Genomic DNA, 57,671 nt, shown 5'->3' on the forward strand with positions numbered 1-57,671 from the left:
TTGCTGCAGACCTCAAGCCGATCCTGCGTCTGTTCCTTGCCGAGCGCCGGCGTGCGCTGCTGCTTGGCGCAGCACTTTCGGCAGCGACGGTGACAGCCGGCATCGCCCTGCTTGGCCTGTCCGGCTGGTTCATCACCGCCACCTCGCTCGCCGGGCTTTCGGCCGCTACCGCCATCACCTTCGACGTCTTTGCGCCCTCAGCCGGCATTCGCCTGCTCGCCATCATCCGTACGGCCGCGCGCTACGGCGAAAGGCTGGCGACCCATGACGCAACGCTCGGCGTGCTCGCCGCCCTGCGCGAAAGGCTGTTTCGCGGCTTTGCCGAACAGGGTGCGGCTCGCACCCTGTTGCATCGTCCCGCAAAGCTGCTTTTCCGGCTGACGGCCGATATCGATGCGCTCGATTCCCTCTACCTGCGCATCCTCGTGCCGGCTGCAGTCGCGATCGGTGCAGCCCTGGCGGCAAGCGTGGTGCTGGGGCTGATGCATCCCCTGTTCGGTCTGTGCTTCGGCCTTTTTCTCGCCGGTGCCGGCCTCGGCCTGCCACTGATCGCCGGGCGGGCGGCGCGCAAACATGCCCGCCGACGTGCCCATGGCATCGAGGCGCTGCGGTCGCGAACGATCGATCTCGTTGCCGGCCAGACCGATCTGCTGATGGCCGGCCGCCTTGCCGCGCAGACAGGTACCATCGCTGCGGCCGACGCCTACTCGGCCCTCGCCGACGACCGGCTGAACCGTATCGAAACCGGCCTGACATTCGGCTTCGGCCTTGTCTCGACCCTGCTGCTGACGGCATCGCTGCTTGCCGTTGCGGCGCTTGCGGAAACGAAGGTGATTATCGCTCCTGTCGCCGCACTCGGCCTGCTCGTCGCCTTTGCGGCAGTCGAACCCTTCACGGCGCTGCGCCGCGGTGCCCTGGAGCTCGGCAGGACGCTGCTTGCGGCAAGGCGCATCGCGCCGCGGCTTGCCGTCGCGGCGGCACCCGAACCATTGGCAGTGCCGTTGCCGGGATGCGTTTTTTCGCTGGCGAAGGTGTCAGCCTTCCATGAAAACTCCACCGTGCCGGCGCTCGAGGATATCGAACTCACGCTTCAACCGGGCGAACGCCTCGCCGTCATCGGTAGCAGCGGCGCCGGCAAGTCGAGCCTGCTTGCCCTCCTTTCCGGGGAATTGCCGGCAAGGACGGGAAGCGTTGCCGCGATGGCGGCGACGCTGCTGACACAACGGACGGAGCTTTTCGAGGACAGCCTGCGCGGCAACCTGCTCCTTGCAAACCCGGATGCAAACGAGGCCCGTCTTCGCGAAGCGCTCGCGGCCGCCGGGCTGCTTGCCGATATCGAGGCCATGCCGCGGGGGATCGATACCCGGCTCGGCGAAGGCGGGCTTGGCCTTTCCGGTGGCCAGTCGCGCCGGCTGGCGCTTGCCCGGCTCTTCTTGCGCGACACGCCGCTCTGGCTGCTCGACGAGCCGACCGAGGGCCTCGATGGTGTCACTGCCCGCGACGTGCTCGCCCGTCTTTCCGCGATGGCGGCGGGCCGCTCGCTGGTGATCGCCACGCATATCCGCCGCGAGGCTGCGATTGCCGACCGCATCGCCGTCATCGAAGGCGGTCGCATCACAGAAATTTCGCGCCGCGGAGAGGCGGCGTTCGAAATGGCGCTCGACCGGCTTCGGCCGGACTGAGCGAGCCGCATGCCCTGAGCGCTGATCGGCGCTGAGGAACGCTTGTATCCCGTGGGACCGTGGGAGAAAGACAATGGAACTAGATATCGTAGCACTTTCGCGCTTCCAATTTGCGCTGACGGCGCTTTACCACTTTCTGTTCGTGCCCTTGACGCTCGGCCTGTCCGTGCTCTTGGCGATCATGGAAACCGTTTATGTCATGACCGGCCGCCAGATCTGGCGGCAGATGACGAAATTCTGGGGCACGCTGTTCGGCATCAATTTCGTGATCGGTGTCGCCACCGGCATCGTCATGGAATTCCAGTTCGGCATGAACTGGAGCTATTACAGCTATTATGTCGGCGACATCTTTGGCGCGCCGCTGGCGATCGAAGGCCTGATGGCCTTCTTCCTCGAAGCGACCTTCGTCGGGCTGTTCTTCTTCGGCTGGGACAAACTGTCGAAGGTCGGCCATCTGGTCGCCACCTGGGCGGTGGCGCTCGGCTCGAACTTTTCCGCGCTCTGGATCCTGATCGCCAATGGCTGGATGCAGAATCCCGTCGGCTCGGCGCTCAATCCGCAGACGATGCGCATGGAGATCACAAGCTTCTTCGACGTGGTCTTCAACCCGGTTGCCCAGGCGAAATTCGTCCATACGGTATCGGCAGGTTACGTCTGCGCCTCGATCTTCGTGCTCGGCGTTTCTGCCTGGTATATCCTCAAAGGCCGGCATATCGAACTTGCCAAGCGCTCGATGACGGTCGCCGCCTCCTTCGGCCTCGCATCGGCACTATCAGTCGTCGTGCTTGGCGACGAGAGCGGTTATCTCGCCACCGAGAACCAGAAGATGAAGCTCGCGGCAATCGAGGGCATGTGGAAGACGGAACCGGCGCCGGCGGCCTTCACCGCCTTTGGCTTCCCCGACCAGGAGGCGCGCGAAACGCATTTTGCCGTGCACCTTCCCTGGGTCATGGGCCTGATCGGCACGCGCTCGCTGACGACCGAAATCCCCGGCATCGACAAGCTCGAACAGCAGGCCGAAACCCGCATTCGGGGCGGGATCAAGGCTTACGACGCGCTGATGCAGATCCGTTCGGCACCGACACAGGACCAGGTTGCGCAGGAAGTGCGCAACTCCTTCGAGGATCTCGGCCATGATCTCGGCTACGCTCTTCTGCTGAAGCGTTACGTCGACGATCCGCGCCAGGCGACTGACGAGCAGATCGTTCACGCTGCGCGTGATACGATCCCGCACGTACCGACGCTCTTCTGGTCCTTCCGCATCATGGTTGGCCTCGGTATCTTCTTCATCCTGCTGACCGTCACCTTCTTCTGGCTGTCGGCGCGCCGCCATCTCGACAAATATCCGCTGCTTCTGAAGGTTGCCGTGCTGGCGATCCCCCTGCCCTGGGTCGCCATCGAACTCGGCTGGGTGGTCGCCGAGTTTGGCCGCCAGCCCTGGGTGATCGAAGGCGTTCTGCCGACAGCCGCTGCCGTCTCCAGCCTCGGCGCCGGCACCGTGCTTCTGACCATCATCGGCTTTGCGGCACTCTACACGACGCTGATCGTCATCGAGATGGGCCTGATGATCAAGGCAATCAAGCAAGGGCCGGAGCCGGACGACGAGCCGGAAGCGGTTCTGATTTCCGAAACCCTCGTCCCGGCCGCGGAGTGACCTGCCATGATCCTTCACGAACTCATCGACTATGAAACCCTGCGTCTCATCTGGTGGCTGCTGCTCGGCGTATTGCTGATCGCCTTTGCGACGACAGGCGGTTTCGATCTCGGCGTCGGCACGCTGCTGCCTTTCGTTGCCCGGACCGATACGGAACGGCGCGTGGCGATCAACACCATCGGCGCCACCTGGGAAGGTAACCAGGTCTGGCTGATCCTCGGCGGCGGCGCCATCTTCGCCGCTTGGCCGCCGCTTTATGCGGTCTCCTTCTCGGGCTTCTATCTGGCGATGTTCGCGATCCTCTTCGCGCTCATCCTGCGTCCGGTCGGTTTCAAATATCGTTCGAAGCGGGAAAGCACCAATTGGCGTAATGGCTGGGACTGGGCACTCTTCGTCGGCGGCTTCGTGCCGTCGCTGATCTTCGGCGTCGCCGTCGGCAATGTGCTGCAGGGCGTGCCTTTCCGCTTTGCCGACGATATGCGGATCTTCTACGAAGGTTCGTTCTTCGCCCTGCTCAACCCCTATGCGCTGCTCTGCGGCCTGCTTTCCCTGGCTATGCTGACGATGCATGGTGCGGCTTGGCTGGTGTTGAAGTCGAGTGGCTCGGTTGCCGAGCGTGCCAGACGCTATGGCAGCATCGCCGCCCTTGGTGTCATCGTGCTTTTCGCGCTCGGCGGCCTCTTCCTGTGGATCGGCGTCGGTGGCTATCGCATCACCAGCGAGATCAGCCCGATCGGTCCCTCCAATCCGCTGCTGAAGACCGTGGCGCTGGAGAAAGGCGCGTGGCTTGCCAATTACGCCGCTCATTCATGGATGATCACCGCACCCGTCCTCGGCTTCGTCGGCGCTGCACTGGCCTTCATTGCCATGCGGGCAAGGCGCGAGGTCATGACGCTACTCTTCAGCAAGGTCGCGATCTTCGGGATCATTTCGACGGTCGGGCTGTCGATGTTCCCATTCATCCTGCCCTCCTCGCTCGATCCGCGATCGAGCCTGACGGTCTGGGATGCATCCTCCAGCCACATGACGCTGTTCATCATGCTTGTAGTGACGGTGATCTTCCTGCCGATCATCTTCGCCTACACAGCCTGGGTCTACAAGGTTCTGTGGGGCAAGATCGATGAGAAGTCCGTCACCGACAAGAACAGCCACGCCTACTGAGCGGTTCAGCAGAACCGCTCTAACCTTTGTTTTTACGCAATTCCGGACGGAAAACCGCTTCGCAGTTTTCCTGGAATTGCTCTGAGGGAGATGAAACGATGTGGTATTTCGCATGGATCCTCGGCCTGCCGCTGGCCGCCGCCTTCGCCGTCCTCAACGCCATGTGGTATGAGCTGATGGACGACGCAGCCAGGAACAAAGCGTCCGAGCCGCGCAAGTAGAAAAACAAAGGGCGCGGTTCAGGCCGCGCCCTCTCGCTAGCTTCAGCCTTCCAGCCACTTCACCTGATCGGGTGTCAGCTTGATGTCGAGCGCCGAGAGACTGTCTTCCAGTTCGGCGACGGTGCGCGGCCCGATCAGCGGAATGACCGGGAAAGGCTGGGCGATCACGTAGGCGAGCGCGATGTGGATCGGATTGCGGCCGAGCTTGTTGGCAAGCTCGATGGCGCGGTCGCGGCGTCCGAAGTTACGCTCGGAATACCAGACCCTGACGATCTCCTCATCATCCCGCTTGTCGCGGCCGGCGCGGTCGGTAAAGAAGCCACGGCCCTGGCTCGACCAGGCAAAGTTCGGGATCTGCTTCTCGTTCAGCCATTTTTTCCAGTCGTCATCGGAAGCGGCAACGCAGCCGGCCCAGATCGGGTCGAGCATCTCGGCGAGCGAGAAGTTGTTAGAAAGCGCTGCCGGCGCCGTCTTGCCGGTCTTTTCGGCATAGGCGATCGCTTCGTCGAAGCGGGTCCGCGTCCAGTTCGAGCCACCGAATATGCCGCGGATGCGTCCACGCTTGACCTCGGCATCCATGGCATCGACGAACTCGCCGACGGGCACGTCGGTATTGTCGCGATGCATGAAATAGATGTCGACATAGTCAGTCTTCAGCCTCGAAAGCGTCTGGTCGAGCTGCTTTGCGATCATATCGGGATAGCAGAGCGGCGAGTGGGCACCCTTGCCGATCAGCACGATCTCCTCGCGCGGCACCTTGCGGCTCGTGTGCCAGTCGCCGAAGATCGCTTCCGTCTTGCCGCCGCCATAGACATAGGCCGTGTCGAAGGCATTGCCGCCGGCCTCGTAGAAGGCGTCGAGCGTCAGCGAGGCAGAGGCGAAGTTCGGGAAGAACTCGAAGCCGAGTGTGACGACCGAGGCCGGCTTGGAAATGCCGGGGATCTGACGCTGCGGAACGCCGTTGCCACGCGCGACCGTGCCGCCGGCAATGTTTGCCGTGCGCTTGCTGGCTTTCTCAACGCCGTATTCAAGACCGACCGAGGCGCGCCACTGGTCGAGTACACGCAAGTTTCCGATCGAATCTGCCCAGCTCATGCCGGGAGAGCTGAATTCGGTTCTGCCGGCACGGATGGCGTCGCCGGCCGCGTCCGCCTCGAAGGAATAGAGCCAGCGGTCTTCCCTCAGTTCGACGGTTTCTCGGCTGCCGCCCTTGAAGATCTCGATCTTGCCGACGCCGCCCTTGTGGCCGGAGGCAAACCAGAAGTCCTGGACCTCGATTCGGCCTTCAGAGCCGATGATGCGCAGTACATTGTCCTGCTGCGCCATGATCGAGCAGGAGACTTCGGCGATGATCTCGTTCGGGAATTTGAGCACGGCAGATGCCCATTCATCGACGCCGCTTTCTCCGAGATGGGCGACGCCCGAAACCTTCTCCGGTTCGAGAAAGGCCTTGCCCTCTGCGGCGCCTGATATCAGTCTGGCCATCGAGACCGGATAACCGCCGACATCGAGAATACCGCCGCCGGCGGTATCGTTGGCGAAAAGCCGGTGTTCCGGCTTGTAGCTGCCCATATTGAAGCCGAAGCTCGAGCGGATGATCCGAACGGTGCCGATGACGCCGCTTTTGACGAGCTCGACCAGCTTTTGCGTCTGCGGATGCACGCGATACATGAAGGCCTCGCCGGCAAAGACGCCGGCTTTTTTTGCCTCGTAATAAACCGCTTCGGCATCATAGGCCGAGAGGGCGATCGGCTTTTCCACCAGGATGTGCTTGCCGGCGCGTGCCGCCTTGATTGCCCATTCGGCGTGGCCGGTGTGAGGGACGGCGATATAGATCGCATCGATCTCCTTGTCGGAGAGCAGCGCCTCATAGCCGTCGACGATGCGGGCGCCGGAGAAACCATCGGCAAGGCCCGGCTTTGCCGGATTGCGGGTAGCAATCGCTACCAGCTTTCCTGTGCGAGAATGGGCGACGCCGTCTGCAAAAGTGCGGGCGATGGTGCCGGGGCCGATGATGCCCCAGCGGATCGGTTGATCTGAAGTCATGGAAAATCCTCTTTCGTCTTTCTGTCCTGGGATTTCAGTTTAGCGAAGCCGCTTGCCGGCGCCGTCGAAAAGGAATGTGCGGCTGGCGGGAAGGCCGACTGTCAGCGTTTCGCGATTGCCGGCGACGCGCGATTCCGGCCGCTCGATGATCAGTTGCTCGGGGCCGATGGTGGCGTAGATGTAGCTGGTATTGCCAAGATGTTCGGCGACGTCGATGGTAACGGTGAGGTCGGCATCGCCCGTGCCCGCATCGACGAAATGTTCGGGACGGATGCCGAGCGTCACCTTTGCGCCGGCTTCGATGGGATCGGCGACCGGCAGCGTCAGACGGGTATTGGCATCGCTTTCCAACGCAATCACCGCCCTGCCCGGCTGCGTCTCAACCACCACGGCCTTGAGGAAATTCATCTTCGGCGAGCCGACGAAACCGGCGACGAACTGGTTGGCGGGATCGTCGTAAAGATCGAGCGGTGCGCCGATCTGCTCGATATTGCCGGCGCGCAGCACGACGATCCTGTCGGCGAGCGTCATCGCTTCCGTCTGATCATGGGTGACGTAGATCATCGTCGTGCCGAGCTTCTTGTGCAGTCTAGATATCTCGACGCGCATCTGCACGCGCAGTTCGGCGTCGAGGTTCGACAAAGGTTCGTCGAACAGGAAGACCTGGGGTTCGCGGACGATGGCGCGGCCGATCGCGACACGCTGGCGCTGACCGCCGGAAAGCTGCTTTGGCCGGCGCTTCATCAGTTCGGTGATCTGCAGGATCTCGGCGACATGGCGCACGCGCCGCTCGGTGTCGGCTTTCGGATTGCCGTTCATGCGCAGGCCGAAGCTCAAATTTTCCTCGACCGTCAGGTGCGGATAGAGCGCATAGGACTGGAAGACCATGGCGATGCCGCGGTCGGCCGGCTCGACGTCGTTGACGACCCGGCCGCCGATCTGAAGCTCGCCTGATGTAATGTCCTCGAGGCCGGCGATCATCCTGAGCAGCGTGGACTTGCCGCAGCCGGAGGGGCCGACGAAGACGACGAATTCGCCGTCCTTCACCTCCAGATTTGCGCCATGGATGATCTCAAAGCCGCCGAAGCGCTTGACGATGTTGCTGAGTGAAAGCTCTGCCATGCAGCCTCCCGATTATTTGCCCGATTATTTGATTGCGCCGGCCGCGATGCCGGCGATGAAATGGCGCTGAAGAGCCACGAAGATGACGAGGATCGGCGCCGTCAGCAGCACCGCGCCGGCCATGATGCCGCCCCAGGAGACCTTGGTGAGGCCGATCAGCGTTCCCAATGCCACCGGCGCCGTCATCATCCCCGGTCTGGAATTGATCAGCAGCGGCCAGAGGTAATTGTTCCACGAGTGCAGGAACAGAATGATCGCCAATGCCGCCATGGTCGGGCGCGCCAGCGGCAAGGCGATGCGCAGGAAGATCTGCCATTCCTTGACGCCCTCGACTCGGGCCGCATCAAAGAGCTCGCCCGGCATCATTGAGAAGGATTGCCGCATGAACAGCACCCCGAGCGAATTGAACAGCGGCGGCACGATCAGCGCCACCCAGGTGTTTGCCAGCTTGAACTCGCGCGCCACCATGATGAATTGCGGGATGACGACCACGGAGAACGGAAGCGTGATCGTGCCGAGGATGATGGCGATGACGACGGAGCGGCCGACGAAACGGTAACGCGCCAGCGCCCAGCCGGCCATCGAGGTCAGCAGCACCGAGAGCACTGTATAGATGAGCGCCACGCCGATGGAGATCACCATCGCGCCGATGAAATCGGTATCGGCCTGCAGGTTTTTGAAATTCTCGACGAAGTTGGTCGACGGCCAGAGCACGATGTCAGGACTGAAGATGCCGTTGTCGGGCATGGTCGAAAAGACGAACATCATCCAGAGCGGAAACAGCCAGATCAGCGCCAGCGGCGCCAGTGCGGCATGCAACGCGATCTGGCGCAGCAGAAGGGATTGCGATTTGGATTTCATTTCGGATCCCTCCCGACCCAGAGATTGAAAAGCGAGATCGCCACGGCAAGGGCGGCCATCGTATAGGCGATCGCCGAGGCATAGCCGAAGTTCAGCGAGGTGAAGCCCTGGCGATAAAGCAGCAGGCCGAGCGTCTCGGTGCCGCCGCCAGGACCGCCGCGATTGGTGATCAGGAAGGGCTCGGCGAACAGCTGCATGGTGCCGATCACCGAGAGCACCACGCAGAAGAGGATGATCGGTTTGAGGAGTGGCAGGGTGATGTGGAAGAACTGCTGGACCTTGCTCACCCGATCGAGCGTCGCAGCCTCGTAGACATCATCGGGAATCGACTGCAGGCCGGCGAGGATGATGATGGCGTTGTAGCCGGCCCAGCGCCATGTGACGGCAAGGATGATCAGCGCCATGGCGGCATTTGCATTGTCGAACCAGGAGACCGGGCTGAGACCAACAGCCGAGATCAGCTTGTTGATGATGCCGAAATCGAGGCTGAACATCAGCCGGAAGACGGCAGCGTAGGCGACCTCGCCGACGACGACAGGCGCAAAGAAGGCGAAGCGGAAGAGCGGCCGGGCTTTCAGCAGCGGCGAATTGAGCAGCACGGCCATGACTGTCGCAAGCGCGATCATCACAGGCACCTGGATCACCAAGATGATCAGCGTATTGTAGAGAGCGTTGTAGAAAGCCGGGTCATAGAAGAGCCGGCCCCAATTGGCTTGGAAACTGAATTTCCACGGATTGATTCGCGTGTTCTGAAACGAAATCAGGAACGAATTGATGATCGGCCAGACCCAGAAGGTGGCAAAGACCAGCAGATAGGGGGCGAGGAACGCATAGGCGCTCCGGGTTCTGAACGGCATCAAGCCTCCTCCTCACGAACGAATGACCGGCTGCTTTGCAAGCCGGGGGGAAACCGGGCGCCTGAAGCGCCCGGCATCGTCATTCATTGCGCGATCGGAAGGCCGGTCGCCGAAGCAATCTGCTTGGCGGCATCGTCGAGAGCCGCCTTTGCATCGGGATAGCCGCCAGCGAAGAACTTCGTCTGCGTCGCCTTGAAGATGGCTTCGGCATCGCTCTGGAAGGCGGTGCCGCGGCTCGGCACGATCTTGGGCAGTGTCGCCAGAATATCGGCCCAGACCTTCTGGCCGCCCCAATAGGGCTGCGGCTCGTTGACGAAGGGATCCTTCTCGGCCGAAAGCAGCGACGGGACCAGACCGAATTCCTTCAGCATGGTGATCTGGCCCTCATCCGTGCCGAGGGCGTAGTTGACGAATTTCCAGGCGGCTTCCTTATTCGCGGATGTCGCCGAAATGGCGAGCGACGAACCGCCGAGATTGGCCGCATGCGGGCCATCGGCCGTCAGGCTCGGCATTCTGTAGACGCCCCACTTGCCCTTCAGATCGGGCGAGGTCGAGCGCACGGTGCCCTCGTACCAGCCGCCATACAGCTGGCTTGCGGCCTTGCCGGCGGTATTGGCCTGGATCTTTTCGTCCCAGTTTGCTGCCGTCAGCGTGCCGGCATCCTTCATTTCCTTCACCTTTTGCAGCGAGGCGACGCAGGCCGGCTGGTTGATGGTGATATTCTGGCCGTCGGTCGAGTAATAGCCGCAGCCCTGTTCGTTGGCGATCATGCGAAACCATTCGCTGTCGCCGTTGAAGTCGGCCTGGGCCATGACGACGCCGGGATTGGCGGCGGAAATCTTCTTGCCGGCGGCGATGAAATCGTCCCAGGTGCTGATCGTGCTCGGATCGACGCCGGCCTTTTCGTAGAGATCGCGGCGGTAGAAGACGGCGACGGGGCCGGAATCCCACGGCATGGCGTAAGCGACATCGCCGACCTCGAGCTCGGTGCGCTTGAAGTCAGGGAATTTCGCCTGGATATCGGCCGTGTAGCCGAGCTCCTTCAGATTGGCGAAGCAATCCGGGAAACGGCTCCAGAAGATTTCAGCCTCGAAATTCTCGATGCTGACAATGTCGGGCAAGCCATCGCCGCCGGCAGCGCAGGCAGCGAGCGTCTTGTCGAAGACCTGGCTGTTGCCGAGGTCCTCGACGGTGATCTTGATATCGGGAAACTGCTTGTTGAAGCCTGGAAGCGTGGACTTCAATGCCGATGCAGCGACATTCCAGCTCCAGATGGTGAGATTGGCCGGCTGCGCGAATGCGGAGCCGGAAGCAAGCATTGCGACAGCTGCGGTCGCAGCGAGAAGTTTGAAACGCATTGAAAATCCTCCCTTTTCAATTGCCGATCTTACGAACGCGGTTAAACTATCTGCAAGGGAGCGGCTGTCTCCTAAAAAGGGAACATGGATTTGGCGGAAAGTAAGATCGGTACGCGTGCAATCTACCAGCCCGGCGCAAGCAGCATCGAGGGGTTGCCGACGGCGCTGCAAATATTTCACGCTCATCCGCCTGTTATGGCCATGCCGCACTGGCACGCGCAGGTCGAGGTCAACTACGCGATTCGCGGCACCGTTCATTACCGCATGAGCGACCATGAATTCCGGTTGAACGCCGGCGAAATGTGCCTCTTCTGGGGTGGCCAGCCGCATCAGATGGATGAATCCTCAGACGATTCGCTCTATGCCGGCGCCCATCTGCCGCTCGTCTATTTCTTCCGGCTGCGCCTGCCGATCAGCGTTTCCAGCCGGCTGATGAAGGGCGAGACGCTGCTGACATCGGCAACGGACGCCGCCGACAACGAGAACTTCACCCGCTGGTTTCGCTATGCCAACTCAGGCGATCCCGCCAAGGCCCAGCATGCCGTGGACGAGCTGCTGCTGCGCATCGAGCGCATCGCGCTCGAACCCTATTCGATGACGTCGCAGGCAACCGTCAATCTCGAAGGGGATCACCCGCATCCGCATTCCTCGCGCAGCGTGGCTCGCATGTGCGATTTTATCGCCGCTAATTTCCTGCACGACATCGATTCCGTCGATATCGCCCGCGCCGCCGACCTGCATCCGAAATATGCGATGAACCTGTTCAAACGATCGACCGGCATGACGCTCAGCAAATATGTGACGCTGCTGCGGCTGTCGCGCGCCCAGGCGATGCTGATGACCGAGGGCGCCAATGTGCTGCAGGTGGCGATGGACAGCGGCTTCGGCTCGATCAGCGCCTTCAATAAGTCCTTCCGCCACATCGCCGGCATGTCGCCGTCGAATTTCCGCCGCGACATCCGGCTGGTGACGACGATGCCCTCCGGCGCTTTCCGCAACTAGCTCAGGGCCGGCCGCAATTCGGCGTTCTGTGCGTCTGCCTGCGACTTGTTTTTCACTGGGCAAAAAAGAACCAACGCCTAAGGTGGCGGCAGAATACGCACATTTTCTGTGCAAGTGCATGCACTATGCATTTCCGGGAGAATTGATGCCATCGCATTATCAATGAAATCAATGATTTATAATTTGGCACACCCCTTGCTTCGGTATTTGCAGAGTTGGTGGCTAGGGTTCCGGCGTCGCAAGACGTGACTGGTCCGAGAGCTGCCACCGGCGAGGGAGACATCCCGCCGGGTGCACGGCGGGACAAAAGCCCGGGAGACCTCGTAAGCCAAGGGATTGGCGGCACGATGGTCATTGCCGATCCCTTTTGAAGAAAAGCAAAAGGGGAATTTCAATGCAGACTTTTTCGAAGATTCTTTCCATGACCGCCCTGACGGCGTCCCTGGCGCTCGGGCTCGTTTGCCAAGCCAAAGCCGAACAGAAGACGGATTTCAAGGTCGCCTGGTCGATCTATGTCGGCTGGATGCCCTGGGGCTACGCCGCCGATCACGGCATCGTCAAGAAATGGGCCGACAAATACGGCATCAAGATCGAGGTCACCCAGTTCAACGACTACGTCGAATCGATGAACCAGTATACCGCCGGCGCCTTCGATGCCGTGACGCTGACCAACATGGACGGCCTGTCGATCCCGGCCGCCGGCGGCGTCGATACGACAGCAGTCATCGTCGGCGACTTCTCGAACGGCAATGATGCCGTCATCCTCAAGAACAAGACGAGCCTTGCCGACATCAAGGGCCAGAATGTCAATCTCGTCGAATTTTCCGTCTCGCATTATCTGCTTGCCCGCGCGCTCGAAAGCATCAAGCTGACCGAGCGTGACGTCAAGGTGGTCAACACGTCCGACGCCGATATGGTCGCCGCCTACAAAACGGCAGACGTGACCGCAGTCGTCACCTGGAACCCGCTGGTCTCGACCATTCTCGAGGATCCCACGGCCAAGAAAGTCTTCGACAGCTCGCAGGTGCCGGGCGAAATCATCGACCTGATGGTCGCCAATTCAGGCGTGCTGAAGGACAATCCGAATTTCGGCAAGGCGCTCGCCGGCATCTGGTATGAAACCGCCGCCCTCCTGACCGCCGACAGCGCCGATGGCAAGGCTGCGCGCGAGGCGATGGGCCAGGCATCGGGCACCGATCTCAAGGGCTACGAGTCCCAGCTCGCCGCCACCAAGCTGTTTGCAAAGCCGGCCGATGCAGTCGCCTTTACAGCCTCGGGCAGCCTGTCGAAGACCATGGATCTCGTCCGCAACTTCCTGTTCGAGAAGGGTCTGCTCGGCAATGGTGCGCCATCGGCCGACGTCATCGGCATCGAAATGCCGGACGGGAAGGTTCTCGGCGACAGCGGCAACGTCAAGCTGCGCTTCACCGAGACCTACATGAAGGCGGCCGCCGACGGTTCGCTCTGAGCGATCCCAAAGCAGTGGCGCGGCGTTGACCGCGCCGTCCACCTTTCATCAGCGGAGCTTTCCTCATGCGCTGGATCAACACGAGGCCGAGCCGGGGCGCGCAGCTTGCCTTGACGCTGCTGCCCTTCGTGCTGCTGACCGTTGTCTACACGGTCGGCTCGGCCGAACGGCTGGCGGAAAACGCCAACGACAAGCTGCTGCCCGGCCTTGCCGGTTTTGCAGATGCGATCGACCGCCTGGCCTTCATCGCCGATCCGCGCACCGGACAATATCTGCTCTGGTCCGATACGGGGGCGAGCCTGATCCGGCTGTTGGCCGGCCTCGGCATCTCCACAGTCACCGCGCTTATCATCGGCATGCTGATCGGCATGCTGCCGTATCTCCGAGCCCTGCTCTCCCCCTTCGTGGCCGTCATCTCGATGGTGCCGCCACTGGCGCTGCTGCCAATCCTCTTCATCGCCATGGGGCTCGGAGAAGCCTCGAAGATCGCGCTGATCGTCATCGGCGTCGCGCCGACGATGATCCGCGACCTCGCGCTGAAGGCGCTGGAGCTGCCGCGCGAACAGATCGTCAAGGCTGAAACGCTCGGCGGTTCCTCCTGGCAGATCGGCCTTCGTGTCGTGCTGCCGCAGATCCTGCCGCGGCTGATCACCTGCCTCAGGCTTCAGCTCGGTCCAGCCTGGCTGTTCCTGATTGCGGCCGAGGCGATCTCGTCGGATTCCGGCCTCGGCTACCGCATCTTCCTCGTCCGCCGTTATCTCTCGATGGACATCATCTTTCCCTATGTCGTCTGGATCACGCTGCTCGCCGTGGTCATGAATTATATCCTCGATCGCATCCGCATCGCCGTCTTCCCCTGGTCGGAGCTGGAGAAGCAGGCATGAGCGAGTTGGTGATCGAAAAGATCTGGAAAGAGTATGGCGACCAGATCGTCCTCGAAGACGTGTCGCTGACGGTCGCCTCGCGCGCCTTCGTCGCTCTCGTCGGCTCATCCGGCTGCGGCAAGTCGACATTCCTGCGCATGCTGCTCGGCCAGGAGCGGCCGACGCGAGGGACAATCCTGCTCGACGGCGAAGCCCTGCCGCAGGAGCCGGGGCCGGATCGCGGCGTCGTCTTCCAACGCTACTCCGTCTTCCCGCATCTGACCGTCCTCGGAAACGTGCTACTCGGGCGGGAACTCTCGGCGTCTCGCTGTAAGGCCAAGCTTTTCGGCGCTGCCCGTCAAAACGCCATCGACGAAGCCCGGCGGCTGATTGCCGAAGTCGGCCTTTCCGGCGCCGAGGACAAATATCCGGCGCAACTATCAGGCGGCATGCAGCAGCGCCTGGCGCTGGCGCAGGCGCTGATCATGAAGCCGAAGGTGTTGCTGCTCGATGAGCCCTTCGGCGCGCTCGACCCCGGCATTCGCGCCGAAATCCACACGTTGATGAAGCGGCTCTGGCACGAAACGCAGATGACCGTCGTCATGGTGACGCACGACATGCGCGAGGCCTTCACGCTGGCGACGCGCGTCGTCGCCTTTGAGCGCAAGCGTGACCGCCCGGAGGAAAAGGAGCGCTACGGCGCGACAATCACCAAGGACATTTCGATCTGGCCGCCGAGGCTTGCCGGCACGCCCTCCATCTTCAGCCCCGACCGGGACGGCCCGGTCATTTCTCTGGGCCTTCGCCGGGACGACCCGGCTTCCAGTCCGTCAGGAGAAAAACCATGATGCATGTCAGGCGTTCGCCCGAAGAAATCGCCGCCAACCGGCAGCGCTACGAGGAACATCAGAAGAAGGGGCTGGAATTTGCCCCAAAGGCCTTGCCGGCGCCGAGCCCCCTGCCCGCTCCCGCGATCGACGCGGCTGCGATCATCCATCAGGAAACCATCCCCGGCGGCTGGTACTGGTCGACTGCGGTCAAGCGCGGCGAGGCGCTCCGCATTGACCAGAATGAAGGCGGATCGACTGTAGCGCTCGTTGCCTGGAACGCCACTGATACCAGCGAACGGCTCAATCTCGTCGATACGGTCAAGGTGCAGTGGACGACCGCCCTCGGCAAGGGCCGCGTCATCTTCTCGGATATGGGCCGGGTGATGTTTTCTCTGATCGAGGATAGTTCCGGCGCGCATGACTGCCTGATGGGCGGCTCGACGGCAGCGTCGAACGCTGCAAGATATCCCGGCATCAAGACCCGCAATACCCGCGACAATCTCGTGATCGTCGCCGGCAAGCTTGGTCTCACCAGGCGCGATATTCCGGCGATTCTCAATCTCTTCGCCCCCGTCCGCGTCGACGATGACGGCGGCTTCCATTGGCGCGGCAAGCTCTCCAACAGCGGCGACTATACCGAGTTGCGCGCCGAAATGGACATGATCGTCGGCCTCTCGAATTGCCCGCATCCGCTCGATCCCGACCCGGTCTATGCGCCGAAGCCGGTGATCGTCACGCGCTTTCGCGCAGCCGAGCCCGCAGTCGACGACCTCTCGCGCACCGCAACCGCCGAAGCCCTGCGCGGCTTCGAGAATAACGCCGCGATGCTGGCCTGAGGGAGGATAAAGATGACCGATTTCATCAAGACTTCTGCTTCGCGCGGCCTCGAAAACGCCGTGCAGGATCATTTCATTCCGGCCGAAGCGCCATGGTCCGGCATCGTGCGCAAGGGCCAGACCATCCGCATCGAGGACAGCTACGGCCAACAGGCAATCGACACGCTGTTTTATCGCGCCGATGATTTTGCCGAGCGTTATTCCGACCAGGATACGATGCGGGCGCAGGGTGGCGCCTATATCGGCACCGGCACGAAGATCATCTCGAACGAGGGCAACGTCATGCTGGTCATGACGGCCGACAGCTGCGGCCGCCACGATACATCAGCTGGCGCCTGCTCCTGCGAGAGCAACACGGTGCGCTTTGGCCACGGCACCAAATACCTGCATGCCTGCCGCGACAATTTCGTGATCGAGGTAACCAAACACGGCATGAGCAAGCGCGACATCGTGCCGAACATCAATTTCTTCATGAACGTGCCGATCAAGCCGAACGGCGAGATGACCATTGTCGACGGCATTTCCGCACCCGGCGACTATATCGAGCTGGTGGCGGAGATGGACGTGCTCTGCGTCATCTCCAACTGCCCGCAGATCAACAATCCCTGCAATGGCTTCGATCCGACGCCGATCCGGGTGCTGATCTGGGACGGCGAGGACTGATCGATGTTTACCAAGGTCCTGATCGCCAACCGCGGCGAAATCGCCGTCCGCGTCATCCGCACATTGAAGAGGATGGGCATCGCCTCGGTCGCCGTCTATTCCGATGCCGATCGGTTCTCGATGCCGGCGCTGACCGCCGACGAGGCCATGCGCCTCGGCCCGGCGCCGGCAGCCGAGAGCTATCTCAACGTCGATGCCGTCATCGCCGCCTGCAAGGCGACGGGAGCCCAGGCTGTGCATCCGGGCTATGGCTTCCTCTCGGAGAATATCGGCTTTGCCGAGCGGCTTGCCGCCGAGGGTATCGCCTTCATCGGCCCGCGGCCGGAACATCTGTCGGCCTTCGGCCTGAAGCACACGGCGCGCGAACTGGCGAAAGCCAGCGGCGTGCCGCTGCTGCCCGGCACCGATCTCTTGCAGAGCGTCGAAGAGGCGCTTTCGGCCGCAGAAACCGTCGGCTATCCCGTCATGCTGAAGAGCACGGCTGGCGGCGGCGGCATCGGCATGCAGCTCTGCGCCGATGCCGCAAGCCTCAGGGCCTCTTTCGAAAGCGTACAGCGGACCGCCCGCGCCAGCTTCGGCGATGCGCGTGTCTATATCGAGCGCTTCGTTGCCGAAGCACGCCATGTCGAGGTACAGATCTTCGGCGACGGCAAGGGCCGCGTGATCGCGCTTGGCGAACGCGACTGCTCGCTGCAGCGGCGGAACCAGAAGGTCGTCGAGGAGACTCCTGCACCTGGCCTCTCCGCGGAGACAAGGGCGCGGCTGCACAAGGCGGCGATCGATTTGGGAAGCTCGGTCTCCTATGAATCGGCCGGCACCGTCGAATTCATCTATGATCCCCAGCGTGAGGAATTCTATTTCCTTGAGGTCAATACCCGCCTGCAGGTCGAGCATCCTGTCACGGAAGCCGTCTTCGGCATCGACCTCGTCGAATGGATGATCCGGCAGGCGGCCGGCGAGGACGTGCTCTCGGGCGCCAGAGGCCTGACGCCGAAGGGTGCGGCGATCGAGATGCGTATCTATGCCGAGATGCCGCATGCCGATTTCCGCCCGAGCGCCGGCCTGCTGACCGAGGTTGTCTTCCCGGACAATGCTCGCGTCGACGGCTGGATCGAGACGGGAACCGAGGTCACGCCCTTCTATGATCCGATGCTCGCCAAGCTGATCGTGGCGGCGGAAGACCGGCCGGCGGCGATCGAGAAGCTGAAGGCAGCACTCGCCGAAACGTCGATATCAGGCATCGAGACCAATCTCGATTATTTGAGAACGATCGCCGCTTCCGAGCTGCTTGCCGGCGCCAAAGTGGCGACGACGGCGCTGCGCGACTTCGCCTTCGTTCCCGATGTCGTCGAGGTTCTCGCACCGGGCGCACAGTCAAGCATCCAGGAACTGCCGGGCCGGCTCGGCCTCTGGCATGTCGGCGTGCCGCCGAGCGGTCCGATGGACGAGCGCTCCTTCCGCCATGCCAACCGGCTGGTCGGCAATATCGACGTGACGGCTGCACTCGAATTGACGGTTTCCGGCCCGACATTGCGGTTTTATGCCGACCAGACGATCGCGCTTGCCGGCGCCCGGATGGCGATGACATGCGACGGCATAAAGTTGCCGCATGATGCGCCAGTACTGATCCGTGCCGGTCAGGTTCTGTCGATTGGTACGATCGAAGGACCAGGACAGCGCGCCTATCTCGCCGTCGCCGGCGGTTTTGCCGCACCCGTCGTGCTCGGTTCGCGCGCGACTTTCGGCCTCGGTCAGTTCGGCGGCAACGCCACCGGTACGCTGAAGACAGGACATGTGCTGCATTTTGCTCGGGAGGCGCCGGCCGAACCGGCCGGACCGGCAACGGAGCCGGCCGCCTTGACGCGCGAATGGGATGTCGGCGTGGTCTACGGTCCGCACGGCGCGCCAGATTTCTTCGAGGATAACGATATCGAGACGCTGTTCTCGACGGCCTACGAAGTGCATTTCAACAGCGCCCGCACCGGCGTTCGCCTCATCGGTCCTGCCCCGGTTTGGGCGCGCCACGATGGCGGCGAGGCTGGGCTGCACCCCTCCAACCTGCACGACAATGCCTATGCGATCGGGGCGATCGATTTCACCGGCGACATGCCGATCATTCTCGGCCCCGATGGCCCAAGCCTTGGCGGCTTCGTCTGCCCGGCGGTGATTGCCCGCGACGAGCAGTGGAAGATGGGCCAGTTCAAGCCCGGCGACCGTATCCGCTTTCATGCAGTCGTGCGGCCGGAAGACCCGATCGCTGGTCCAGCGGTACGGCGGGTCGCGGAAGAAACGGGTTCGCCGATCGTCGGCACCAGCGAGGAGGGACCGGTTTCGGTCGTCTATCGCCGGCAGGGCGACGACAACCTGCTCGTCGAATATGGGCCGATGACGCTTGATATCGCGCTTCGGCTGCGGGTGCATCTGCTGATGCAGGCCGTTGTCGAGGCTCGCCTTCCCGGCATCGTCGACCTTACCCCCGGCATCCGCTCGCTGCAGATCCATTATGACGGCACGCAGCTGACGCGCCGGCGCCTGCTGGGGCTGCTCTGCGAGATCGAGGCGACGCTTCCGGCAGCCCAGGAGGTCACGGTGCCGAGCCGCATCGTGCATCTGCCGCTTTCCTGGAACGATCCGGATGCGGAGCTTGCGATGCGCAAATATCAGGAGCTGGTGCGCCCGAATGCGCCATGGTGCCCGTCGAATATCGAGTTCATCCGCCGCATCAACGGCCTTCCAGACGAACGGGCCGTTCGCGATATCGTCTTTGATGCCAGCTACCTCGTGCTGGGACTCGGCGATGTCTATCTCGGCGCGCCGGTTGCGACCCCGACCGATCCGCGCCACCGTCTCGTCACGACGAAGTATAATCCCGCCCGCACCTGGACGCCGGAAAATGCCGTCGGCATCGGCGGCGCCTATATGTGCATTTACGGCATGGAAGGACCGGGCGGCTACCAGCTCTTTGGCCGCACCATCCAAGTCTGGAACACTTGGCGGGAGACGCCGGTCTTTGCCAAGGGAAAACCTTGGCTGCTGAATTTCTTCGACCAGATCCGCTTCTTCCCGGTCAGCAATCAGGAGTTGACGGAGGCGCGCGCCGCCTTCCCGCATGGCGGTTATCCGATCCGGATCGAGGAGACGGAATTCTCCTACGCCGCCTATGAGAAGGAGTTGCAGGCGAATTCGGCGTCGATCGGCCGCTTCAAGGCAACGCAGCAGGCCGCCTTCGATACTGAGCGCCAGCGTTGGAAGGAAGCCGGGCTCGACAGCTTCGTCACCGACGAAGGCACGGGCGAAAGTCCCGATGGGGATATTCCCGACGGTTGCTTCGGGGTTGCCAGCGCCGTGCCCGGCAATATCTGGAAACTGCTGGTCGAGCCGGGCTCCCCGGTTGCGGCCGGCGATACGCTTGCCATCATCGAATCGATGAAAATGGAAATCAACGTCACCGCCCATGCGGCAGGCCGCGTCCGCGACCTGCGCGCCGGGCCGGGGAGAAACGTCAAAGCCGGCGATATCATCGTCGTCCTGGAGGAATGCTGACATGCTGCCGACTATCCTCGATCTCTCAAGCCTTCGCGCCGCCTATCAATCCGGCCTGACGCCGCTCGACGCCATCGAAGAGGTGATTGCGCGGCGTGCCGCCTCGAAAGATCCGGCGATCTTCATCACGCCGGTGCCCGACGATGAACTGCGGGCTGCCGCGAAGGCCCTGCTGGCACGTGCGCCTGAGGCAAACAGCCTGCCGCTCTGGGGCGTTCCCTTTGCCGTCAAAGACAATATCGATGCCGCCGGCCTGCCGACGACGGCCGCCTGCCCGGCCTATGCGTATCGGCCGGAAGCGGACTCCACCGTCGTTGCCCGGTTGAAGGCGGCTGGCGCCATCATCATCGGCAAGACCAATCTCGACCAGTTCGCGACCGGCCTCAACGGCACGCGCTCGCCCTATGGCGCGCCGCGTTCGGTCTTCGATGCGGCCTATATCTCCGGCGGCTCGAGCTCAGGATCATCAGTCACGGTGGCTTCCGGCCTCGCCGCCTTCGCGCTCGGCACCGATACGGCGGGCTCCGGCCGGGTGCCGGCCGCCTTCAACAATCTGGTCGGCATCAAGCCGACGCCGGGTCTCTTGCCGAATACCGGCGCCATACCGGCCTGCAAGAGCGTCGACTGCATCACGATCTTCGCCGCGACCGTCGGCGACGGTGTTACGATCCGCAAGGTCGCCGAAGGCTTCGATGCCGCCGATGCTTTCTCGCGTCGCGCCAAGCCGGCGAACCTGCCGGTATCGGGGTTGCACATCGGCGTTCTCACCGATGCCGAGCGGGAATTCTTCGGCGACAAGGAGGTGGAGGCGCTCTACGACCAGGCGATCGAGCGGGCCAGAGCGCTCGGCGCGACCATCGTGCCGTTCGATTACGCGCCATTCCGCGAGGCCGCCGCCCTTCTCTATGACGGGCCGTGGGTTGCCGAACGCCTGGCGGCGGTCGAGACCTTCCTCGCCACGAACGCGGCCGATTTCGATCCGACGGTCAGGGGGATTATCGAGGGCGCCAAGGGCAAGACGGCGGTCGAGGCTTTCAACGGCCGATACCGGCTGGAGGAACTGCGCCGCAAGACCGAGGCCGAATGGGAAAAGGCCGATGTGCTTCTGCTGCCGACCGCACCGACCACCTACAAAGTCGCGGACATGCTGGCCAATCCCGTCGTGCTCAACGGCCGCCTCGGCCGCTACACCAATTTCGTCAACCTGCTCGATTGCGCAGCGATCGCCGTTCCGGCCGGCTTCGGCAAAGGTGGGCTGCCGGGCGGCGTCACCGTCATCGCACCGGCTTTCACCGACGATGCGCTGGCGCCGCTTGCCGATGCGCTGCACCGCGCAGCAGGTTCCGGCATGGGGATCGACCGGCAGGCTGCGATCCCCGAAGCAAGCCGTGTTGTGCCTGGCGATGACGGTTTCATCGAAATCGCAGTCGTCGGTGCGCATCTGACCGGCATGCCGCTCAATCACGAACTGGCAGGCGCCGGCGGGCGTCTGGTCAAGACCTGCCGCACGGCCGGCGATTATCGCCTCTTCGTCTTGCCCAATACCACGCCGCCGAAACCGGGACTGCTGCGCGAACCCGGCCATAAGGGTCAGGGGCTGGAGGTCGAGGTCTGGGCACTGCCGGCCGATGCTTTCGGCCGGTTCGTCCAGAAGATTCCGGCACCCCTCGGCATCGGCAAGCTGACGCTCGAAGACGGTTCCAGCGTCTCCGGCTTCGTCTGCGAGACCCATGCGGTGAAAGGTGCCGAGGAAATCACCGCGCTTGGCGGCTGGCGCAACTATATCAGCGCCAAGCTGGCGAGCTGAGGAGAGCCTTGCATGGCAGCAAAACTCGCCCAGTGCCTGATCGATCTGCTGCGGGATGGTCTCACCGCCCGCAGCGAAGCGATCGGCGGCGCCTGTGTCAGCCCTGGCGGCTCTGAGAGCGTTCGGCAAGCTCGACGATGATGCCGTCGGGATCGCGAACGAAGGCGATCTTGTTCAGCATCTCGGAGTGGACGGCGAAGCGCGGCCGCTCCTTGATTTCGACGCCCGCCTGTTCAAGGCGGACGACGGCCTCGTCGACATTGTCGAAATGGAAGGTGAGGTGGCGGACGCCGGCCGTATCTTCAGGCACGTCGACCGCCCTCGACGCGCCGCCGGGCGGCGCAAAGACCTCCAGCATGCCGCCGCCTGCATCGAGGAACGCGACCTGCATGCCATTCGCCATCGTCTTGCGCAGCACGAGGCCGAGGCCGAGCAGGCCACAGTAGAAATCGACGGTGCGGTCCATGTCGCTGACCGTCATGCCGACATGCTCGAAGGACTTCAGCATCGGAGAGCCCTTCGCGATTCAGACTGTGGCCGCAGCACGCCATTCCCCTGCCGGAAGCCAGGAGCGATAGAGCGGATGATCGGCGGCGATCGGCATCGGCGTCGGTTGTCCGGTTCGCTGCGAGAAGTAGGCGGCCGTTACCAGTTCCAGCGAATTGCGGGCATCCTGCAGCGTCACCGGTGCGTCGGTGTCCTCGACGATCGCCTTGTGGAAGAGCTCGAACTGACGGGTGTAACCATCCTCGCCAGGCACATAGGCGGCGAGCACTTCGTCGATCCGCGCCTGATGTTCCTCGGTCCCGGCGACGAACGTCCACGGATCACGGCCCATCGTATAGGGTTCGATGATGCTTTCGGCGACGAGGTCGTTGAAGCAGAAGCGCAGCCGCGAGATCTCCTTGCGCGAGCCGAGCGTCATCGACAGCGTTGCCAGCGAGCCGTTCTGCATCTTCACCGAAAGGGCTGCCGTATCCTCGACCTCGATTGGATTGACCAGCGTCGCCCCATAGGAAAACACCTCAGCGCAAGGGCCATGTACATAGTTCAGCATGTCATGGGCGTGGATGGCGTGGCCGAGAAGGCCGCCTCCCAGTTCGCTCGCCCATTTGCCGCGCCATGGCACGGCATAGTAATCCGGGCCGCGCCACCAATGTGTCTCGATCGTCGTCAGGAACGGCTTGCCGGCCAGGCCGCGTTCGATCAGCAGCTTCAGCTTCTGCAGGCCGGAACCATAGCGATACTGGAAGATCGGCATCAGCTTCCTGCCGGGGTAACGATCGAGGATGCGCCCCATCTCGTCGACCTCAGCGATCGAGCCGAAAAGCGGCTTCTCGCAGATCACGTGCTTGCCGGATTCGATACCCTTGCGGCAAAGTTCAAAATGCGAACTCGGCGGCGTCGAAATGTCGATGATGTCAAGATCGTCACGGGCAAACAGCGCATCCGCATCCTGGGTGTATTCGCCAATGCCGTACTCCTCGCACAGCGCCCTGCCGCGCTCCTCGTCGAGCGAGCAGAGCACGGGGACCTCGAAAAGCTCCTTGTTCCAGCCGAAGCCGGCCAGATGCCGCGCAGCGATGCCTGCGCCGATGACGCCGACGCGCAATTTCCTGGTCATGATATCCTCCTCAGCGAGCGCCGATGCGCGCGGCTTTCGCCTGGGCTTCCAGCGAAAGACGGCAGACTTCAAAAACGTGATCCTGGGTCATCGCCGTCTGCGTGCGGTTGCCGACGTCGGCGGTGAAAGCGTCGAAATAGTCGAGTTTTTCGCCGCTGCAATCGATATGGGTCATTTCCTTGCCGTTGACCAGGAAGAGGTGATCCTTCCCTGGCCGGCCGGCAATGTCGATATATTTGCGCAGTTCGATGTAGCCTTCGGTGCCGAGAATGGTGAGGCGCCCGTCACCCCAGGTCGGCAGCGCCTCCGGCGTGAACCAGTCGACACGGACATAGCCCGCCGCCTTGTCGGAGCGCAGAAGCACCTCGCCGAAATCCTCGAAGGCGGGCTTGTCGGGCATGCCGAAATTGCCGATCGAGCTGGCGATAACCTCGCCTGTGGTCGAGCCGGTATAAAACAGGAACTGGTCGACCTGGTGCGAAGCGATATCGACGATGATGCCACCGAAGGCTTCGGGATCGAAGAACCAGTCCGGTCGGGTCGGCAGTTGCAGCCGGTGTGGACCGACACCGAGCGTCTGGATCACTTTGCCGATTGCGCCTTCGGCGACGAGCTTGCCGGCCTTGACGGCGGAGCGCACGCAGTGGCGTTCGGAAAAGCAGATCGAGAAGATCTTGCCGGTCTCGGCAACGGTACGCCTGACCTCCTCGAGTTGGACGAAGGTCGTCACGCCCGGCTTGTCGGTCATCACGTCTTTGCCTGATCTCATTGCGCGGATGGCAAGCCCGGCGCGGTCGCGGGGGATTGCGGAAATGCAGATGACATCGATCGACGGATCGTCGAACAGCTTTTCCCTGTCGATCTGCGGCGCGTCAGGATAGGTCTTCTCAAAGGCCTCGCGCAATGCCGGCACCGAGGTCTGCGGGCAATAGCCGACGAACTCGCCGCCTGAAGCAAGCAATCCCTTCACGTGATCGAACGTGTGACCATGGTCGATTCCGACGACGGCAAATCTCAACATCGCTGCAATATCCTCCCGGGATTTTCGTGCGGCCGGCTGACGCCAGCCTCCTCCATGTCGGGCAAAACAGATAACGAAAGCTGGCTCCTGTCAAGGCGAGATGGAGGGCAAAATCGTCACCGCCTGTATTTAACTATTTGAAATTTAAGAGTTATTTTGTATCTAAATAGTTATTTTGTGAGCTTTTGCGATTGGATTCCCGAGAAAGGCCGCCGCTTGAGCCGATCGAGAAAAAGTCTTTTTCCCCAACGCATCTTGCCCCGTCTTCATGAATGTGATCGATTTTGGTCGCCGCCGGGTCGGAGGGCGGCAATACGCCGCAATTTTCAAAAGAGCGCTTCTCGCTCGTCTTGATGAAAGATCACCATGTCTCAAGCTCTTCTCGATGTCGCCGCTTCGGATGGTCTTTTTGTCGGTCGCATCTGGAATCCCGAGGTTGCCGGACCGAGCATTGTGACATCACGCGAGGGCGTGCTGGTCGACATCACGTCGCGCGAGGCGCCGACGCTGAGCGCCCTGCTCGAGCGGCAGGATGCCGCCGGCTTCGTCCGTGCAGCAAGTGGCAAGACGGTTGGCTCGCTGACGGACATCGCCGCCAACAGTACCGGAGTTCCGGATCAAACGCGCCCTTATCTCCTTGCGCCCGTCGACCTGCAGGCAGTCAAAGCCTGCGGCGTTACCTTTGCGCAGTCGATGATCGAGCGCGTCATCGAGGAGAAGGCGGCCGGCAATCCGGAACGCGCCGCCTCGATCCGCGAGCGTGTCAGCACGCTGATCGGCGGCAGCCTCACCAATCTGAAGGCCGGTTCGCCGGAGGCGGCCAAGGTCAAGCAGGCGCTGATCGACGAGGGCATGTGGTCGCAATATCTCGAGGTCGGTATCGGGCCGGACGCCGAAGTCTTCACCAAGGCGCCGGTGCTCTCCTCGGTCGGCTGGGGTGCCGATGTCGGCCTGCATCCGATTTCGACCTGGAACAATCCCGAGCCGGAAATCGTGCTCGCGGTCAACAGCCGCGGCGAAATCAAGGGTGCGACGCTCGGCAACGACGTCAACCTGCGCGACGTCGAGGGCCGCTCGGCTCTGCTGCTCGGTAAGGCCAAGGACAACAACGCATCCTGCTCGATCGGTCCGTTCATCCGCCTGTTCGATGCCGGCTACAGCCTGGATGACGTCCGCAATGCCGAGCTTGACCTGAAAGTCACCGGCCAGGACGGTTTCGTGCTGCACGGCAAGAGTTCGATGTCAAAGATCAGCCGCGACCCGACCGATCTCGTCAAGCAGACGGTCGGCGCCCATCACCAATATCCCGATGGTTTTATGCTCTTTCTCGGCACGCTGTTTGCGCCGACGCAGGACCGCGACGCGCCGAAGCAAGGCTTCACGCACAAGATCGGCGATGTCGTCGAGATTTCCTCGGCAGGCCTCGGCGCGCTCGTCAACACCGTGCGGCTCTCCACCGAATGCGCGCCCTGGACCTTCGGTATTTCGGCGCTGATGAGCAACCTCGCCAAGCGCGGTCTGCTCTAAACTACTGGTTTCGCCGCCTGCCCTGCAGCAAGTCGAGAACGGAGTTTGCCGCTTCGAGAACGTTTGTCCCAGGGCCGAACACGGCTGCAACGCCGTGTTCATGCAGGAATTCATAGTCCTGTCGCGGGATAACACCGCCGCAGACGACGATGATATCACCACCGCCCTGTTCCCTCAGCCTGTCGATCAACTGTGGTAGCAGCGTCCTGTGACCGGCCGCCAGTGACGAGACGCCGACGACATTGACCTTTTCGCTGAGTGCGACGCTGGCAGCTTCCTCCGGTGTCTGGAAGAGGGGACCGGCGAGTACATCGAAGCCGATGTCGCCGAAGGCCGAGGCGATCACCTTGGCGCCTCGGTCGTGTCCGTCCTGACCGAGCTTGGCGACCATGATCTTCGGCCGGTGACCCATGGCTTCCGTCACCTCCGTCATGCGGGTCTTGAGCACGGCGAGTTCCGGCTCGTTTTCATACGCCTCGCCGTAGACGCCTTTAATGACTTCAGGGGTCGCGGCATGATCGCCGAAGGCAGTGCGCATCGCGTCCGATATCTCGCCGACCGTGGCGCGGGCTCGGGCCGCCGCCATGGCGGCTTCCAGCAGGTTGCCCTTGCCGTTCTGTGCGATCTCCGCCAGGGCCGCCAGCGCCTCGCGCACGGCTCCGCCGTCGCGGCGCCGCTTCGTTTCCTCGATACGTCTGATTTGCGCTTTGCGCACCGCGCTGTTGTCGATCTCCAGAATGTCGATCGGCTGCTCGTTGTCGAGCCGGTAACGGTTGACGCCGACGATGACCTCTTCGCCCTTGTCGATCGCCGCCTGGCGGCGTGCGGCCGCTTCCTCGATCAACCGCTTCGGCAGGCCGTCATTGACGGCTTTCGTCATGCCGCCGAGTGCTTCCACCTCCTCGATCAGCGCCCAGGCTTTGTCGGCGAGCTCCTTCGTCAGGCTCTCGACGTAATAGGAACCTGCCAGCGGATCGACCACCTTGGTGACGCCTGTCTCGTGCTGCAGGATAAGCTGCGTGTTGCGGGCGATGCGAGCGGAAAATTCCGTCGGCAGCGCGATCGCCTCGTCGAAGGAATTGGTGTGTAGCGACTGCGTGCCGCCGAGAACGGCCGACATCGCCTCGAAAGCAGTGCGGATGATGTTGTTATAGGGGTCCTGTTCCTGCAGCGAGACGCCGGAGGTCTGGCAATGGGTGCGCAGCATCAGCGAAGAGGTCTTCTTCGGCTGGAACTCTTCCATGATACGAGTCCAGAGCAGCCGGGCGGCGCGAAGTTTGGCCGCCTCCATGAAGAAGTTCATGCCGATCGCAAAGAAGAAGGAGAGCCTTCCGGCGAAATCATCGACGTTGAGGCCCTTGGCGATCGCCGCCCTGACATATTCGCGGCCGTCGGCCAGCGTGAAGGCAAGTTCCTGCACCAGCGTCGCGCCGGCCTCCTGCATATGATAGCCGGAGATAGAGATCGAATTGAACTTTGGCATCTCCCTTGCGGTATATTCGATGATGTCGGCAACGATCCGCATCGATGGTTCGGGCGGATAGATATAGGTGTTGCGGACCATGAACTCCTTGAGGATGTCATTTTGGATGGTCCCCGAAAGGTCGGCCCGCGAAACGCCCTGCTCCTCGCCGGCTACGATGAAGGAGGCGAGGATCGGGATGACGGCGCCGTTCATGGTCATCGATACCGACATTTCGCCGAGCGGAATGCCGTCGAACAGGATCTTCATGTCCTCGACGCTGTCAATTGCCACCCCTGCCTTGCCGACATCGCCCTCGACGCGCGGATGATCGCTGTCATAACCGCGGTGGGTGGCAAGGTCGAAAGCGACCGAGAGGCCTTTCTGGCCGGCCGCCAGATTGCGGCGATAAAAGGCGTTTGATTCCTCTGCCGTCGAGAAGCCGGCATACTGGCGAATCGTCCAGGGCCGGCCGGCATACATCGTCGCGCGCGGACCGCGGGTGAAAGGCGAAAAACCGGGAAGCGAACCAAGGTGCCCGACGCCGGCGAGATCCTCGGCCGTATAGAGCGGCTTGACGGCAATGCCTTCCGGCGTCTGCCAGGTCAGCGTTTCGGGCGAGGTGCGCAGTTCCTTTTGCGCAAGCTCCACCCAATCCGACAGCGTCTTCTTCGTCATGCGGTTCCTCCGGCCTTTTTCATCCTCAGCCTACCATTTCACCGGCCCCTCGTGCGATAGAGCCCGAACAGGATGATTTTAGGCCGAGCCGGCCAAAAATCTGAATCCTGTTCTATATTATATAGTTAGAGCATGATGTCGTCCTAAAACCGCTCACACTTTTCAGCATCATGCTCTAGGATAATTAATGCGGCAAATCCTTGATTTCTATTGCCGGCTTTGGGACCCGCCTCATGAAGACCATGCAGATCTATGCCTTTGACATGAACTGCGTCGGCCATATCAACCACGGCCTGTGGACGCATCCGCGCGACCGCTCAGCGCAGTATACCGATCTCGACTACTGGACGGAGTTTGCCAAGACCGCCGAACGCGGCAAGCTGGACGGCATCTTCCTGGCCGACATCGTCGGTGTCTACGATGTCTACAGGGGTAGCCCGGCGCCGGTGATCGAGACGGGCGCGCAGATCCCGGTCAATGATCCGCTGATCCCGGTTTCGGCGATGGCCTATGTCACCAAACATCTGGGTTTCGGCGTCACCGTCAACACCACCTACGAGCCGCCCTTCCTGCTGGCGCGGCGCATGTCGACGCTCGACCACCTGACCAAGGGACGGATCGGCTGGAACATCGTCACGGGTTATCTCGACAGTGCGGCCCGCAGCATGGGTTTCGACAAGCTGCCGGAACATGATGCGCGTTACGACGCAGCCGAAGAATATCTCGAAATTCTCTACAAGCTCTGGGAAGGGAGTTGGGACGACGATGCGGTGCTGCGCGACAAGGCGGGTGGCGTCTATGCAGATCCCTCCAAAGTGCGCACGGTCCGTCACGACGGTAAATATTACCGGATGGAGGGCATTCATCTTTCCGAGCCCTCGCCGCAGCGCACGCCCCTGCTCTTCCAGGCCGGCGCCTCGGCACGTGGGCAGGATTTCGCCGCACGCCACGCCGAATGCGTCTTCATTGCCGGGCCGAATCCCAAGGCGGCCAAGCCGACCGTCGATGCGCTGCGGGCGAAGGCGGAGGAATTCGGCCGCGGCGCCGACGCATTGAAGATCCTGAGCCTGATCACCGTCGTCGTCGGGCGGACGGAGAAGGAAGCACGGGACAAGCTGGAGGACTACCGCCGCCATGCGAGCGTCGAGGCTTCGCTTGCGCATTACTCCGCTTCGACAGGCATCGACTTTTCGAAGTTTGGATTGGACGACGTCATCGACCAGAACTCGACCAACGCCAATCAATCCGCGCTTGCGGCCATCACGAAACAGGCGCCAAAGCCGGTGACGCTGCGTGACATCATCGACCAGATGGTGCTCGGCAGCCGGATGAAGCCGATAGTGGGCTCGCCCGACCAGATCGCCGATCATCTCGCGACATGGATCGAAGAGGGTGACATCGACGGCTTCAATCTGGCGCGGACAGTGGCGCCGGAAAGCCTGCGCGATTTCGTCGACCTAGTGGTGCCGGTGCTGCAGGAGCGCGGCGTCTTTAAGGCGGACTATGCTGCAGGACCCTTGCGGCAGAAGCTTTTCGGAGGCGGGAACGGCAGGTTGCCCGCCGCTCATCCCGCCGCCCAGTTCCGGCGCTGACTTATCGGTGGTCCAGCTTGGCGACCAGCCGGTCGCCAAGCCACTGGATGCCGCAGACGAGCACGATGAGGACGGCCACCACCGCGATCATCACACTGGTTTCGAAACGTTGATAGCCATAGCGGATGGCGAGGTCGCCGAGGCCGCCGGCGCCGATCGCGCCGGCCATGGCCGAGGCGCCGATCAGCGTTACCAGCGTGACGGTGAAACCGGCGACGATGCCCGGCAGCGCTTCGGGCACCAGCACCTCTCGGATGATCGTCCAGCGGTTGCCGCCCATGGCGCGCACGGCATCGATCAGCCCGCGGTCGACCTCGCGCAGCGATACTTCGGCAATGCGGGCGTAGTAGGGCGTTGCAGCGATGGCGAGTGGCACGATGGCCGCCCAGGTGCCGAGCGCGGTGCCGACGATCAGCCGCGTCAGCGGGATCAGCGCCACCAGCAGGATGATGAAGGGTATCGAGCGAAAGCCGTTGATGACTGCGCCGAGCACGCGATTGATCCAGATGTTTTCGGCGATGCCGCCGCGCGCCGTCGCGACCAGGGCAAGGCCGAGCGGCAGGCCGGCGACGAGCGAAATCACTCCCGAGGCGACCGTCATCAGGATCGTCTCCCAAAGGGAGCGAATGAGCAGTTCAAGCATGATCGGTGTCATAACCAAGCACCTCCACCCGGGCGGACCGGGCCATCAGGAATTGTTCGACCTTTCCGGCAAGGGCGGGGTCGCGCGCGGGAACGGCGATGAAGAACCGCGCCACCGGCTGGTTCTGGATGTGGTCGATGCCGCCATGGACGAGGCGGAAGGAATGCGGCAGCGCCGCCGAGAGTTCGGCAAACAGCGCGCCCCGCGCCTGCGGGCCAGCGAGATCGACGCTGAGGATCGCTTCGCTGCCCGCCGCAGCCGACAGCCGGCCGGCGATATGCTCAGGAAGCTGCGGGCGGATGCCGCCGAGCAGGCTCCTGGTGATGTCAGCCTGCGGGTTGGCGAAGATCGACCAGACCTGCCCTTCCTCGACGATCCGCCCGGCATCGATGACTGCGACGCGATCGGCAATGCCGCGGACCACTTCCATCTCATGGGTGATCAGCAGAATGGTCAGTCCGAGCTTACGGTTGATATTCCTAAGCAGCGCCAGGATCGACCGGGTCGTTTCCGGATCGAGTGCCGATGTCGCCTCGTCGGACAACAGCAGTGCCGGGCGTGCCGCGAGCGCGCGGGCGATGCCGACGCGTTGTTTCTGGCCACCGGACAGCGATGCGAGATAGGCCTTGGCCTTGTCCGCAAGGCCGACGAGATCGAGCAGCTCATGCGCCCGTTTCAGGCGATCACTCTTTGCAAGACCCTCGATCTTCAGTGGCAGCGCGACGTTTTCCTCGACGGTTTTGGCGGAAAGCAGATTGAAATGCTGGAAGATCATGCCGATGCGGCGGCGCAGCGGCTGCAGTTCCTGTTCTGAAAGTCCGGTGATGTCTCGGCCTTCGATGAGGATCTCGCCGCTATCGGCGCGCTCCAGGCCGTTCAGGCAGCGGATCAGCGTCGATTTGCCGGCGCCGCTGCGGCCGATGATGCCGAGGATTTCGCCTCTCTTCACCGTCAGCGAAATGCCGTCGAGGGCTGCAGTGGTTCCGAACCGCCGCTTCACGTCGGTAAGCCTCACCACCTCTTCGGTCGCCGCTTGAGACTGCGCCTCGATCACCGTGGTGGAAACAAGGGAATTCATGTGGTTTTCCTTACAAATACTCAAGGCGGTCCGGGCAAAGAACGCCCGGACCGCCTCTCGGCAGGCCTTAGAGCCTTTCCGGGCTAGATTGAAGCATTCTGCCGGAGCAGATTTTCGTCAGGATCAAAGGCGATTGGCGACGGGCATACCCCTTGGTACGTCCGAGCCGATCGCCTTTGATCCCGGCGGAAAGATGCCCGGCCCTTCGGGTTGGCTGAAACGGGCCGGCTGATCGACCGGCCGGCTTGGCCGTAGAACCGGGCTACGACGCGCGCCGGCCGGTCGACCATCCGACTCCGTTTGAGCCAACAGAATGCTTCAATCTAACCCGGAAAGGCTCTAACCCCAGCCCTGCCTTTGATCAATAGGCGCTGAGACCGGTGCCCTTGTAGACCTTATCGAATTCGGCCTTGACGGTGTCGTTCTGATAAGAAGACACAAGCGTCTTGACCCATTCGGCATCCTTGTTGTCGTCCTTGACGGCAATGAAGTTGCGGTACGGATTATCGGCGATCGGCTCCTGGGCGATGCGTTCGGCCGGAGAAAGACCGCTCTTCAGCGCCCAGTCGGTGTTGACGACACCGGCATCCAGATCGTCGATCGAACGGCCGACGATGCCGGCGTCGAGTTCCTTGATCTCGATCTTCTTCGGATTGTCGGTGACGTCGGCGACGGTCGCGAGAATACCGGTGCCCTCCTTCAGTTTGATCAGGCCTTCGTTCTGGAGAACGCGCAGCGCACGGCCTTCGTTCGAAGGATCGTTCGGCACGCCGATGACGGCACCTTCCGGGATCTCGGCGACGGACTTGTACTTCTTGGTGTAAAGGCCGATCGGCCAGACCCCGGTATAACCGACGCGAATGATGTGATAGCCGTGCTGCTGGATCTGGTTGTCGAGATAGGGCTGGTGCTGGAAGGCGTTGGCATCGATTTCGCCGCGCTCCAGCGCTTCATTCGGCTGAGTGTAGTCGTTAAAGATGACGGTCTCGATCTTGAGACCTTTCTTGCCCGCCTCGCTTGCGACCACGCGCCAAATATCCTCCTCCTCGCCGGCCATGATGCCGACCTTGATCGACTTGTCCCCGGCAAAGGAAGAAGCGGGTGCTGCAAGGGTAAAGAGTGCGGCAGCGGAAACGGCCACGGCGGCAAGAGCCGCGCGGCGCGAAAGGTGGAAGCCGTGAAGATTTTTGTTCTTGGTCATTGTTATCCCGTCTGACTGAATGAGGCCGAACGCCCCGAGCAGGCCGATCATGGCAAATGCGCGTATCGAAGGCGAAGTACGAATGTCTGATGTGGAGGAACGGCCGGAAAAACTCTTGCCCTGCCATCGATATCGGCAGGATAAATTTCCATCAAATTAGTGGATTATACTTGGCAGCGAGGATGGCGCGAAAGCGAAAACGGCGCCTCCGCGGCGCCGTTTCAAGTCTATCCCGTACGCTTCACTCGGCGGCGATAAGCGCTTGATTCCGGTTGGGAAAGAAGGCCGCGAGCTCGCCAATGACCTCCCCGATCCGAGTGCAAAGCGGGTCGGACGAGGCACGGTAATGGGTGAAGTCGCGGTCGGACGCGTAGACGGCGGTCGGCAGCGTGTAAGACATGAAAAAACCGAAGAGCGGGCGGAGCTGGTGCTCGACCATCAGCGCATGCCGGTCGCCGCCGCCGGTCGCGGTGATGATGATCGGCTTGGCGCGCAACTCATGCGGGTCGATCAGGTCGATCAGATGCTTGAAGAGGCCGGGATAGCTGCCCTTGTAGGTCGGCGCTCCGATGACCAGCACATCGGCACTGACGATATCGTCGATGACTTCCTTGGCGCGATTGTCGAGATCGTCACGGCGCAGCGCCAAACCAAGCGAGGGGCCGACATCGGTCAGGTCGTAGACAGTGTTGTCGAAGCCGTATTTCTCGCTGGCGAGACCGGCAATATTTTCGACAAGCGCAAAGGTCTTCGACGGGCGGTTGAAACTACCCGCTAGGCCGACCAGTTTGGGAGCAGACATGCCATTTCCTTCCAATATCGTGCCGAAATCGACGTCATTGTTGGACGAATATTATCTATAAAAATAGTGGATTAAAGGAATGATGATCCCTCTTCCTCAAAGGAGGAGAAAAATACGTTCGGGCCTTTGGGCGACGGCGACGTGCGAAACTGGATGCATCGAGTCGGCGTGTCGGTGACATTTTGGCTCGATGCATTGTCCGTGAGCGATGTCGCCTCAGACCGGTTTCTGCTTAGGAATGCGCGGCAGGAAGACCGTCAGGAGACCGAGCAGCGGCAGGTAGGAGCAGATACGGTAGACGAAATCGATGCCGTGGGTATCGGCGAAATCGCCGAGCAGCGCCGCCCCAAGCCCCCCTGCCCCGAAGGCGAACCCGAAGAAGACGCCGGCAATCAGCCCGACGCGCCCGGGCACCAGTTCCTGTGCGAAGACGACGATTGCCGAGAAAGCCGAAGCGAAGATCAGGCCGATGACGATGCTGAGCACGCCCGTCCAGAAAAGGTTCGCATATGGAAGCAGGAGCGCGAAGGGAATGACGCCGAGGATCGAGAACCAGATGACGAAACGCGCGCCGAAGCGGTCACCGATCGGCCCGCCGAGGAACGTGCCGACGGCAACCGAGCCGAGGAACAGAAAAAGCATCAGCTGTGCCTGCTGCACGCTGAGGGCAAACTTGTCGATGACATAGAAGGTGAAGTAGCTCGATACGCTCGCCATGTAGACATTCTTCGTTGCCGTCAGCAACACGAGAATCAGCAGCGCCCAGACGACCCGGTTCTGCGGCAGCGGCAGGGTCCGGCTTATTGCCGGCTTGCTGGCATTCTGGCGCCTGTGGCTGATGTACCAGTTGCCGACCCAGCTCAGCACGATCATGCCGACCATGGCGATGGCGGCGAACCAGGAAACGCTGTGCTGGCCGAGCGGCAGCACGATGAAGGCGGCAAGCAACGGACCGATCGCCTGGCCGGCATTGCCACCGACCTGGAAGAAGGATTGGGCGAAACCGTGGCGACCACCGGAGGCAAGACGGGCGACGCGCGACGATTCCGGATGGAAGACCGCCGAGCCGAAGCCGATCAGGCTGGCGGCAAGCAGCAGCAGTTCGAAGCTGCCGGCATTGCCGAGCAGAATGAGGCCGCAAAAGGTACTCGCCATGCCCACAGGCAGCGAATAGGGCATCGGCCAGCGGTCAGTGACGATGCCGACCAGCGGCTGCAGCAGCGACGCCGTAACCTGGAAAGTCATGGTGAGGAGGCCGATCTGGACAAAATCGAGATCGTAGTTCGTCTTGAACAGCGGATAGAGCGAGGCGAGCAACGACTGCATGATGTCGTTCAGCATATGGCAGAAGCTGACCGCCATGAGGATAGACATCGTTGTTTTTTCGAAACGGGGCGCGCTCTCGGCAACGGTTGCCATCAATACTTCTCCTGCACAGGCACGGCCGATGCAGTGCCACGTCGCTTTTGTTCGATGGATTTTCGGGCGATCGGGGCTGGGAAGACTCTCGTGCGACGGTCGCGGAAGTGCATTTAGCGTAAGCGGAGACGCAATTACAGCCCGGTTTTATCCGTATTGGTACGGCTTTTGTTCGATTTGCTCTTCGGACGAGTGATTTCTGCCTAGCTCAACGTCTTTCCAGGCGGGCTTTCATACCACAGTCGGTCGCGATCATCGCATATCCAGTATGCTATGTGAAAACAACCATGGAAAAGCCATGCAGGGGATACTACAGCTTCCCCGATTGAAAATGCGATCGAGGCTGAAAACACACGATGAATGTCAAGACAGCGAATGCGATAGACAGCTATGTCGGAGCGCGCATAAGAATGCGCCGCCAGTTGCTCGGGATGAGCCAGGAACGGCTTGCCGAGCAGATCGGCGTGACCTTTCAGCAGGTTCAGAAATACGAGAAGGGCATCAACCGCATCGGCGCAAGCCGGCTGCAGCGGATCGCCGATGTGCTTCATACGTCGGTGAGCTTCTTCTTCGAACAGGAGAATTCCGAGCCGTTGACACTGCAAGGGCTGGATCTGTCGGCGAATACCGACCCGGTCGCTGAATTCCTGCGAACAAAAGAGGGATTGGTGCTCAATCGCGCCTTTCTTAAAATTGCCGACCGCAATATCCGCGATACGGTCATCGCGCTGGTAAAGGCGATGGCGCAGGCGGAAAGTCGCGGCGTAACATTGGGAGCCTCCGGAGCGGATATCACTCTTCCGCTCGGAGAATAGCCAGGGATATCGGCAGGCAGTATCCGCATGAAGCTCAGGCTCGAGTCATTTTCTGAGTTGCGGCTGATCGATCCGACCGGGCAACCCGTGGCGTTCCCGGAAAAGGGTCTGCTTGCGATCTGCTATCTGCCGGATCGGTATCTGCAGGACGGAGCCGGGAGCTAATATCCTCGCTCGGCGTTGGCGTGGTTCCTATGAATCCTGAGATCATGGCCAACACGGCGATGAGGTCATCTGGGCCGAGCGTTTCAGCCTCCAGAAATATGATTTGATAAGTCACCGGCGCGACATCGCGCGGCGGACCGCCAGGGAGCTTGCCGGCCAAGTTCGCCGGTATGAAACCAAGCGCCACTCCTTCGAGGCAATTCGGCCGCCTATCACAGCTACCTTCTTGGTCTGCGGGATATGAAGCGGCTTTCTCTCCCGATATTCGACGTGGGAACAGCCGCACTCGATCTCGATCTTTAGCAGGGAAGGCTCAGGATACGAAAAAGCCTGCCACGGGAGGAGGTGCGGCAGGCTTTCTGAAAACCGAACAGCGACTGGGAGGAGGAGTGCCGCTGTTCTGACAGACGTCCCTTGGGAGGAGGAGTGGGCCGTCCGAAAGTCGAAGCTTTACGGGAGGAGGTGCATTGCTTCGATCGTCTTGATCATACACCGACCACGGATGGTGCCAATGTCTTATGCTGCACTGCAGCTATGCAAGGACTACAAGGCGGAAAGCTTACAATGCGAACAAGGATCCCAACGAGCCCAGCCACGGAACTCGACGCAAAAACGCCCGCGTCGGGAACGGGCGTCAAGCAGTACTAGATATTACGCGCTGTGCGGTTAGCGCGCGATCGATGCGCGGGCAACGCTGCGGATGTCAGCGCGGTCGATGCCGAGGTCCTGCAGCTCACGGCTGGACATGCGGCCGAGCTCGGTGACGGTCTGACGGAACTTGCGCCAGTTGTTGAAAGAGCGTGCTACGTTCATGATAATCCCCTTTCCTGAGGGCTGTCTGACGTCAGAAACCTTGCTTGGCTCCGGCGTCGTTTCGATGGTTGGAATATAGGCGGCTCAATCGGTTTAAAACAGCGACAATCTCTCATCTCAGCTATGCGATAGACGCATGGGCTGTTTCTTTTTTGTGCGAAATTCTGTCTTTTTAAGCCGCGGAGGTGAAAGCCGTCGGATCGACGGGTTCGTGTCGCGTCACAGAGTGAACCCGATGCTGCGAACAGGTACTTAATGACACGTGTTGAGTTCCGAGCGCGCGAAGTATCCGGACCGAAGCGCTCAGCGGCATATCCCAGCGCTACGGGATGACGATATCGGGCCCAAATTCGTCGGATCCGCGGGAAGGATCTCGAGCCCGGCCGGCGCCGAAAACAGCACGCCGTTCGTAGCGATGCAATTCACTTTTCCCTTCCTCAGGCATTTTGCCACTATGGCTCGAAATGCATTATATGGCCGAAGCCTCCGGTGAACTCGAGTGCCGGCAATATCGGCGGCCGGCGTCGCAGCCTCGACAGTCCGCCGGCTGCCCATGCTAGATGATCATCGTGTCGAACAGCCGTGACCGCGATAGCCAACAGAGGCCGATCATCATGACTAGCGTGCGTCTCCCGGGTAACGTTCTCGTCGCCGTCATGATCGCCTGCGTCGCCACGTGTTACGGCTTCGGCCTCAGCCTGTTTCCCCAGATCATCCCCGACATGCGGAAAGATCTTGCCTTCGACTATGCGTTCGTTGGCACTGTCACCGGCTTGGTCCAGTTTTCCACGGTGGCATTCGCCGTGCTCGCTACCTTGCTCGTCCATCGCATCGGTGCCGCACGGACGGTGGTGGCGTCCGTGTCGCTCTGTGGACTTTGCCTGTCGGGCATCCCCATCATCGACAATCTCTATGTTGTTGCCGGCCTGCTGATGGTCGCCGGCGCGACGGGCGCATCGACCTTCGTGCCGATGATTAACCTCGCCTCGCGGGTGGTGAGAGCAGAACAACGCGGCTTTGCCATGAGCCTGATCTCCAGCGCCCCGGCCTTTGGCGTCCTCATCAACAGCGCACTCGTGGCGGCATATGCCGGAAGCGGTCACTGGCAGATGGTCTGGCACCTCACAGGCGCCGCCACGATCACACTGGCCGTTGTCACCCACATCCTCTTCGGGCGGGCCGGCCTCTTCGACAGCGGGGCAAGTCACGAAACGCTCGCGTCAACTGCCGGCGCTTCCGCAAACCTGCGCTCCATCATGCCATGGGTGGTGCTGATCTTCGCGCTCGGCTTCATCAACGGCCTGATGCCCTATCCCTATCTCACCTATCTGTCGCCTTTCCTGCGCGAGGAACTCGGCTATTCCGTCGGCTTTGCCTCGTGGCTCTGGGCAACGATCGGGGCCGTGGGGATCGGCGCAGGCTTCGCCATTGGCACAATATCCTCACGCCTCGGATCACGCTATGCCATGCTCGCCTGTTACTCAAGCTTCCTCGCCGCCGGCGCCCTCGTCGTCCTCGATCCCTCGATGGAACTCTCGATCCTGTCAGGCATCTTCTTTTCGCTGGGCTTTTATCCGATCTATGGCCTGCTGCCGGCCTACGTCTCACATCGGGCCACGCCCCGCCTCGCGGTGACCGTCTTAGGCATCTGCACCGTCTTCCAAGGCATCGGCGGCACGACGGGGAACTTCTTTGGCGGCGTGATCAAGACATCGACGGAGAGTTTCGGCGGCATCTATCTTGCCGTTGCAGTTACGGCCGCCGTCGCGGCGGCGCTGACGATTTTGCTCCCGAAGGATCAAAGGGTGCAGGCCGAGTAACGGCTGCCGATGCTGCCTTTGGCGCAAACGCTATTATATGTTGGCATCCTTGCCGAACGCGCCGGCTGTTTTTTGCCGATCAGGCCTTTTCGAAGAGCGGCGAGATGACCATTTCCGGCACCAGCACTAGGCCCTTGTCGGTTATCCGGATTTCCGGGATGACCGAGAGTGGGATGAGATTGAAGCCCATATAGGCGATGGTGCAGCCTGCCTTTTCCCATTCGAGCTTTAAGGCCTTTACCTCGTGGGCGACCTGATGCACGCGCTTGTCGGACAAAAGCCCGGCGATCGGCAGTGGCACCATCGCCGTCACCTTGCCGTCCATGACGACACAGACGCCGCCCTGCTTTTCTTCGATCGCGTCGAGCGCCACCTGCATGTCCACTGCATTGGTGCCGGCGACGATGATGTTGTGGCTGTCGTGGCCGACCGACGATGCGACAGCGCCTTGTCTGAGGCCGAAGCCGTTGAGCAGTCCGTGGGCGACATTGCCGGCAGACTTGCCGTGACGCTCCACCACCGTCACGAAGCAGAGATCGTGCCTGTCGAAATGCGTCTTCCAGTCATTGGCCGGCTCCAGCGTGACGGTGACATGGCCGAGGGTGATGCCAGGCAGCTCCGTCTTGATCGTATGAGCGACGACCGTCTCCGTCGGCAGATCCGGCGTCAGTTTGAGGTTCTCTGGCAGCTTGACCGTGTGGAAGGCAGCATCCGGATAACGGTATGGTTTCGACAGGGCTTCATCGAGGATAGACGTGATCTTCTTGACGTCGACGACGAGTTCGCCACCATACCAGGTGCTGACCGGCGCAAGATCGTCGCTGAGAAGCACCAGGTCGGCGCGGCGTCCGCCGCCCAGACCGCCGATTTCGCCTTCCATGCCGAACCGCGTCGCGCCGTGCAGCGAACCCATCGCCCAGGCCTGTTCCGGCCTCATGCCGTATTTCACGGCTTCGCGGGTCACCCAGTCCAGGCCGAAGGCGAGCAGATCTTCCGCATCACGGTCGTCGGTGCAGACGGCGACGCGCTTGTGGGAGGCGCCGAGCTCGGTGATCGTCTTGATCGCTTGCGGCAGCGAATGCCAGGGTGTCGTCGGCGGGCCGCCGCGCAGGAAGATCCACACGCCGGCTTCCAGCAGGTCGTCGGCTATGTCGCGGTCTATGGCTTCATGCGTGTCGGTAACGCCGGATGCGGCATAGGCGGCAACGAATTCTCGTCCGTAGACGTGGCCCGATACCGGCCTGCCGCGCTCGAGCGCCGCAGCCAGGATCGCATGGCTGCGCTCGTCGCCCATCGCCACGGGGACGAAATCCATCTTCTCACCGAGAGCCACGGCTTCCGGCCATTTGTCGAAGAGGGCGGCGATCTTGTCCGGCGTCAGGTCGCCGCCGGCTGTCTCCAAATCCGGCGTCGTCGCCAGCACGGTGCTCGGCACGGTCAGGAAGATCGACAGCGGCGCCTGCCGTGCATCCTCGAGCATGGCCTCGACGCCGGCGACGTCCATCACGTTGCCGATCTCGTGGCTGTCGCAAAAGATCGTCGTCGTGCCGTTGAGGAGCGCCGCTTCGGCATAGGCGCAGGCCGTCACCATCGAGGATTCGATATGGATATGCGGATCGACCAGACCGGGCGCGATGATGCCGCCCTTGGCGTCGTAGAGTTTAGCGCTCGCACCCCTGTAGCTGCCGGCCGGCTTGACGGCCGCAATGCGGCCCCCCGAAATCCAGACTTCCCGTCCGTCGAGAAAGCGCTCCGAATAGGTGGACAAGAGGCGCGCGCCCTGGATGACCAGGTCTGGTTCGCGACGCGCGGAGGCGACATCGGCAAGACGGCGGGTCATGGTCGAGAGCGGCTGAACGGAGAACCGGGTAAGCGTGCTCATGAAAACCTCATTTCCAGGGCGGGGAGAACAGGCAAGGTTGTAAGGAACGCCGTCGAGGGAAGGAAGCGCCAATAGTTCTTGTCATAGGGAGGGATGCTCTACCGCTCAGGGCAACCTTGACCGGCATCGTTCATTGCGGCTTCGAGAAATCTTGTCTTGAACGTCATCCGGTTTCCCTCACGGCTTCGTCTAGCCGGCGGAAAAGCACCTGTCGGCAATATCCCGGCCGATCGGGATCGACGACGTGGCCGCTGGCGACGGCGCATTGCAGACGTGCAGCATGCGACCCGTCCTTAGGAACAGGAAGTCATGCTCGAGGCGCCCGTCTCGCATCACGGCCTGGGCTCGGATGCCCGCTTCCATCGGCTGAAGGTCTTCAAGTGTCAACGATGGGCAGTATTTGCGGCACGCTTCCAGATAGTTTTTCCGCCACAGCGAGTCCCTGAATTCGTTCACGGCGCCCCCTGCGTTCTTCCAGAGTAGCCGCCATAGACCCGGAAACGAGAGACACTCGCTGAGATCCCGGACGTTTATGCTGAATTTCGGATACCCCTCGCGCGCCATTCCCAGAACCGCATTGGGTCCGACGGTAAGACTGCCATCGATCATCTTGGTGACATGAATGCCAAGGAATGGAAGCGACGGATCGGGCACCGGATAGATCAGGTGCCTGACCAGCCCATTCCGCGACGGCGGCAGACGGAAATATTCGCCTCTGAACGGTATGATCTGATGATCGATCTTGAGGCCCGCAAGTTTGGCGATGCGGTCGGACTGCAGGCCGGCGCACGCGATCAGCTGTCTGGCCCGCCATTGGCGCTCACCGGCTGCAATCTCCACGAGATCAGAGGTTTCGCGGATCGCGGAAACCTGCGTATTCAATTCGATTTCCACGCCCTGAGCGGTCAGATGAGCGCCCATGGCGACGCACACAGCCTTGTAGTCGACGATACCCGTCGCCCGAACGAAAATTGCCGCGACGCCTTCGACCATGGGCTCCCGCTGTTTCAGCGTATTCCGATCAAGCCATTCGATATCGATGCTGTTGATCCTTGCCCGTTCGGCCAGGTCCTTTAGGCGGCGATGTTCAAGCTCGTTGGTGGCAACCACCAGTTTTCCGCATTGTTCATAGGGTACAGCCTTCTTCCTGCAGAACGCCTTGATGGCATCGGCCCCCTCCCGACAGAGGCGCGCTTTCAAGCTGCCTGGCGCATAGTAGATTCCCGCGTGGATGACGCCGCTGTTATGCCCCGTCTGGTGGACGGCCAAGCCAGGCTCCTTTTCAAGGAGAACGACGCTTGCGCCGGGGCGCTTTTCCAGAACGGCCATGGCAGTGGCAAGACCAACTATGCCGCCGCCTATAATGCAGACGTCGTGAATCATTGCGACACTCATTCCAATCGATCGAAGTTGAGCGAAAGCTCGACGGTTCGTTGAGTGCGAGCCGCCGAAATCCGGGCAAATCCGCCTTCACCAACATGCGGGCGGGCCGCAGCTATGGGACGCGAAATATCTGCCTTGAACCTCGCTCGGCATCTCGTTCGGGGCGAACTGATCTATCACGTCCTACGGTTCGCGTATTGCGTTGTCGAGGCCACGCAGTAGCGGATACAGGAAATAGGAGATCACCGTACGGTTGCCGACCTTGATTTCCGTGGTCACAGTCATGCCGGGAAGCAGCCGCACCGGCACATCTGTGGCATTCAGCCGGGTATCGGCAAGCAGGATCCGCGCCTTGAAGAAGGGAGCGGCCGGCTGGTTGGTGGGGGCCTCCTGCTGGCCCGTGAGGAAGGTGTCCTGGCTGATGGTCCTCACCTCGCCTGTCGCGGTTCCGTATTTCTGGAATGGATAGGCATCGAGCTTGATACGGGCTTCCTTGCCGACCGCCACCCGGCCGATATCGCGCGTGTTGATCGAGACTTCCGCTTCCAGCGGCACGTTGATGGGTACGAGTGTGACCACCGGCTCCGCCTCCCGCACCACCGACCCGACCGAGCGCTGCGCCAGGTCGAGCACAACGGAATCGGCCGGCGCCGTCAGCGCGACCATGTTGCGGCGCAGTGCCATCTTCTTCAGTTCCTCGTCCGCCATGTCACGCTGGCCGCGCAGCTCGACCAGTTGCTCCATCGCCGCCCGGCGGAAATCCTCGATGAAGGCCTGCCGGTCGGCCGTCAGCTTGGCATAGGCGTGCGCGGCCTCGTCGGCCCGGCCGCGAACGGCCGTCAGATCGGACTCGACGTCGAGGCGGGCGTCGCGCGAGCCGAGCAGCGTGATCAGCGAGCCGCTCTGCTTGTTATAGAGCCGCTCCCGCGCTGCCTCGATCTGCGACAGCCCATCACGCCTGTCGTTGAGCACGGCCTCCTGGTTCTTGCTCGCCAGAAGAGCGGCCGACTGGCCGGCTATCTGCTGCTCGAAATTCTGCAACTGCGCCACGTAGAAGGCCCGTCGCTGGCCGAAGAGCTGCGCCTGCAGCATCTGGTCGGGCGTATCTCCCGCCATCTTCGTGTAGTCGTCGCCGGCAAGCTCGGCCTCGATGCGCCGCACCTGGGCATCGAGCGCGGAGAATTTCGCCCGCTGCTGGTCGACATCGGCCTGGCTGAAAGTAGCGTCGAGGGTCGCGAGCGTCTGGCCGGCATGCACCACTTCACCGGCCTTCACCTCGATCGTGCGGATGATCGAGGTTTCGAGCGGCTGGACGACGATGGTCGGCTGGGTGGTGACGAGCTTTCCGGGCGCAATCACCACCTCGTCGATCGACGAGATCGAGGCCCAGATGATCGCCGAAACAATCAGCGCCGTCACGCAGTAGAGCGTCATGCGCGCAACTCTGGGCGGCGCGCGTTCCTCGAGCTCGACAGCATCGGATTGAAATTCCGCAATTGCCGGCGGCAGGGGCGGGCGGGCGGTTAGCTCCCTTCCCTTGCCGGAGGGCGCCTTGCCCGAGAGCGCCTTGTCTGAAGGGCCTTCGCCTGAAGGGACCGGCAGGTTCTCGCTGGGTTTTCTGGTGTGCGCGTTCATGCGACCTGCCTCATCTGCTGGGCCCACAGGTGGCGATAGGTCATGCAGCGCGATACAAGCTGATCGTGCCGGCCGATATCGGCGACCTTGCCACGCTCGATGACGAGAATGGCATCGGCGTCGACAAGCGTCGAAAGCCGGTGCGAGACGATGATGACGGTGCGGCCGGCGGCGATGCGGCTCAGATTCTCGCGGATGATCGCCTCACTGTCGGGGTCGAGTGCGCTCGTTGCCTCGTCGAAGATCAACAGCTTCGGATCGGTAATCAGCGCGCGGGCAATGGCAAGCCGCTGCTTCTGGCCGCCTGACAGGTTGGAGGCGTTTTCCTCCAGCATCGTGTCAAAGCCACGCGGCAGGCGCTCGATGAACTCCTCGGCGCCGGCGATGCGGGCGACTTCCATGATCTCCTCGATGCTGGCATCGGGCTTGGCGGCGGCAATATTCTCGCGCACCGAGCCGCGAAACAGGAAACTATCCTGCAACACGACGCCGATGCTCGTTCTCAGATGCACGAGGTCGATCTCGCGGCTGTCATAGCCATCCATGCGCACGAGGCCTTCCTGACTCTGATAGAGCCCCTGGATGAGCCTTGTGATCGTCGTCTTGCCCGAGCCGCTCTTGCCAACCACGCCGAAGAGGCAGCCTGCCGGGATGGCGAAGGAGACATTGTCGAGCGCCGGTGCGCTATCTGGGCCGTAGCGGAAGCTGACCCTGTCGAATTCGATGCGGCCCTGCAGATGCGGCCGAACACCTCGCCCGCGGCCCGCCTGCTCCGGCCGCTGGTTCATGATCTCGCCGAGCATGCGCACGGAGAGCGCGACTTCCTGATATTCGTGCACCATGGTGACGATCTGCACCAGCGGTCCCGAGACCCGGCCGGCGAGCATGTTGAAGGCGACCAGCGCGCCGATCGTCATCGCGCCGCTGAAAACATCGAGCGCGCCGAGGCCGATGATCGCGACGCTCATCAGCTTCTCCAGCAGTCCGGTCATCGCCTGGGCGATGGTCGAGATCTTGTCGACCCGGAAACGCACGGAGATCGACTGGGCCGAATAATCGTCCCACACCTTGCGTTGGCGCGGCTCCAGCGCCAGCGATTTGACGGTGCGCATGCCGTGCACGGTTTCCACCAGCAACGCCTGCCGGTCGCCTTCGGCCTGGTAGAGCGCCTGCAACCGGCGCTGGAACGGCCCAACGAGCATCATCACCACGAGCCCGACGAGGGCGGCAAAACCGAGCACGACAAGCGTTAGCTTGACGCTGTAGAGAAGCAGGATCGGCACGAAGACCAGGAGCGAAACGCCGTCCAACAGTGTGAGAAACAGTCGGCCGGTCAGGAATTCGCGGATGCGCCCCGTCTGCTGCATATGCTTGACGAGTACGCCGGCCGAGGCCTGCTCGAAGAGCGCGATCGGCAGGTTGAGCAGATGGCCGAAGGTGCGGGTCGCGACGCGGATGTCGATCCTGTTCGTCGCATAGAGCAGCAGATAGCGGCGCAGGAAGGTGAAGGTCGCGTCGAAGACGAGCGCGATCGCAATGCCCACTGTCAGAACCGTGAGCGTCGCATAGCTCTGATGCACCAGCACTTTGTCGATGACGAGCTGAAAGAAGATCGGCGTCGTCAGCCCCAGCCCGTAGAGCACGAAGGCGGCGAGCGCGACATCGCGGAAGAAGCTGCGCTGCTTGATGATCTCGGGGACGAACCAGCGGAAGCCGAAGGGCCGGTCCTCATCGGACATGCGATAGTTGCGCTTCAGCAGGATCACCGATCCGAGCCAGGCCTTGGCGAACTGCTCTTCGCTGAGCATCATCACTTCGGCGCGTGATGCCAGCGGGTCGAGAACGCGGATTCTCTCATCCTCTCCGCTCCCGACAGCGCCGGCGATGACCACCCAGTTGCCGTTCGTCAGCTCGGCGAGCACCGGGAATGCCTCGCCAAGTTGGAACAGGGATCGCCAGTCGAGCGTCAGATGCCTGGCCCTGAGGCCGGCATCCTTGGCCATGCGCAGCAGCTGCCGCAGGGCAACAGGATCGTTGCCGACGGCATAATCGTGCTGCAATCGTTCAGGAGCAAGATCGACGCCGTGATGACGCGCGACCAGTGCAAGACAGTGCAGGTTGGTATGCAGAAAACCACTCATGGCCCACCCGAAACAATACGAGACCGAGGCAATATTTGTTTATCAGTTGAAGTTCGGCGAGGCGTTCGTAGCGCCGGCCTGCACCGATTGGATATCGGCAGCCGCCGCAGCTGGCATATCGCCCATACGGCGGACCGCACCCGCCTCGACCAAACCGCCAAGCGCTTTCTGCATGAGATCGACCGCGTTGGCGAAGGCATCGACCGGCATGATGATGCGCTGGCGGAAAACCGGCTTCGGATTGTTGTTGGCGTCACGATCGGTGGCCGAGAGCGACATCAGGTCGATGCGCACGATCGTTCCCGTGATGGTGATTTCGCCGATGCCATCTGTATAAAGTTCGTTGCTCATTGTTCTCTCCTCCGGTTGATAATCAAGACGTCTTCATCTTAAGGCGTCTTACGTCCATTAGGACGCTCTAACATTTGAATGTGCGTGCTGCCAGGCCGGAAACGGGTCCCGAAGCCCGGCGGCGGTCTGCGGATTGAAGCCCGCCGCCTCACCGGTCAGGCAGTCGTCGAGCGCAGTGCGGATTGCGTCTTCGTCGAAGCCGGCGCCGATGAAAACGAGTTCCTGGCGGCGGTCGCCCCAGACCTCGTCCCAATGCCGGTTGATGAGCTGGTGGAACTGCGGATAACGCGGCCATTGCGCCTTCGGCACGGAAGCCCACCAGAAGCCCTTGGTGTCGATGCGGCACTGCGTGCCGGCGATCGACAGCAGGCCGATCTCGTCGGGCCTTGTCGCCAGCCAGAAATGGCCCTTTGCGCGGATGAGGCCCGGCCATTTCCTGTCGAGAAAATCCCGCAGCCTGGAGGGATCGAACGGCCGGCGGCTGCGATAGACGAAGCTCGAAATGCCGTATTCCTCCGTCTCCGGCACATGGTCTCCCCAACCGAAGAGTTCCTTGTGCCACAGCGGGTGGCGGGCAGCTCTCGCTTCGCTGAAGAGGCCGGTATTCAGGATGGCGTCGAGCTGCAACCTGCCGAAGCCGGTCTCGATGACGCGGGCATCGGGGTTGAGCGCGGCAACGATCCGGCGAACCTCGGCAAGCCCTGCATGCGGCACATCCTGCGCCTTGTTGATGACCACGACATCGGCAAATTCGATCTGCTCGACGAGCAGTTCCACCAGCTTGCGCTCATCGTCTCCGTCGCGGCTCTCACCGCGATCCCTCAGGAATTCCGCGCTCGCATAATCGGCCAGAAGATTGACCGCATCGACGACGGAAACCATCGTGTCGAGCCGCGCGACGTCGCAGAGGGCAGCCCCGCTCTCGTCGCGGAAGGAGAAGGTCGCCGCGACCGGCAGCGGCTCGGCGATCCCGGTGCCCTCGATCAGCAGATAGTCGAAACGGCCGGCGGCGGCGAGACGGCGCACTTCGCTCAGGAGATCGTCGCGCAATGTGCAGCAGATGCAGCCATTGGTGAGCTCCACTAGTGTCTCATCCGTCCGCGACAGGTTTGCTCCCCCGTCGCGCACGAGATCGGCATCGATATTCACCTCGCTCATGTCGTTGACGATGACGGCAACCCGACGCCCCTCGCGGTTGCGCAGGACATGGTTGAGGATCGTCGTCTTGCCGGCGCCGAGAAAGCCGGCAAGGACCGTCACCGGAAGTCTGTTGTCTGCACTCGTCATCGGTACTCCCCGCTCGCTTTCTTTACGCCGCGAGCTGCGGCCTGAATGCTACGTCCACATAGTAGTTTGTGCTGTTATAGCTGGCACTCGGGAACAACCCGCTCGACCCATAGGCATAGACGCCGTTGGTGCCGCCGAGCGCCCTCAAGTCGCCGTTCGTCACATCGGTGCTGAAGTAGTTGCCGGTCGCCGAATAATTGCCGTTGGTGCTGTAGGAAACGACATAGGTCGTATCCGCGGCGACCGCGACCTGCTGGGTGAGCGTCGCGGTCTGCCAGCCGCTTGCCGTTTCGTTGCCGAAGCTGACACTGCCGAGCAATGTGCCCGAGGCGGTCCAGAGATAGCCGTTGTGCGGGCCTGTATTGTCTGCCCCCTTGTAAAAGCGGATGCCGGTGACCCAGCCTGCCGTGTCCGCCTGGAATTTCATGCCGAGATTGACCGGCTGGTTGTCGTTGACGGAGACGATTGAAGGCGTTGCATCGCCGGCAAAGAGGTTCTGCTCCGGCCCTGCCGTCTGGCCGCCGTTGATGGTGAGCGCAACCTGCGCCGACGCCGTACCGCCCTTGCCGTCTGCAATTGCGTAGCTGAAGCTCGCCGCTCCCGAATAGCCTGCCGTCGGCGTGAAGGTCACCGTCTTGGTCTGGGCATCGTAGGCGACCGAGCCGTTGACCGCGCCGCTGACGCCGGTAATGACAAGCGGGTCGCCATCGGCATCGGTGTCGTTGGCCAGGAGCACTGAGGCCTGGATGTTGATCGGCGTGCCGGTATTGGTCGACAAGCCGCTGTCATTGACGGCGACCGGAACCGCATTCTGCGCACCGCCCTGCTGATAGAGCACGTCGACCCAGTAATTGCTCGCATTGTAGGAAGCGGTGGGGAACAGGCTGCCCGAGCCATAGGCATAAAGGCCGTTACCGCCGCTCGCAGCACTCGACGGTGCCGTCAGCGCGCCGTTCGTATGGTCCGTCGTGAAGTAGTTCGCCGTTGCGGAATAGAAGCCGTTCGAATGGTAGCTCGCCACATAGGTGGCGCCGGCCGTAACATTGATAGGCTGGGTGAAGGAAACCGTCTGCCATCCGCTCGCCGTCTCGTTGATGAAGGTCGCCTGGGCCAGAACCTGGCCGCTCGTCGTCCAGAGCGAGCCGACATGCGTGCCGGTATCCTGGGCGCTCCTGTAATAGGTGAGCCCGGTGATCTGGCCGCTGGCGGAAGCGATGAACTTGACGCCGAGTTCGACCGAATTGGCGTCATTGGCGGCGGTAACGCAGGTGTCGGCGCCGGTGAACAGGCTCGACGTCGTGCCTCCGCCGGGCGGCGTGCCGACAGTGAGGCTGACCATGGCCGAGGCGGTTCCGCCATACCCATCCGAGATCGAATAGGAGAAGCTTGCCGCACCCGTATAACCCGCCGTCGGTGTGAAAATGACAGACTTGGTCTGGCTGTTGAAGGTCACCGTTCCGTTGATCGCACCGTTGACGCCGGTGATGCTGAGCGGGTCGCCATCGGCATCGGTGTCGTTTGCAAGCAGGCTGGCTGCGGCAATCGACAACGCCGTGTTGGAATAGGTCGTGTAGCCGTTGTCATTGGCGGCGAACGGCACCGCATTACTTGTCTGGTTGTAGACGACATCCACCCAGTAGTTCGACGACTGGTAGCTGGAGGTCGGGAAATTCGTGCCATTGCCGAAGACGCCGTTACTGCCGGCGAGCGCCGTCAGCGCGCCGTTGGTATGGGCTGTCGTGAAATAGCCTGATGTCGCCACATAGGAGCTTGTCGTGCTGTAGGAGGCGACATAGGTCGTGCCGGCCGCGATATGCACCGAGTTGGCGAATGTCGCGGTCTGCCAGCCGTTCACCGGCCCACTGTCGGCGAAGCTGACGGTCGCGACCAGCGTGCCGTCGGCCGTCCACAGGGAGCCGGTATGGGCGCCGGTATCGCCGGCCGCCTTGTAGTAGCGGATGCCGGTAATCATGCCGCTGGACGAAGCGACGAACCTCATCCCGAGTTCCAGCGACTGACCTTCGTTGAAGCTTGCGCCCGTCGGCCCTTCGCTTGATGTAAACAGCGTTTCCCCGGCAGGGCCCTGGTTTACGGTGAGGCTGACGTTGCCCTGATCCGTGCCGCCGCGCCCGTCCGACAGCGTATAGGTGAAGCTTGCCGACCCCGAATAATTGTTGGTCGGCGTGAAGATGACGGTGCGGTTCTGCTTGTTGAGCGTCACCGTGCCGTTGACGGCGTTGCCGACGGCCGAAATCGTCATCGCATCGCCATTGGGATCCGTATCGTTTCCGATGAGCGAGGCGATCGAGATGACGACGCTGTCGTTGCGGGTGATGGTCAGCCCCGTATCGTCGGTCGCAACCGGCGCGCTGTTAGGCCCCGCATCGAAGACCACGTCGACCCAGTAGTTGGTGCCGGTGCCGAGGCTCTGGCCGGGGAATGTGCCGGCATTGGAGCCATAGGCATAGACACCGCCGCCATCGACGGCCTTCAGCGCACCGCTGGCATAGGGACTGCCGAAATAATTCTGGCTGGCGGAGTAGAAGCCGCTGCTGTGATAGGAGGCCACATAGGTCGTGCCGGCGGCAATCTGGATCGGTGAGGAGAACATCACTGTCTGCCAACCGGAGAGCGACTCGCCGATCGACACGCCGGTCGCCAGCAGCGTTCCGTTGGCGCTCCAGAGGCTGACGACATGGTCGCCGATATTGTAGAAGCCCTTGTAGAAGCGGATGCCCTCCACGGAGCCTGCCGTCGTCGCCTGGAAGCGCAGGCCGAGCTCGACGGAATCGCGGTCGATCGCCGTTTCGACAGCGGGCTTGTCCGCCAACGTCCAGAGGCCCTGCGTGCCCGGCAGGGTGACAGTCACCTGCTTGCCCGCCGATGGCGCCTCCATATTGACGCTGTCGTCGACGGCCCGTGACGTGATCGTGTAGGTTCCGCTCGCCTGGACGACCCAGTTATAACTCCAGCTCTCGCGGCCGGTGGCCTTGAACCAGTGCTGGCCGCCATCGGTCGAGACCTCCACGCCGGCAATGATGCCGCCGCCGAAATCCTGCGCCGTGCCCGTGATCGTCACATGTTGCCCTTCGAGAAAGCTTGCACCGATGATCGGCGACGTGACCGACGAGGTGGGCTTCAGCGTATCGGTCGATTGTGTCGCAAGGATTAGGCTGGCATCAAGCGTGGTCGGCTGAATGCCCATGTCCGCGAACATGTTGACCATCGCCTGCTGCACGTTGCGATCGGTTGACGTGGCCGGGCCCTGGTGGTCGTCACTCAGCCCCCAGGACCAGAAGACTGTGCCGGCGCCGAAGACCAGCGCGCCGCTTGCCGCCCGGTACATGGTCAGGCTGTGGGTCGCCACTGCATCGCCGACCGTCGCGCCGTAGTCGCGCAGATACGTGCTCACCGAGACCGAGGAGAGCGACAGGTCGATCAGTCCAGCCGGACGGAATCCGTTCTCGACATCGGAATCCCATTCGTAGCCGAGCAGGTTTTGCACGAGGCTGTAGGTCTCGCCCTCCTGCAGCTCCGACACGTCGGTATTGCGCCAGAAGCGCAGGTTCGAATAGTCATAGGGGATGGAGATCGTATCCTGACGGTAGCCGTCCACCTGGAACATCGTGCCTGTCAGCGCATTCTCCGGCTGCTGCCCCGGATCGGAATAACGCGGATCGCGCCAGGTGCCGGTGCCGACATTGCTCGGATCCGTGCTCGTGCCCCAGGTTTCCTTGTAGCAGACCATGGTCCGGTAGGCCTGGCCGCTGCCGTCGATGCTGCTTTGCCAGCGAACCTTCCAGTAGCATTCGTTGCCGCTCCAGAAGGCGAGGTTGACGCCGGCATCGCGCGCCGCCTCGACATTGGCGCGCTGTTCGGCAGACCAGTATTCGTCATGGCCGACGGAGAGATAGGCATCGTGGTTGAGCAGCAGCGCACCGTTGCGCGTCGCATCGACGCCGGAAATATAGGAAACGTCGTAGCCGTTTTGCTCCAGCCACGAGATGGCGGAGGATTCGACGCCGAAGATGTAGTCGTGCGAGCCGCCGATCGGGCTTGTATTGGTAATGATCGGCCTGTTGTAGCTGACCGCCGAAGCCCGGCCGATGGCCTGCAGGCCGCAGCTGCAGTTTGGCGGCAGGTAGCCGATCATGTTTGCGGGATCGACCGGCACTTCGCCGTAATAGAGGCTGGCGCCGCCCCAGGCATTGTAGGCCTGCCATGTCGTGTCCGACGTCTGGAAGACGATATTGCTGGTCGAGGCGTCGTCGCGCACGACGAAAGGAATGATGCTGGCGTCTTCGACGCCGTCCTCGCGCACCAGCTTGGCGAAATAAACGCCGGAGACCGCATCCGTCGGAATCTGCCAGCTCGCCGAGACCGACCAGTTGCCGCAGTCGATGAGACCGAGCGACATATCGACGATCGGGTGCGGCTGGATCTGCGCCGTGGTCAGCGATTGTTCGATGGAGCCGACCTTGCGCGCGCCGTTCCCGCCATAATAGCCCATGCGGTAGATATCGATGCGGTAATGGGTGGAATCGGTGGCGATCTTGAAATCGACGGTCTGGCCGATATTCGTGCTGATTTCGGTAGCGAAGCCCTGGATGGTGCCGCCGCCGTCGCCCTGCAGGCCCCACTCGCTGATCGGGTTGCCCTGCTTCAGGTTTTCGAGCGCTATCTTGTTGGGCGTCGCCGCAGCCGCGGCCGCCGTAAGCGGTGCCGCCAGGGCTGTCGGGGCCGCAGTCGTCGCGGCAGAACCGTCCTGGCTCGGCTCCACCGAGATGGATGCTATCGATGCCTGAAGGCGCAACGAAGCCGTATCGAGACTGCTGGAAGAGCTGGCCGCCGCCGCCGTCTTGGCGCTGCCGGTATCGGCGTCGCTGGTAACACCCGTAAGCTTGGGAGCGGCAGGCAGTGTCGCAGCCTCCTCGGACGGATCCGGACCAAGCACGGTGCGTCGCGATGTCGATGAAGGTGTCTGCAAAACCGTCGCAGCCGACGCCGTCTTCGTGGACGTGTCCTGCGCGCCGCCATCGGCCGCAGGCGCCGGCATCGCGGTTGACGATGCAGGGGACGATTGCATGTCGCCTGATGATATCAAGGAAGATGTGACCGTGCCGGTAAAGGAGGATTGGACGGTTGCGCTGCTCTGATTGGCAAAGCTTGGGGAACCATCGGTACTCGTCGAAGATGCGACGGTCGCGGATCCAAGGACTGCGCTCCAGGCAGAGGATACTCGACAGATACTCAACGCTCCACCAAATGTACTCAGGTACTCACGATTACTGACATGAATTCTCCGCATCAGCGGCGCCCCCTTCCCATCGGCCGGCCCTCGACCGCACTAGCAGGAGGTTCATTCTGGCACCTTTGCTACGCGAACGTACGTCAGCAATCCGGGGTATATGGGTGGTACCCTCATACGCCGATATGATGACCCTAAGCGCAACCGCCCAAGGAGCCCCAAAGCTGCCTATGGCTACTGCCAGCGCATAGTGTTGGAGCGTCGTTAACGTCTGAAAAGCGCGCGGCGCTCTAAGTGGCTGACGCTGGTAGAAAAGGAATTTAGGTCCGGCCCGGCTGGTCGAGCCGGTTGGATCGAGCGTTGTCCTGCGCAGCCCTGTGCTACCAGGCCGGAAACGGATCTTCGAGGATGGCCCAGTCGCGCGGATCGGCGCTGGCGAGGCATCCGTCCAGTGCAGTCCGCACACCTGTCTCGTCCATGCCCACGCCGATAAAGACCAATTCCTGCCGACGGTCGCCCCAGGCGCTGTGCCACCGGCTCTCGAGCTGCTGACGAAACTGCTGATGGCTCGGCCAGTCTTGTCGAGGAACGGCCGCCCACCAAAGCCCCATGGGCTCACAGCGCCGTTGCACCCCGGCAGCCGACATCAGGCCGACATGACGCGGGCGCGTGGCAAGCCAGAAGTGGCCTTTGGCACGCATCACCCCCGGCCAGGGCTCGTCCAGGAATGCGCGAAACAGCATGGGGTCGAAGGGACGCCTGGTGCGATAGACAAAGCTCGAGACCCCGTATTCCTCCGTTTCCGGCACATGGTCGCCCGGGCTGTACAGTTCTTTGTGCCACAGCGGGTGCGCGGCGGCCTTTGCTTCATCGAAGAGGCCTGTATTGAGGATGGTTGACAGAGAAACCTTGCCGAAATCCGTCTCCACTTGGCGCGCATCCGGGTTGAGCGCGGCAACTATCTTGCGGACATCAGCGCGGATCTCTTCGGCCGCGTCCGAGATCTTGTTGATCACGACAACATCGGCAAACTCGATCTGATCCACCAGCAGGTCGATGAGTGTGCGCCGGTCCTCACCGTCGCGCTGCAGGCCGCGGTCGGCAAGCAGATCGGCACTGCTGTAGTCGGCCAACAGGTTTGCAGCGTCGACCACGGTGACCATCGTGTCGAGTTTCGCAAAATCAGAGAGCGAAACACCATTCTCGTCGCGGAAGGAAAAGGTTGCCGCGATCGGGCATGGCTCGGCAATGCCGGTGCCCTCGATCAACAGATAATCGTATCGCCCCTCTTCAGCCAGTCGCCGCACTTCCGCCAGGAGGTCGTTGCGCAGGGTACAGCATATGCAGCCATTGCTGAGCTCAATCAATGTCTCCGTCGTGTGCGACAGGTTGCAGCCGCCGTCTCGAATGAGACTGGCGTCTATGTTCACTTCGCTCATATCGTTGACAATGACGGCGACCCGCAGGCCCTGACGGTTATTCAGGACGTGGCTGAGGAGCGTCGTCTTGCCAGCGCCGAGGAAGCCAGCCAGCACGGTTACCGGCAGCCGCTCGATCCCGTTCATCGGCATTCCTTGAATGCGGGCGGTCGAAGCGCCCTTCGCCGCGACCAGCATTTGCGTGGTATGAGCCTCATTCGAACCGATCCCTAACCTTATACTTTGCGTCACGCGACGAGCTGCGGCCGGAAGACGACGTCGGCGTAGTAATTGGTTGAATTGAAGCTGTTGGTCGGGAAAAGACCTGTGGTAGCGGAGCCGCCATAGGCAAAGACGCCGTTGCCGGTGGCTGGTGCCGTCAGCGGACCGTTGGTGACAGCAGCTGTAAAGAAATTGCTGGTCGCCACATAGGCTCCGGTCGTGTGATAGGAGGCGACATAGGTGGTATTGGCGGCGATTGTGACCGGAGTTGCGAAGTTTACCGTCTGCCAACCGCTCGCGGTGGTGGTGGTGAAGGTGGCGGTGCCGAGCTTGGTGCCCGTCGCGGTCCAAAGGTCGACGACGTCCTGGCCGTTGTCGTTGGCGCTGCGATAGAACTTGATTCCCGTGACATCCCCGGCAACGTTCGACGTGAACTTGACGCCAAGCTCGAGCTGCTGACCGTCATTGAGGTTCGTCTGGGCCGGCGTGCTGGAGGCGGAGAACAGGCTATAGGTCGTCGGCGCCGTCGACACGGCGATGTTGAAGGTCTCGTTGGCGGCAAGGCCGCCGAGATCGGTCGCCGTCACCTTGACGCCGTAGGTTCCTGATGTCGTCGGCGTGCCGGAGAATGTGCGTGTCGAGGCGTTGAAGCTCAGCCAGGAAGGCAGCGCCGTGCCATCGGCAGCGGTTGCCGAATAGGCCAGCGTCTCGCCGCTGTCGACATCGGTAAAGGTCGTCGTCGGCAGCACGAAGGAGAAGGCGGAGCCGGTGGTGGCGTTCTGGGTCGTCGTCTGGACGGCGAGCACCGGCGCATCGTTGGCGCCGTGGATGGTGACCGTCAGGTTTGCCGTGGCCGTCGCGCCGGCGCTATCGCGCATCGTATAGCTGAAGACATCGCTCAGCGTATTGGTCGACTGCCGCAGTCCCTGGACGGCGGTATTGCTCTCGTTGATCGCATAGCTATAGGCGCCAGATGCATTGAGAACGAGACTGCCATAGGTGCCGTTCAGCGCCGAGCCGAGCGTTCCTGATGTCGCACCGAAGACCACTGCCGTGACGGTCTTGGTGTCACCGGCATCCGGATCGGTGTCGTTGGTCAGCACGTTGCCGCTGGCAACCACGCCGCCCGAACCATTGGCAACCCCGCCCTTCTCCGTCGCATCCCCCGTATCGGCAACTGCCGTCGGCGTCGTGTTTCCGGGAACCGACACGGCGATGTTGAAGGTCTCGTTGGCGGCAAGGCCGCCGAGATCGGTTGCCGTCACCTTGACACCGTAGGTGCCGCCTGTCGTAGGCGTGCCGGAGAAGGTCCTCGTCGAGGCGTTGAAGCTCAGCCAGGAAGGCAGTGCCGTGCCATCGGCAGCGGTTGCCGCGTAGGTCAGCGTCTCGCCGCTGTCGACATCGGTAAAGGTCGTCGTCGGCAGCACGAAGGAGAAGGCGGAGCCGGTGGTGGCGTTCTGGGTCGTCGTCTGGACGGCGAGCACCGGCGCATCGTTGGCGCCGTGGATGGTGACCGTCAGGTTTGCCGTGGCCGTCGCGCCGGCGCTATCGCGCATCGTATAGCTGAAGACATCGCTCAGCGTATTGGTCGACTGCCGCAGCCCCTGGACGGCCGCATTGCTCTCGTTGATCGCATAGCTATAGGCGCCAGATGCATTGAGAACGAGACTGCCATAGGTGCCGTTCAGCGCCGAGCCGAGCGTTCCTGATGTCGCACCGAAGACCACTGCCGTGACGGTCTTGGTGTCACCGGCGTCCGGATCGGTGTCGTTGGTCAGCACGTTGCCGCTGGCAACCACGCCACCCGAACCATTGGCAACCCCGCCCTTCTCCGTCGCATCCCCCGTATCGGCAACTGCCGTCGGCGTCGTGTTGTTCGCATTCGAGGGACGGAAGACCACATCGGCCCAATAATTGGCAGCACCGAAAGTGGCATTTGGGAAAATGCCGGCGGTGGCAGAGCCCCCATAGCGGTAGACCCCGTTGCCGGTGGCTGGTGCCGTCAGCGGACCGTTGGTGACAGCAGCTGTAAAGAAATTGCTGGTCGCCACATAGGCTCCGGTCGTGTGATAGGAGGCGACATAGGTGGTATTGGCGGCGATTGTGACCGGAGTTGCGAAGTTTACCGTCTGCCAGCCGCTCGCGGTGGTGGTGGTGAAGGTGGCGGTGCCGAGCTTGGTGCCCGTCGCGGTCCAAAGGTCGACGACGTCCTGGCCGTTGTCGTTGGCGCTGCGATAGAACTTGATTCCCGTGACATCCCCGGCAACGTTCGACGTGAACTTGACGCCAAGCTCGAGCTGCTGACCGTCATTGAGGTTCGTCTGGGCCGGCGTGCTGGAGGCGGAGAACAGGCTATAGGTCGTCGGCGCCGTCGACACGGCGATGTTGAAGGTCTCGTTGGCGGCAAGGCCGCCGAGATCGGTCGCCGTCACCTTGACGCCGTAGGTTCCTGATGTCGTCGGCGTGCCGGAGAATGTGCGTGTCGAGGCGTTGAAGCTCAGCCAGGAAGGCAGCGCCGTGCCATCGGCAGCGGTTGCCGAATAGGCCAGCGTCTCGCCGCTGTCGACATCGGTAAAGGTCGTCGTCGGCAGCACGAAGGAGAAGGCGGAGCCGGTGGTGGCGTTCTGGGTCGTCGTCTGGACGGCGAGCACCGGCGCATCGTTGGCGCCGTGGATGGTGACCGTCAGGTTTGCCGTGGCCGTCGCGCCGGCGCTATCGCGCATCGTATAGCTGAAGACATCGCTCAGCGTATTGGTCGACTGCCGCAGTCCCTGGACGGCGGTATTGCTCTCGTTGATCGCATAGCTATAGGCGCCAGATGCATTGAGAACGAGACTGCCATAGGTGCCGTTCAGCGCCGAGCCGAGCGTTCCTGATGTCGCACCGAAGACCACTGCCGTGACGGTCTTGGTGTCACCGGCATCCGGATCGGTGTCGTTGGTCAGCACGTTGCCGCTGGCAACCACGCCGCCCGAACCATTGGCAACCCCGCCCTTCTCCGTCGCATCCCCCGTATCGGCAACTGCCGTCGGCGTCGTGTTTCCGGGAACCGACACGGCGATGTTGAAGGTCTCGTTGGCGGCAAGGCCGCCGAGATCGGTTGCCGTCACCTTGACACCGTAGGTGCCGCCTGTCGTAGGCGTGCCGGAGAAGGTCCTCGTCGAGGCGTTGAAGCTCAGCCAGGAAGGCAGTGCCGTGCCATCGGCAGCGGTTGCCGCGTAGGTCAGCGTCTCGCCGCTGTCGACATCGGTAAAGGTCGTCGTCGGCAGCACGAAGGAGAAGGCGGAGCCGGTGGTGGCGTTCTGGGTCGTCGTCTGGACGGCGAGCACCGGCGCATCGTTGGCGCCGTGGATGGTGACCGTCAGGTTTGCCGTGGCCGTCGCGCCGGCGCTATCGCGCATCGTATAGCTGAAGACATCGCTCAGCGTATTGGTCGACTGCCGCAGCCCCTGGACGGCCGCATTGCTCTC

Annotated in this window: 42 protein-coding genes and 1 riboswitch (2 of these 43 running past the window's edge); of the genes, 18 read left to right on the forward strand and 24 right to left on the reverse strand. The window is 62.1% G+C overall.

From position 1 onward, the window contains the following. The 4 genes from N1937_RS27680 to cydX all read left to right on the forward strand — a co-directional run. Positions 1-1,682, forward strand: partial view of an amino acid ABC transporter ATP-binding/permease protein gene (locus N1937_RS27680; protein ID WP_260060176.1) — the 3' portion only. The gene continues 10 nt to the left of window position 1, outside the view; only the last 1,682 of its 1,692 coding nucleotides appear in the window; the start codon falls outside the window, past its left edge; it ends in the stop codon at positions 1,680-1,682. A gap of 73 nt (positions 1,683-1,755) precedes the next feature. Further along, positions 1,756-3,336: a cytochrome ubiquinol oxidase subunit I gene (locus tag N1937_RS27685; RefSeq protein ID WP_260060177.1), complete on the forward strand. Its 1,581-nt coding sequence runs from the start codon at positions 1,756-1,758 to the stop codon at positions 3,334-3,336. A 6-nt stretch (positions 3,337-3,342) separates the two neighbouring features. Further along, a complete protein-coding gene (gene cydB / locus N1937_RS27690; protein WP_260060178.1) occupies positions 3,343-4,497 on the forward strand; it encodes a cytochrome d ubiquinol oxidase subunit II in 1,155 nt (384 codons plus the stop codon). Positions 4,498-4,595: 98 nt separating this feature from the next. Then, entirely contained in the window at positions 4,596-4,718 is a 123-nt protein-coding gene (cydX, locus tag N1937_RS27695) for a cytochrome bd-I oxidase subunit CydX (protein WP_162116718.1), read from the forward strand. Between the two features lie 42 nt (positions 4,719-4,760). On the opposite strand, the gene N1937_RS27700 is transcribed toward cydX, so the two are convergent. The 5 genes from N1937_RS27700 to N1937_RS27720 all read right to left on the reverse strand — a co-directional run bounded on the left by N1937_RS27700 (position 4,761) and on the right by N1937_RS27720 (position 10,962). Then, positions 4,761-6,764, reverse strand: a complete 2,004-nt coding sequence (locus N1937_RS27700) for an aldo/keto reductase (protein ID WP_260060180.1) — start codon at positions 6,762-6,764, stop codon at positions 4,761-4,763. Between the two features lie 39 nt (positions 6,765-6,803). After that, complete coding sequence (locus N1937_RS27705; protein ID WP_207160224.1) at positions 6,804-7,886, reverse strand: ABC transporter ATP-binding protein; 1,083 nt, start codon at positions 7,884-7,886, stop codon at positions 6,804-6,806. A gap of 24 nt (positions 7,887-7,910) precedes the next feature. Beyond that, positions 7,911-8,747, reverse strand: coding sequence for a carbohydrate ABC transporter permease (locus N1937_RS27710; RefSeq protein ID WP_011649800.1), 837 nt, complete (start codon positions 8,745-8,747; stop codon positions 7,911-7,913). Next, positions 8,744-9,604, reverse strand: coding sequence for a carbohydrate ABC transporter permease (locus N1937_RS27715; RefSeq protein WP_170278445.1), 861 nt, complete (start codon positions 9,602-9,604; stop codon positions 8,744-8,746). Before N1937_RS27715 ends, N1937_RS27710 begins: the two co-directional genes overlap by 4 nt. Before the next feature lie 83 nt (positions 9,605-9,687). Next, positions 9,688-10,962 carry an extracellular solute-binding protein gene (locus N1937_RS27720; protein ID WP_260060185.1) on the reverse strand — a complete coding sequence of 425 codons (1,275 nt, stop codon included), beginning with the start codon at positions 10,960-10,962 and terminating at the stop codon, positions 9,688-9,690. An 84-nt stretch (positions 10,963-11,046) separates the two neighbouring features. Between N1937_RS27720 and N1937_RS27725 the strand changes: the two genes are divergently transcribed. The 8 genes from N1937_RS27725 (at position 11,047) to atzF (ending at position 21,974) form a co-directional block, all read left to right on the forward strand. Continuing rightward, the gene (locus N1937_RS27725) at positions 11,047-11,964 is read left to right on the forward strand and encodes a helix-turn-helix domain-containing protein (RefSeq protein WP_260060186.1); all 918 of its coding nucleotides are present in this window, start codon (positions 11,047-11,049) and stop codon (positions 11,962-11,964) included. 211 nt (positions 11,965-12,175) lie between these two features. Continuing rightward, a riboswitch (guanidine-I (ykkC/yxkD leader) is annotated at positions 12,176-12,284 on the forward strand. 74 nt (positions 12,285-12,358) lie between these two features. Next, positions 12,359-13,432 carry a putative urea ABC transporter substrate-binding protein gene (locus N1937_RS27730; protein WP_260060187.1) on the forward strand — a complete coding sequence of 358 codons (1,074 nt, stop codon included), beginning with the start codon at positions 12,359-12,361 and terminating at the stop codon, positions 13,430-13,432. A 65-nt stretch (positions 13,433-13,497) separates the two neighbouring features. Continuing rightward, positions 13,498-14,316: an ABC transporter permease gene (locus N1937_RS27735; RefSeq protein ID WP_260060188.1), complete on the forward strand. Its 819-nt coding sequence runs from the start codon at positions 13,498-13,500 to the stop codon at positions 14,314-14,316. Then, a complete protein-coding gene (locus tag N1937_RS27740) occupies positions 14,313-15,143 on the forward strand; it encodes an ABC transporter ATP-binding protein (protein WP_260060189.1) in 831 nt (276 codons plus the stop codon). The genes N1937_RS27735 and N1937_RS27740 overlap by 4 nt, the downstream gene beginning before the upstream one ends. Further along, positions 15,140-15,961 carry an urea amidolyase associated protein UAAP1 gene (locus N1937_RS27745; protein ID WP_260060190.1) on the forward strand — a complete coding sequence of 274 codons (822 nt, stop codon included), beginning with the start codon at positions 15,140-15,142 and terminating at the stop codon, positions 15,959-15,961. Before N1937_RS27740 ends, N1937_RS27745 begins: the two co-directional genes overlap by 4 nt. A gap of 12 nt (positions 15,962-15,973) precedes the next feature. Next, entirely contained in the window at positions 15,974-16,624 is a 651-nt protein-coding gene (locus N1937_RS27750; RefSeq protein ID WP_260060191.1) for an urea amidolyase associated protein UAAP2, read from the forward strand. A 3-nt stretch (positions 16,625-16,627) separates the two neighbouring features. Further along, positions 16,628-20,167, forward strand: coding sequence for an urea carboxylase (gene uca / locus N1937_RS27755; RefSeq protein WP_260060192.1), 3,540 nt, complete (start codon positions 16,628-16,630; stop codon positions 20,165-20,167). A 1-nt stretch (position 20,168) separates the two neighbouring features. Next, positions 20,169-21,974: an allophanate hydrolase gene (atzF, locus tag N1937_RS27760; RefSeq protein ID WP_260060193.1), complete on the forward strand. Its 1,806-nt coding sequence runs from the start codon at positions 20,169-20,171 to the stop codon at positions 21,972-21,974. Positions 21,975-22,071: 97 nt separating this feature from the next. Here the strand turns inward: atzF and N1937_RS27765 are convergent, their stop codons facing one another. The 3 genes from N1937_RS27765 to N1937_RS27775 are packed head-to-tail and all read right to left on the reverse strand — an operon-like array spanning position 22,072 to position 24,619. Further along, positions 22,072-22,482, reverse strand: coding sequence for a VOC family protein (locus N1937_RS27765; protein WP_260060194.1), 411 nt, complete (start codon positions 22,480-22,482; stop codon positions 22,072-22,074). Positions 22,483-22,500: 18 nt separating this feature from the next. Continuing rightward, positions 22,501-23,598, reverse strand: a complete 1,098-nt coding sequence (locus N1937_RS27770) for a Gfo/Idh/MocA family protein (protein WP_260060195.1) — start codon at positions 23,596-23,598, stop codon at positions 22,501-22,503. Positions 23,599-23,608: 10 nt separating this feature from the next. Beyond that, positions 23,609-24,619, reverse strand: a complete 1,011-nt coding sequence (locus N1937_RS27775) for a Gfo/Idh/MocA family protein (RefSeq protein WP_260060196.1) — start codon at positions 24,617-24,619, stop codon at positions 23,609-23,611. A gap of 366 nt (positions 24,620-24,985) precedes the next feature. On the opposite strand from N1937_RS27775, the gene N1937_RS27780 reads away from it, so the two are divergent. Then, a complete protein-coding gene (locus N1937_RS27780; RefSeq protein ID WP_260060197.1) occupies positions 24,986-26,146 on the forward strand; it encodes a fumarylacetoacetate hydrolase family protein in 1,161 nt (386 codons plus the stop codon). Between the two features lies 1 nt (position 26,147). Here the strand turns inward: N1937_RS27780 and scpA are convergent, their stop codons facing one another. Continuing rightward, positions 26,148-28,286, reverse strand: coding sequence for a methylmalonyl-CoA mutase (gene scpA / locus N1937_RS27785; RefSeq protein ID WP_260060198.1), 2,139 nt, complete (start codon positions 28,284-28,286; stop codon positions 26,148-26,150). Positions 28,287-28,519: 233 nt separating this feature from the next. Between scpA and N1937_RS27790 the strand changes: the two genes are divergently transcribed. Continuing rightward, the gene (locus tag N1937_RS27790; protein WP_260060199.1) at positions 28,520-29,878 is read left to right on the forward strand and encodes an LLM class flavin-dependent oxidoreductase; all 1,359 of its coding nucleotides are present in this window, start codon (positions 28,520-28,522) and stop codon (positions 29,876-29,878) included. 1 nt (position 29,879) lies between these two features. Here N1937_RS27790 and N1937_RS27795 read toward each other — a convergent pair whose 3' ends face one another. The 5 genes from N1937_RS27795 to N1937_RS27815 all read right to left on the reverse strand — a co-directional run bounded on the left by N1937_RS27795 (position 29,880) and on the right by N1937_RS27815 (position 35,021). Then, a complete protein-coding gene (locus N1937_RS27795) occupies positions 29,880-30,533 on the reverse strand; it encodes a methionine ABC transporter permease (protein ID WP_260060200.1) in 654 nt (217 codons plus the stop codon). Continuing rightward, entirely contained in the window at positions 30,514-31,599 is a 1,086-nt protein-coding gene (locus N1937_RS27800; protein WP_260060201.1) for a methionine ABC transporter ATP-binding protein, read from the reverse strand. Before N1937_RS27800 ends, N1937_RS27795 begins: the two co-directional genes overlap by 20 nt. Positions 31,600-31,960: 361 nt before the next feature. Continuing rightward, on the reverse strand, positions 31,961-32,800 hold the full coding sequence (locus N1937_RS27805; RefSeq protein ID WP_260060203.1) for a MetQ/NlpA family lipoprotein: 840 nt from the start codon (positions 32,798-32,800) through the stop codon (positions 31,961-31,963). Positions 32,801-33,041: 241 nt separating this feature from the next. After that, positions 33,042-33,602: an FMN reductase gene (msuE, locus tag N1937_RS27810; RefSeq protein ID WP_260060204.1), complete on the reverse strand. Its 561-nt coding sequence runs from the start codon at positions 33,600-33,602 to the stop codon at positions 33,042-33,044. Between the two features lie 216 nt (positions 33,603-33,818). Beyond that, positions 33,819-35,021 (reverse strand): MFS transporter, encoded by a 1,203-nt coding sequence (locus N1937_RS27815; protein ID WP_260060205.1) that lies wholly within the window; start codon positions 35,019-35,021, stop codon positions 33,819-33,821. A 356-nt stretch (positions 35,022-35,377) separates the two neighbouring features. On the opposite strand from N1937_RS27815, the gene N1937_RS27820 reads away from it, so the two are divergent. Beyond that, positions 35,378-35,836: a helix-turn-helix domain-containing protein gene (locus N1937_RS27820; RefSeq protein WP_162116742.1), complete on the forward strand. Its 459-nt coding sequence runs from the start codon at positions 35,378-35,380 to the stop codon at positions 35,834-35,836. Positions 35,837-35,863: 27 nt separating this feature from the next. Beyond that, positions 35,864-36,001, forward strand: coding sequence for a hypothetical protein (locus N1937_RS27825; RefSeq protein WP_162116578.1), 138 nt, complete (start codon positions 35,864-35,866; stop codon positions 35,999-36,001). A 666-nt stretch (positions 36,002-36,667) separates the two neighbouring features. Here the strand turns inward: N1937_RS27825 and N1937_RS27830 are convergent. Beyond that, a complete protein-coding gene (locus N1937_RS27830; RefSeq protein ID WP_003552150.1) occupies positions 36,668-36,814 on the reverse strand; it encodes a DUF1127 domain-containing protein in 147 nt (48 codons plus the stop codon). Positions 36,815-37,428: 614 nt separating this feature from the next. On the opposite strand from N1937_RS27830, the gene N1937_RS27835 reads away from it, so the two are divergent. After that, a complete protein-coding gene (locus N1937_RS27835) occupies positions 37,429-38,634 on the forward strand; it encodes an MFS transporter (RefSeq protein ID WP_260060215.1) in 1,206 nt (401 codons plus the stop codon). A 79-nt stretch (positions 38,635-38,713) separates the two neighbouring features. Here the strand turns inward: N1937_RS27835 and N1937_RS27840 are convergent, their stop codons facing one another. The 7 genes from N1937_RS27840 to N1937_RS27870 form a co-directional block, all read right to left on the reverse strand. Continuing rightward, positions 38,714-40,516 (reverse strand): adenine deaminase, encoded by a 1,803-nt coding sequence (locus N1937_RS27840; RefSeq protein ID WP_260060216.1) that lies wholly within the window; start codon positions 40,514-40,516, stop codon positions 38,714-38,716. A 189-nt stretch (positions 40,517-40,705) separates the two neighbouring features. Then, positions 40,706-41,911, reverse strand: a complete 1,206-nt coding sequence (lhgO, locus tag N1937_RS27845) for an L-2-hydroxyglutarate oxidase (RefSeq protein ID WP_260060217.1) — start codon at positions 41,909-41,911, stop codon at positions 40,706-40,708. Positions 41,912-42,082: 171 nt separating this feature from the next. Then, positions 42,083-43,534: an HlyD family type I secretion periplasmic adaptor subunit gene (locus tag N1937_RS27850; RefSeq protein WP_260060219.1), complete on the reverse strand. Its 1,452-nt coding sequence runs from the start codon at positions 43,532-43,534 to the stop codon at positions 42,083-42,085. Continuing rightward, entirely contained in the window at positions 43,531-45,675 is a 2,145-nt protein-coding gene (locus N1937_RS27855) for a peptidase domain-containing ABC transporter (protein WP_222252519.1), read from the reverse strand. The genes N1937_RS27850 and N1937_RS27855 overlap by 4 nt, the downstream gene beginning before the upstream one ends. Before the next feature lie 42 nt (positions 45,676-45,717). Beyond that, complete coding sequence (locus tag N1937_RS27860; RefSeq protein ID WP_162116748.1) at positions 45,718-46,026, reverse strand: hypothetical protein; 309 nt, start codon at positions 46,024-46,026, stop codon at positions 45,718-45,720. Positions 46,027-46,083: 57 nt separating this feature from the next. Then, the gene (locus N1937_RS27865; RefSeq protein ID WP_260060221.1) at positions 46,084-47,313 is read right to left on the reverse strand and encodes a GTP-binding protein; all 1,230 of its coding nucleotides are present in this window, start codon (positions 47,311-47,313) and stop codon (positions 46,084-46,086) included. 22 nt (positions 47,314-47,335) lie between these two features. Beyond that, positions 47,336-52,267 (reverse strand): DUF4082 domain-containing protein, encoded by a 4,932-nt coding sequence (locus N1937_RS27870; RefSeq protein ID WP_260060222.1) that lies wholly within the window; start codon positions 52,265-52,267, stop codon positions 47,336-47,338. Between the two features lies 1 nt (position 52,268). Between N1937_RS27870 and N1937_RS27875 the strand changes: the two genes are divergently transcribed. Then, entirely contained in the window at positions 52,269-52,469 is a 201-nt protein-coding gene (locus tag N1937_RS27875) for a hypothetical protein (RefSeq protein ID WP_260060223.1), read from the forward strand. Between the two features lie 472 nt (positions 52,470-52,941). On the opposite strand, the gene N1937_RS27880 is transcribed toward N1937_RS27875, so the two are convergent. Together N1937_RS27880 and N1937_RS27890 are read right to left on the reverse strand one after the other, a co-directional pair. After that, positions 52,942-54,126, reverse strand: coding sequence for a GTP-binding protein (locus N1937_RS27880; RefSeq protein ID WP_170260299.1), 1,185 nt, complete (start codon positions 54,124-54,126; stop codon positions 52,942-52,944). A 101-nt stretch (positions 54,127-54,227) separates the two neighbouring features. Beyond that, a protein-coding gene (locus tag N1937_RS27890) for a DUF4082 domain-containing protein (protein WP_311202857.1) crosses the window boundary here: on the reverse strand, positions 54,228-57,671 show its 3' portion. The gene runs 3,567 nt beyond the window's last position; the window shows 3,444 of its 7,011 coding nt (coding positions 3,568-7,011); its start codon lies off the right edge, out of view; its stop codon occupies positions 54,228-54,230.

The organism is Rhizobium sp. WSM4643 (genome assembly GCF_025152745.1).
In the GTDB taxonomy this organism is placed as follows: domain Bacteria; phylum Pseudomonadota; class Alphaproteobacteria; order Rhizobiales; family Rhizobiaceae; genus Rhizobium; species Rhizobium leguminosarum_I.

What these genes read in the sequence shown, in the direction of transcription:
- N1937_RS27765 (WP_260060194.1), bottom strand. Translation starts at nt 22,482, where the DNA reads ATGCTGAAGTCCTTCGAGCATGTCGGCATGACGGTCAGCGACATGGAC.
- N1937_RS27825 (WP_162116578.1), top strand. Translation starts at nt 35,864, where the DNA reads ATGAAGCTCAGGCTCGAGTCATTTTCTGAGTTGCGGCTGATCGATCCG.
- N1937_RS27735 (WP_260060188.1), top strand. Translation starts at nt 13,498, where the DNA reads ATGCGCTGGATCAACACGAGGCCGAGCCGGGGCGCGCAGCTTGCCTTG.
- N1937_RS27850 (WP_260060219.1), bottom strand. Translation starts at nt 43,534, where the DNA reads ATGAACGCGCACACCAGAAAACCCAGCGAGAACCTGCCGGTCCCTTCA.
- N1937_RS27685 (WP_260060177.1), top strand. Translation starts at nt 1,756, where the DNA reads ATGGAACTAGATATCGTAGCACTTTCGCGCTTCCAATTTGCGCTGACG.
- N1937_RS27730 (WP_260060187.1), top strand. Translation starts at nt 12,359, where the DNA reads ATGCAGACTTTTTCGAAGATTCTTTCCATGACCGCCCTGACGGCGTCC.
- N1937_RS27705 (WP_207160224.1), bottom strand. Translation starts at nt 7,886, where the DNA reads ATGGCAGAGCTTTCACTCAGCAACATCGTCAAGCGCTTCGGCGGCTTT.
- cydB (WP_260060178.1), top strand. Translation starts at nt 3,343, where the DNA reads ATGATCCTTCACGAACTCATCGACTATGAAACCCTGCGTCTCATCTGG.
- N1937_RS27820 (WP_162116742.1), top strand. Translation starts at nt 35,378, where the DNA reads ATGAATGTCAAGACAGCGAATGCGATAGACAGCTATGTCGGAGCGCGC.
- cydX (WP_162116718.1), top strand. Translation starts at nt 4,596, where the DNA reads ATGTGGTATTTCGCATGGATCCTCGGCCTGCCGCTGGCCGCCGCCTTC.
- N1937_RS27700 (WP_260060180.1), bottom strand. Translation starts at nt 6,764, where the DNA reads ATGACTTCAGATCAACCGATCCGCTGGGGCATCATCGGCCCCGGCACC.
- atzF (WP_260060193.1), top strand. Translation starts at nt 20,169, where the DNA reads ATGCTGCCGACTATCCTCGATCTCTCAAGCCTTCGCGCCGCCTATCAA.
- N1937_RS27835 (WP_260060215.1), top strand. Translation starts at nt 37,429, where the DNA reads ATGACTAGCGTGCGTCTCCCGGGTAACGTTCTCGTCGCCGTCATGATC.
- N1937_RS27780 (WP_260060197.1), top strand. Translation starts at nt 24,986, where the DNA reads ATGTCTCAAGCTCTTCTCGATGTCGCCGCTTCGGATGGTCTTTTTGTC.
- N1937_RS27750 (WP_260060191.1), top strand. Translation starts at nt 15,974, where the DNA reads ATGACCGATTTCATCAAGACTTCTGCTTCGCGCGGCCTCGAAAACGCC.
- N1937_RS27725 (WP_260060186.1), top strand. Translation starts at nt 11,047, where the DNA reads ATGGATTTGGCGGAAAGTAAGATCGGTACGCGTGCAATCTACCAGCCC.
- N1937_RS27800 (WP_260060201.1), bottom strand. Translation starts at nt 31,599, where the DNA reads ATGAATTCCCTTGTTTCCACCACGGTGATCGAGGCGCAGTCTCAAGCG.
- N1937_RS27830 (WP_003552150.1), bottom strand. Translation starts at nt 36,814, where the DNA reads ATGAACGTAGCACGCTCTTTCAACAACTGGCGCAAGTTCCGTCAGACC.
- N1937_RS27855 (WP_222252519.1), bottom strand. Translation starts at nt 45,675, where the DNA reads ATGAGTGGTTTTCTGCATACCAACCTGCACTGTCTTGCACTGGTCGCG.
- N1937_RS27815 (WP_260060205.1), bottom strand. Translation starts at nt 35,021, where the DNA reads ATGGCAACCGTTGCCGAGAGCGCGCCCCGTTTCGAAAAAACAACGATG.
- N1937_RS27715 (WP_170278445.1), bottom strand. Translation starts at nt 9,604, where the DNA reads ATGCCGTTCAGAACCCGGAGCGCCTATGCGTTCCTCGCCCCCTATCTG.
- N1937_RS27860 (WP_162116748.1), bottom strand. Translation starts at nt 46,026, where the DNA reads ATGAGCAACGAACTTTATACAGATGGCATCGGCGAAATCACCATCACG.
- N1937_RS27795 (WP_260060200.1), bottom strand. Translation starts at nt 30,533, where the DNA reads ATGACACCGATCATGCTTGAACTGCTCATTCGCTCCCTTTGGGAGACG.
- N1937_RS27805 (WP_260060203.1), bottom strand. Translation starts at nt 32,800, where the DNA reads ATGACCAAGAACAAAAATCTTCACGGCTTCCACCTTTCGCGCCGCGCG.
- msuE (WP_260060204.1), bottom strand. Translation starts at nt 33,602, where the DNA reads ATGTCTGCTCCCAAACTGGTCGGCCTAGCGGGTAGTTTCAACCGCCCG.
- N1937_RS27710 (WP_011649800.1), bottom strand. Translation starts at nt 8,747, where the DNA reads ATGAAATCCAAATCGCAATCCCTTCTGCTGCGCCAGATCGCGTTGCAT.
- N1937_RS27745 (WP_260060190.1), top strand. Translation starts at nt 15,140, where the DNA reads ATGATGCATGTCAGGCGTTCGCCCGAAGAAATCGCCGCCAACCGGCAG.
- N1937_RS27720 (WP_260060185.1), bottom strand. Translation starts at nt 10,962, where the DNA reads ATGCGTTTCAAACTTCTCGCTGCGACCGCAGCTGTCGCAATGCTTGCT.
- N1937_RS27865 (WP_260060221.1), bottom strand. Translation starts at nt 47,313, where the DNA reads ATGACGAGTGCAGACAACAGACTTCCGGTGACGGTCCTTGCCGGCTTT.
- scpA (WP_260060198.1), bottom strand. Translation starts at nt 28,286, where the DNA reads ATGACGAAGAAGACGCTGTCGGATTGGGTGGAGCTTGCGCAAAAGGAA.
- N1937_RS27740 (WP_260060189.1), top strand. Translation starts at nt 14,313, where the DNA reads ATGAGCGAGTTGGTGATCGAAAAGATCTGGAAAGAGTATGGCGACCAG.
- lhgO (WP_260060217.1), bottom strand. Translation starts at nt 41,911, where the DNA reads ATGAGTGTCGCAATGATTCACGACGTCTGCATTATAGGCGGCGGCATA.
- N1937_RS27790 (WP_260060199.1), top strand. Translation starts at nt 28,520, where the DNA reads ATGAAGACCATGCAGATCTATGCCTTTGACATGAACTGCGTCGGCCAT.
- N1937_RS27880 (WP_170260299.1), bottom strand. Translation starts at nt 54,126, where the DNA reads ATGAACGGGATCGAGCGGCTGCCGGTAACCGTGCTGGCTGGCTTCCTC.
- uca (WP_260060192.1), top strand. Translation starts at nt 16,628, where the DNA reads ATGTTTACCAAGGTCCTGATCGCCAACCGCGGCGAAATCGCCGTCCGC.
- N1937_RS27770 (WP_260060195.1), bottom strand. Translation starts at nt 23,598, where the DNA reads ATGACCAGGAAATTGCGCGTCGGCGTCATCGGCGCAGGCATCGCTGCG.
- N1937_RS27840 (WP_260060216.1), bottom strand. Translation starts at nt 40,516, where the DNA reads ATGAGCACGCTTACCCGGTTCTCCGTTCAGCCGCTCTCGACCATGACC.
- N1937_RS27775 (WP_260060196.1), bottom strand. Translation starts at nt 24,619, where the DNA reads ATGTTGAGATTTGCCGTCGTCGGAATCGACCATGGTCACACGTTCGAT.